The 57671-nt window shown below is 73.8% G+C and carries 51 protein-coding genes (1 of these 51 running past the window's edge); 16 read left to right on the top strand and 35 right to left on the bottom strand.

The window, feature by feature from the left end; genetic code table 11:
* From ACYVG5_RS18920 to ACYVG5_RS18910, 3 genes are all read right to left on the bottom strand, one after another.
* Positions 1-2061, bottom strand: the 5' portion of a protein-coding gene (locus ACYVG5_RS18920) for a vitamin B12-dependent ribonucleotide reductase (protein WP_222050204.1). The gene continues 828 nt to the left of window position 1, outside the view; only the first 2061 of its 2889 coding nucleotides appear in the window; it begins with the start codon at positions 2059-2061; its stop codon lies off the left edge, out of view.
* A gap of 131 nt (positions 2062-2192) precedes the next feature.
* The gene (gene nrdR, locus ACYVG5_RS18915) at positions 2193-2735 is read right to left on the bottom strand and encodes a transcriptional regulator NrdR (protein WP_222050248.1); all 543 of its coding nucleotides are present in this window, start codon (positions 2733-2735) and stop codon (positions 2193-2195) included.
* Between the two features lie 427 nt (positions 2736-3162).
* Positions 3163-3735, bottom strand: a complete 573-nt coding sequence (locus tag ACYVG5_RS18910; protein WP_222050205.1) for a LysM peptidoglycan-binding domain-containing protein — start codon at positions 3733-3735, stop codon at positions 3163-3165.
* Positions 3736-4009: 274 nt separating this feature from the next.
* Here ACYVG5_RS18910 and lexA point away from each other — a divergent pair, with 274 nt between their 5' ends.
* Positions 4010-4819, top strand: a complete 810-nt coding sequence (gene lexA / locus ACYVG5_RS18905; protein WP_222050206.1) for a transcriptional repressor LexA — start codon at positions 4010-4012, stop codon at positions 4817-4819.
* A 13-nt stretch (positions 4820-4832) separates the two neighbouring features.
* Here the strand turns inward: lexA and ACYVG5_RS18900 are convergent, their stop codons facing one another.
* From ACYVG5_RS18900 to ACYVG5_RS18885, 4 genes are all read right to left on the bottom strand, one after another.
* A complete protein-coding gene (locus ACYVG5_RS18900; protein ID WP_246630944.1) occupies positions 4833-5897 on the bottom strand; it encodes an esterase-like activity of phytase family protein in 1065 nt (354 codons plus the stop codon).
* Entirely contained in the window at positions 5869-6615 is a 747-nt protein-coding gene (locus tag ACYVG5_RS18895) for a phosphatase PAP2 family protein (protein WP_460683442.1), read from the bottom strand. The genes ACYVG5_RS18900 and ACYVG5_RS18895 overlap by 29 nt, the downstream gene beginning before the upstream one ends.
* 177 nt (positions 6616-6792) lie before the next feature.
* A complete protein-coding gene (gene hflX / locus ACYVG5_RS18890) occupies positions 6793-8316 on the bottom strand; it encodes a GTPase HflX (RefSeq protein ID WP_222050207.1) in 1524 nt (507 codons plus the stop codon).
* 67 nt (positions 8317-8383) lie between these two features.
* A complete protein-coding gene (locus tag ACYVG5_RS18885) occupies positions 8384-8932 on the bottom strand; it encodes a winged helix-turn-helix domain-containing protein (protein WP_222050208.1) in 549 nt (182 codons plus the stop codon).
* 69 nt (positions 8933-9001) lie between these two features.
* Between ACYVG5_RS18885 and ACYVG5_RS18880 the strand changes: the two genes are divergently transcribed.
* Positions 9002-10273 carry an MFS transporter gene (locus ACYVG5_RS18880; RefSeq protein ID WP_222050209.1) on the top strand — a complete coding sequence of 424 codons (1272 nt, stop codon included), beginning with the start codon at positions 9002-9004 and terminating at the stop codon, positions 10271-10273.
* Positions 10274-10315: 42 nt separating this feature from the next.
* The gene (locus ACYVG5_RS18875) at positions 10316-10495 is read left to right on the top strand and encodes a hypothetical protein (protein ID WP_222050210.1); all 180 of its coding nucleotides are present in this window, start codon (positions 10316-10318) and stop codon (positions 10493-10495) included.
* A 13-nt stretch (positions 10496-10508) separates the two neighbouring features.
* On the opposite strand, the gene dapF is transcribed toward ACYVG5_RS18875, so the two are convergent.
* The 3 genes from dapF to ACYVG5_RS18860 are packed head-to-tail and all read right to left on the bottom strand — an operon-like array spanning position 10509 to position 13077.
* On the bottom strand, positions 10509-11396 hold the full coding sequence (gene dapF / locus ACYVG5_RS18870) for a diaminopimelate epimerase (RefSeq protein WP_222050211.1): 888 nt from the start codon (positions 11394-11396) through the stop codon (positions 10509-10511).
* Complete coding sequence (gene miaA, locus ACYVG5_RS18865; RefSeq protein WP_222050212.1) at positions 11393-12376, bottom strand: tRNA (adenosine(37)-N6)-dimethylallyltransferase MiaA; 984 nt, start codon at positions 12374-12376, stop codon at positions 11393-11395. The genes dapF and miaA overlap by 4 nt, the downstream gene beginning before the upstream one ends.
* Positions 12361-13077: a class III extradiol ring-cleavage dioxygenase family protein gene (locus ACYVG5_RS18860; RefSeq protein WP_222050213.1), complete on the bottom strand. Its 717-nt coding sequence runs from the start codon at positions 13075-13077 to the stop codon at positions 12361-12363. Before ACYVG5_RS18860 ends, miaA begins: the two co-directional genes overlap by 16 nt.
* Positions 13078-13118: 41 nt before the next feature.
* On the opposite strand from ACYVG5_RS18860, the gene ACYVG5_RS18855 reads away from it, so the two are divergent.
* Entirely contained in the window at positions 13119-14972 is a 1854-nt protein-coding gene (locus ACYVG5_RS18855; protein WP_460683441.1) for a DUF349 domain-containing protein, read from the top strand.
* A 13-nt stretch (positions 14973-14985) separates the two neighbouring features.
* Positions 14986-15684 (top strand): alpha/beta fold hydrolase, encoded by a 699-nt coding sequence (locus tag ACYVG5_RS18850; protein WP_222050215.1) that lies wholly within the window; start codon positions 14986-14988, stop codon positions 15682-15684.
* Positions 15685-15750: 66 nt separating this feature from the next.
* On the opposite strand, the gene miaB is transcribed toward ACYVG5_RS18850, so the two are convergent.
* On the bottom strand, positions 15751-17202 hold the full coding sequence (gene miaB / locus ACYVG5_RS18845; RefSeq protein ID WP_222050216.1) for a tRNA (N6-isopentenyl adenosine(37)-C2)-methylthiotransferase MiaB: 1452 nt from the start codon (positions 17200-17202) through the stop codon (positions 15751-15753).
* Positions 17203-17376: 174 nt separating this feature from the next.
* Between miaB and ACYVG5_RS18840 the strand changes: the two genes are divergently transcribed.
* The 5 genes from ACYVG5_RS18840 (at position 17377) to ACYVG5_RS18820 (ending at position 21241) form a co-directional block, all read left to right on the top strand.
* On the top strand, positions 17377-18132 hold the full coding sequence (locus ACYVG5_RS18840) for an amino acid ABC transporter ATP-binding protein (protein WP_222050217.1): 756 nt from the start codon (positions 17377-17379) through the stop codon (positions 18130-18132).
* A gap of 26 nt (positions 18133-18158) precedes the next feature.
* Entirely contained in the window at positions 18159-19049 is an 891-nt protein-coding gene (locus ACYVG5_RS18835) for a glutamate ABC transporter substrate-binding protein (protein ID WP_222050218.1), read from the top strand.
* Positions 19050-19130: 81 nt separating this feature from the next.
* Entirely contained in the window at positions 19131-19778 is a 648-nt protein-coding gene (locus ACYVG5_RS18830) for an amino acid ABC transporter permease (protein WP_222050219.1), read from the top strand.
* Positions 19775-20683 (top strand): amino acid ABC transporter permease, encoded by a 909-nt coding sequence (locus ACYVG5_RS18825; RefSeq protein ID WP_222050220.1) that lies wholly within the window; start codon positions 19775-19777, stop codon positions 20681-20683. Before ACYVG5_RS18830 ends, ACYVG5_RS18825 begins: the two co-directional genes overlap by 4 nt.
* Positions 20684-20854: 171 nt before the next feature.
* The gene (locus ACYVG5_RS18820) at positions 20855-21241 is read left to right on the top strand and encodes a hypothetical protein (protein ID WP_246630945.1); all 387 of its coding nucleotides are present in this window, start codon (positions 20855-20857) and stop codon (positions 21239-21241) included.
* A 106-nt stretch (positions 21242-21347) separates the two neighbouring features.
* Here the strand turns inward: ACYVG5_RS18820 and ACYVG5_RS18815 are convergent, their stop codons facing one another.
* The 4 genes from ACYVG5_RS18815 to ACYVG5_RS18800 form a co-directional block, all read right to left on the bottom strand.
* A complete protein-coding gene (locus ACYVG5_RS18815) occupies positions 21348-22412 on the bottom strand; it encodes a regulatory protein RecX (RefSeq protein WP_460683440.1) in 1065 nt (354 codons plus the stop codon).
* Between the two features lie 7 nt (positions 22413-22419).
* Positions 22420-23451, bottom strand: coding sequence for a recombinase RecA (gene recA, locus ACYVG5_RS18810; protein ID WP_222050222.1), 1032 nt, complete (start codon positions 23449-23451; stop codon positions 22420-22422).
* 188 nt (positions 23452-23639) lie between these two features.
* Positions 23640-23834 (bottom strand): DUF3046 domain-containing protein, encoded by a 195-nt coding sequence (locus tag ACYVG5_RS18805; RefSeq protein WP_222050223.1) that lies wholly within the window; start codon positions 23832-23834, stop codon positions 23640-23642.
* Positions 23835-23983: 149 nt separating this feature from the next.
* Entirely contained in the window at positions 23984-25312 is a 1329-nt protein-coding gene (locus ACYVG5_RS18800; RefSeq protein WP_460683439.1) for an MFS transporter, read from the bottom strand.
* 59 nt (positions 25313-25371) lie between these two features.
* Between ACYVG5_RS18800 and ACYVG5_RS18795 the strand changes: the two genes are divergently transcribed.
* A complete protein-coding gene (locus ACYVG5_RS18795; protein WP_222050224.1) occupies positions 25372-26574 on the top strand; it encodes a glycoside hydrolase family 3 N-terminal domain-containing protein in 1203 nt (400 codons plus the stop codon).
* On the opposite strand, the gene ACYVG5_RS18790 is transcribed toward ACYVG5_RS18795, so the two are convergent.
* Positions 26571-27716 (bottom strand): acyl-CoA dehydrogenase family protein, encoded by a 1146-nt coding sequence (locus ACYVG5_RS18790; RefSeq protein ID WP_222050225.1) that lies wholly within the window; start codon positions 27714-27716, stop codon positions 26571-26573. The genes ACYVG5_RS18795 and ACYVG5_RS18790 overlap by 4 nt on opposite strands.
* A 65-nt stretch (positions 27717-27781) precedes the next feature.
* Complete coding sequence (locus ACYVG5_RS18785; protein ID WP_222050226.1) at positions 27782-27991, bottom strand: KTSC domain-containing protein; 210 nt, start codon at positions 27989-27991, stop codon at positions 27782-27784.
* 213 nt (positions 27992-28204) lie between these two features.
* Between ACYVG5_RS18785 and ACYVG5_RS18780 the strand changes: the two genes are divergently transcribed.
* Together ACYVG5_RS18780 and ACYVG5_RS18775 are read left to right on the top strand one after the other, a co-directional pair.
* On the top strand, positions 28205-32836 hold the full coding sequence (locus ACYVG5_RS18780) for an ATP-dependent helicase (protein ID WP_222050227.1): 4632 nt from the start codon (positions 28205-28207) through the stop codon (positions 32834-32836).
* Positions 32837-32914: 78 nt separating this feature from the next.
* Positions 32915-33769, top strand: a complete 855-nt coding sequence (locus ACYVG5_RS18775; RefSeq protein ID WP_222050228.1) for a DNA-formamidopyrimidine glycosylase family protein — start codon at positions 32915-32917, stop codon at positions 33767-33769.
* A 153-nt stretch (positions 33770-33922) separates the two neighbouring features.
* On the opposite strand, the gene ACYVG5_RS18770 is transcribed toward ACYVG5_RS18775, so the two are convergent.
* The 12 genes from ACYVG5_RS18770 to ACYVG5_RS18715 form a co-directional block, all read right to left on the bottom strand.
* Positions 33923-34777, bottom strand: a complete 855-nt coding sequence (locus ACYVG5_RS18770) for a PspA/IM30 family protein (RefSeq protein WP_222050229.1) — start codon at positions 34775-34777, stop codon at positions 33923-33925.
* 198 nt (positions 34778-34975) lie between these two features.
* Entirely contained in the window at positions 34976-36250 is a 1275-nt protein-coding gene (locus ACYVG5_RS18765; protein ID WP_222050230.1) for an ABC transporter ATP-binding protein, read from the bottom strand.
* Positions 36251-36288: 38 nt separating this feature from the next.
* The gene (locus tag ACYVG5_RS18760; RefSeq protein ID WP_222050231.1) at positions 36289-37122 is read right to left on the bottom strand and encodes a carbohydrate ABC transporter permease; all 834 of its coding nucleotides are present in this window, start codon (positions 37120-37122) and stop codon (positions 36289-36291) included.
* The gene (locus ACYVG5_RS18755; protein WP_222050232.1) at positions 37122-38084 is read right to left on the bottom strand and encodes a carbohydrate ABC transporter permease; all 963 of its coding nucleotides are present in this window, start codon (positions 38082-38084) and stop codon (positions 37122-37124) included. The genes ACYVG5_RS18760 and ACYVG5_RS18755 overlap by 1 nt, the downstream gene beginning before the upstream one ends.
* On the bottom strand, positions 38081-39433 hold the full coding sequence (locus ACYVG5_RS18750; RefSeq protein ID WP_222050233.1) for an extracellular solute-binding protein: 1353 nt from the start codon (positions 39431-39433) through the stop codon (positions 38081-38083). The genes ACYVG5_RS18755 and ACYVG5_RS18750 overlap by 4 nt, the downstream gene beginning before the upstream one ends.
* Positions 39434-39568: 135 nt before the next feature.
* Positions 39569-40798 (bottom strand): DUF4032 domain-containing protein, encoded by a 1230-nt coding sequence (locus ACYVG5_RS18745; RefSeq protein ID WP_222050234.1) that lies wholly within the window; start codon positions 40796-40798, stop codon positions 39569-39571.
* A gap of 129 nt (positions 40799-40927) precedes the next feature.
* Positions 40928-41707 carry a TetR/AcrR family transcriptional regulator gene (locus tag ACYVG5_RS18740; RefSeq protein ID WP_246630946.1) on the bottom strand — a complete coding sequence of 260 codons (780 nt, stop codon included), beginning with the start codon at positions 41705-41707 and terminating at the stop codon, positions 40928-40930.
* A gap of 192 nt (positions 41708-41899) precedes the next feature.
* Complete coding sequence (locus tag ACYVG5_RS18735; RefSeq protein ID WP_222050235.1) at positions 41900-42331, bottom strand: helix-turn-helix domain-containing protein; 432 nt, start codon at positions 42329-42331, stop codon at positions 41900-41902.
* A gap of 82 nt (positions 42332-42413) precedes the next feature.
* A complete protein-coding gene (locus ACYVG5_RS18730) occupies positions 42414-42908 on the bottom strand; it encodes a CinA family protein (RefSeq protein WP_222050253.1) in 495 nt (164 codons plus the stop codon).
* A 26-nt stretch (positions 42909-42934) separates the two neighbouring features.
* The gene (gene pgsA / locus ACYVG5_RS18725) at positions 42935-43552 is read right to left on the bottom strand and encodes a CDP-diacylglycerol--glycerol-3-phosphate 3-phosphatidyltransferase (protein WP_460683438.1); all 618 of its coding nucleotides are present in this window, start codon (positions 43550-43552) and stop codon (positions 42935-42937) included.
* 59 nt (positions 43553-43611) lie between these two features.
* Positions 43612-45036 (bottom strand): MiaB/RimO family radical SAM methylthiotransferase, encoded by a 1425-nt coding sequence (locus ACYVG5_RS18720; protein ID WP_460683437.1) that lies wholly within the window; start codon positions 45034-45036, stop codon positions 43612-43614.
* A gap of 171 nt (positions 45037-45207) precedes the next feature.
* Entirely contained in the window at positions 45208-47724 is a 2517-nt protein-coding gene (locus ACYVG5_RS18715; protein WP_222050238.1) for an FtsK/SpoIIIE family DNA translocase, read from the bottom strand.
* Between the two features lie 91 nt (positions 47725-47815).
* Here ACYVG5_RS18715 and ACYVG5_RS18710 point away from each other — a divergent pair, with 91 nt between their 5' ends.
* Complete coding sequence (locus ACYVG5_RS18710) at positions 47816-49795, top strand: alpha/beta hydrolase family protein (RefSeq protein ID WP_222050239.1); 1980 nt, start codon at positions 47816-47818, stop codon at positions 49793-49795.
* Positions 49796-49971: 176 nt separating this feature from the next.
* Here ACYVG5_RS18710 and ACYVG5_RS18705 read toward each other — a convergent pair whose 3' ends face one another.
* From ACYVG5_RS18705 to ACYVG5_RS18680, 6 genes are read right to left on the bottom strand one after another with little or no spacing between them, the layout of a single operon-like run.
* Positions 49972-51684: a ribonuclease J gene (locus ACYVG5_RS18705; protein WP_460683436.1), complete on the bottom strand. Its 1713-nt coding sequence runs from the start codon at positions 51682-51684 to the stop codon at positions 49972-49974.
* Positions 51681-52577 (bottom strand): 4-hydroxy-tetrahydrodipicolinate synthase, encoded by an 897-nt coding sequence (gene dapA, locus ACYVG5_RS18700; RefSeq protein ID WP_222050240.1) that lies wholly within the window; start codon positions 52575-52577, stop codon positions 51681-51683. The genes ACYVG5_RS18705 and dapA overlap by 4 nt, the downstream gene beginning before the upstream one ends.
* A gap of 9 nt (positions 52578-52586) precedes the next feature.
* Positions 52587-53171 (bottom strand): dihydrofolate reductase, encoded by a 585-nt coding sequence (locus tag ACYVG5_RS18695; protein WP_222050241.1) that lies wholly within the window; start codon positions 53169-53171, stop codon positions 52587-52589.
* Positions 53171-54019: a thymidylate synthase gene (locus tag ACYVG5_RS18690; protein WP_222050242.1), complete on the bottom strand. Its 849-nt coding sequence runs from the start codon at positions 54017-54019 to the stop codon at positions 53171-53173. The genes ACYVG5_RS18695 and ACYVG5_RS18690 overlap by 1 nt, the downstream gene beginning before the upstream one ends.
* A gap of 52 nt (positions 54020-54071) precedes the next feature.
* Positions 54072-54824, bottom strand: a complete 753-nt coding sequence (gene thyX, locus ACYVG5_RS18685) for an FAD-dependent thymidylate synthase (protein WP_222050243.1) — start codon at positions 54822-54824, stop codon at positions 54072-54074.
* Between the two features lie 32 nt (positions 54825-54856).
* Positions 54857-56110 (bottom strand): winged helix-turn-helix domain-containing protein, encoded by a 1254-nt coding sequence (locus ACYVG5_RS18680; protein WP_222050244.1) that lies wholly within the window; start codon positions 56108-56110, stop codon positions 54857-54859.
* 91 nt (positions 56111-56201) lie between these two features.
* On the opposite strand from ACYVG5_RS18680, the gene ACYVG5_RS18675 reads away from it, so the two are divergent.
* Both ACYVG5_RS18675 and ACYVG5_RS18670 read left to right on the top strand, forming a co-directional pair.
* On the top strand, positions 56202-56816 hold the full coding sequence (locus ACYVG5_RS18675) for a GNAT family N-acetyltransferase (protein ID WP_222050245.1): 615 nt from the start codon (positions 56202-56204) through the stop codon (positions 56814-56816).
* Positions 56816-57481 (top strand): DUF2461 domain-containing protein, encoded by a 666-nt coding sequence (locus tag ACYVG5_RS18670; protein ID WP_222050246.1) that lies wholly within the window; start codon positions 56816-56818, stop codon positions 57479-57481. Before ACYVG5_RS18675 ends, ACYVG5_RS18670 begins: the two co-directional genes overlap by 1 nt.
* Positions 57482-57671 lie beyond the last annotated feature (190 nt).

Here is a 57671-nt window from a genome sequence, read left to right as displayed (position 1 = left end):
CCAGCCCTGGAAGTAGATGTTCTCCACGTCCTCGACGGTCGCCGTCTCGGGCATGTTGACCGTCTTGCTGATGGCGCCGGAGATGAACGGCTGCACGGCGGCCATCATCCGGACGTGGCCCATCGGGGAGATGGCCCGTTCGCCCATCGCGCAGTCGAAGACCTCGTAGTGCTCCGGGCGCAGGGTGGGCGCGTCGACGACGTGCCCGTGCTCGGCGATGTACTCGATGATCGCCTCGACCTGCTCCTCCTGGTAGCCCAGGCTCTTCAGCGCCCGCGGAACCGTCTGGTTGACGATCTGCATGGAGCCGCCACCGACCAGCTTCTTGAACTTGACCAGCGAGAAGTCCGGCTCGATGCCGGTCGTGTCGCAGTCCATCATGAAGCCGATGGTGCCGGTGGGTGCCAGCACCGAGGCCTGCGCGTTCCGCCAGCCGTTCTCCGTGCCGACGGCCAGGCACTCCTGCCACTGGGCGGTGGCGGCCTTGAGCACGTCGGCGTCGTCGGCGCCGACCGGACGGATCGAGTCGTTGGCGGCGGCGTGCTTGCGCATGACCCGGGCGTGGGCGTCGGCATTGCGGGCGAACCCGTCGTAGGCGCCGACGATGCCGGCCAGTTCGGCCGAGCGGCGGTAGGCGGTGCCGGTCATCAGCGAGGTGATGGCCGCGGCCAGGGTCTGGCCACCGCGAGAGTCGTAGGCGTGGCCGGTGGCCATCAGCAGGGCGCCGAGGTTGGCGTAGCCGATGCCCAGCTGCCGGTAGGCGCGGGTGGTCTCACCGATCGGGTCGGTCGGAAAGTCGGCGAAGCAGATGGAGATGTCCATCGCGGTGATGACCAGCTCGACGGCCTTGACGAAGGTCTTGGCGTCGAACGTGCCGTCGTCCTTGAGGAACTTCATCAGGTTCAACGACGCCAGGTTGCACGAGCTGTTGTCCAGGCTCATGTACTCCGAGCACGGGTTCGAGGCGTTGATCCGCCCCGTCTCGGGGTTGGTGTGCCAGTCGTTGATGATGTCGTCGTACTGGATGCCCGGGTCGGCGCACTCCCAGGCGGCCTTGGTGACCTTGCGGAACAGATCGCGGGCGTCGACGCTGTCGATCACCGAGCCGTCCGAGCGGGCGCGCAGCCCGAACTCGGTGCCCTCCTCGACCGCCCGCATGAACTCCTCGTTCACCCGCACGGAGTTGTTGGCGTTCTGGTACTGGACGCTGGTGATGTCCTTGCCGCCGAGGTCCATGTCGTAACCGGCGTCGCGCAGCGCACGGATCTTGTTCTCCTCGCGCGCCTTGGTCTCGACGAACTCCCCGATGTCGGGGTGGTCGATGTCCAGGACGACCATCTTCGCCGCGCGGCGGGTGGCGCCACCGGACTTGATGGTGCCGGCGGAGGCGTCGGCGCCCCGCATGAAGGAGACCGGGCCGGAGGCGGTGCCACCGGAGGAGAGCAGCTCCTTGGAGGAGCGGATGCGGGAGAGGTTCAGGCCGGCGCCGGAGCCGCCCTTGAAGATCAGCCCCTCTTCGCGGTACCAGTTGAGGATCGAGTCCATCGTGTCGTCGACGGCCAGGATGAAGCAGGCGCTGACCTGCTGCGGCGAGGCGGTGCCGACGTTGAACCAGACGGGCGAGTTGAAGCTGAACACCTGGTGCAGCAGCATCCAGGTCAGCTCGTGCTCGAAGATCTCCGCGTCGCCCTCGGTGGCGAAGTAGTCGTGCTCACGCCCGGCCGCACCGTAGGTGAGCACCACCCGGTCGATGAGCTGGCGCAGGCTGGTCTCGCGCTGCGCGGAGCCGACCGCACCGCGGAAGTACTTGGTGGTGACGATGTTGGTGGCGTTGATGCTCCACTCGGCCGGGAACTCCACCCCGCGCTGCTCGAAGTTGATCGAGCCGTCGCGCCAGTTGGTCATGACGACGTCGCGGCGCTCCCAGGTCACTTCGTCGTAGGGGTGCACGCCGGGCGTGGTGTAGACGCGCTTGACCTTGAGCGCCTTCGCGCGGTTGGGCGCCTTGCCGGTGCCGCGCCGGGGGCGGCTGGTCGAGAGGCGATCGGTGGTCTCGGTCATGACGTGGAGCTCTCCCTGGTCGTGTTCGCTCGGGTGGTGCGGGGGGCGGCTGGGGAAGAGCCGCGCGTGTGGAGCGCTGGTGCGTGGCTACCCGCTGGTGCTGACAGTTCCGGTGGGTCCGGCGGCGGGAGCTACCCGGCGCCGGCGGTGGAGGGGTTGCGACCGGCGCCACGCCGACGGACGGGCGGGTCCAGTGGCAGGCCCGGGAGCGGCGGAGTGCCGCCCGGCAGGTGCCGGGCACGCAGGTCGGCGATCTCCTTCTCGAAGTCCTCGACGGACTCGAAGGAGCGGTAGACGCTGGCGAAGCGCAGGTAGGCGACCTCGTCGAGTTCCCGCAGCGGCCGCAGGATGGCCAGCCCGACGTCGTGGCTGGGGACCTCCGCCGAGCCGAGGGCCCGGACCGCATCCTCGACCCGCTGCGCCAGCAACGCCAGCTGATCCTCACCGACGGGCCGCCCCTGACAGGCCCGCCGCACACCGGCGACGACCTTCGCCCGGTCGAACGGCTCGCTGACGCCGCTGCGCTTGACGACGGCGAGGACCGCCTCCTCGACGGTCGTGAACCGCCGCCCGCAGCCCGGGCAGGACCGGCGACGCCGGGTGGTGGCGCCCTCGTCGGTCTCCCGCGAGTCGACGACCCGGCTGTCGGGGTTGTGACAGAAGGGGCAACGCAACGGCTCGTCTCCTCTCGCGGCGGGGACCACCTCGGCCAGGGCCGGGGCCGCTCCTGTGGACTCACCCGGGGACATCCGGTGGATGCGAGGGGGAGAACGTGTGGAGCGGGTGTGGACGGGACTTACAACTGTGTAACCACTAGATGTTGTGGTCAGACCGTACGACTGCCCCCACAGGTGTGCAAGCTCTGCGGGGCGTGTCGTGTTCCACCACGACCCGCGGGACCGCCGCACCCCTCGGGTCACAGCTTCCGGGCGCCTGGCGGAGCTCCCGACGGGCCGCTCCGCGGGCCAGCGGTCGAGCCGGCGAACGCCGTCCGAGGGGCGCTCCGGAGTGGCAGCGACCTGGAGTGCAGCGACCCGTATTGCAGCGACCCGGGCAGGGCCGCCCCGGAGTCGCTGTTCGCGGTACCCGGGACAACTGCCGTCAGGGCAGCTGCAGCACCTGGCCGGGCACCAGGATGGTGCCCTCGAGGTCGTTGACCTCCGCGATCGCGTGGACGACGGCCCGGGTGTCCTCCTCCGGCGCCAGGCCCACCGCGATCGACCACAGGGTGTCCCCGGATCGCACGACGATGCTGCTGTCGCCGGCCAGCCGAAGACCGCCGGCCTCGCCGTCGAGCACGGTGGCGGTGACGAGCACGGCGATGACGATGCCCGTGGTGATCGCGAGTCCGGCGACCAGCCGGCGGCCGCGGCGGGTCAGCCGCAGCGGCGGGAACGCCGGCTCGGCGCGGCCGGCCGATCCGGGATCAGCGGCGCCGACCCTCCGCGCACCGGCACAGCCGCCGCGGACCGGCCGGACGACGGCCACCCCCGCGCCGCCTGCGGCCCGACCCCCGGGGCGTACGGCAGTACGGCGCGCGATCACCGGCGCAGCGGCCGGCGGACCACCGATGCGGGCCGCTCCGACCCGCATCGGCAGCGCCGGGTGGCGGGATCGGGACGGGGCCGTCCAGGACCGGCCGACCGGGCCCCCGCTGAGCTGCACACTGGTCATCGGGCTCACTCCCTCCATCGCCGGCATCCGGCACCACGCATCGAACGTCTGTTCGATCCGAACTGTGCGATGTCTACCGCACCCCGCCGACAGGAACACCCCGACACGGCGTCCGCTTCGAACATGTGTTTGAAACGGGGGGCCTCGAGGCGCTACCCTCGTGTCGATCAACGACGGCGCTCTCCGACCCCCGCCCAGCCGGCGGCTCGGCGGGCGCCCGTGGACGAGGGTGCGCAGACGAGCTGCCCGGCGCGCGGCCGGGCGAGGGGGACACATGGCGGTCGACAACGGGACACCGGAGAACGCACCGGGCGCTCCTCGCCGCAAGCGGGCGAGCACGCCGGCGGAGGCCGGCGGCGCGGCCGTCCGCGAGTTCCCCGACCGCGGCGAGGCCGGGGACGGGCTGACCCAGCGTCAGCGGCGGGTGCTGGAGGTCATCCGCGACTCCATCGAGCGACGCGGCTACCCGCCCTCGGTCCGGGAGATCGGCGAGGCCGTGGGGCTGTCCTCGGCGTCCTCGGTGGCCCACCAGCTGTCGGTCCTGCAGCGCAAGGGCTGGCTGCGCCGCGACCCGAACCGGCCGCGGGCGCTCGACGTCCGCCTGCCCGGCGAGGTCCCCGGCGAGGCGCCGGCCACCACGGCCGCGGGCACCGCCGCCGCGCTGGCCGGGTCCGGCGCGGCCAGCGGCACGGACGAGGCGACCGCCCCGGTCCCGACCTATGTCCCACTGGTGGGCCGGATCGCCGCCGGTGGGCCCGTGCTGGCCGAGCAGGCCGTCGAGGACGTGTTCCCGCTCCCCCGCGAGCTGGTCGGCGAAGGCACGCTGTTCATGCTGAAGGTGGCCGGTGACTCGATGGTCGACGCGGCGATCTGCGACGGCGACTGGGTGGTCGTGCGCCAGCAGCCGACGGCGGAGAACGGTGAGATCGTGGCGGCGATGATCGACGGCGAGGCGACCGTCAAGACCTACAAGCGCCGGGACGGCCACGTCTGGCTGCTGCCGCATAACCCGGCGTACCAGCCGATCGCCGGCGACGATGCCACGGTGCTCGGCCGGGTGGTCACGGTTCTGCGCCGGCTCTGAGGCGCGACCCGGATCAGGCGTGCCGGCGCAGCCTGCCCCAGGTCCAGACCACGATCGTGGCCACCACGGCGGCGAGCAGGGCGGCCACGACCGGCGACACCGTGTCGCGCTCGCTCCCCGCAGTGGCCGAGCTGGCCGACGGGTCGGTCGGGGCCGCAGCCGCCGGCGTGGCCGTGCTGTCGAAGGGCACCACGGTCACCACCGACGGGAGCCCCTCGCCGGCCACCACCAGGTCCCGGCTGTTGGCGGCGAAGCTGATCGCCTCGCCCTGCGGCGCCTCGGGCAGCGCCACCCGCACCGGGGCGCCGTGCAGTGCACCGACCACGTCCGAGCCCGTCAGCGGCCAGACGTAGGCGTCGGTGTAGGTACGCAGCGCCAACCGCTGCCCGTCCACGGACACCGCCCCCCCGGTGACCAGCAGCTGCCCGGCCCGGCCGACCGGCCCGCCCGGGGTGCCGGTGAGGGTGAAGCCGAGGTCGGCGACCTTGGTCATCGGCACGGTGGCGCCATCGGCGAGCGGGGCGTCGGGGCGGTAGACGGCGCTGGCACCCAGAACCTCCTTGGTGACCAGGTACGGCGTCCCGTCGGGGGCCAGCAGCAACGCTTCCGCGTCGTGCGGGCCGTCGGGATAGGTGAGCCGGGTCAGCGAACTGGTGCCGTCGGGGCGGAGCCCGATCATCGCCACCGTGGCCCGGTCCTGCCGGTTGTCGCCGGTATCGGCCAGCCACAGGGTGCCGTCGGCGGCGAGGGCGAGGTCCTCGGGGTCGTACGGGTCGACCTGCGCGGAGCGCACCTCGCCGACCGCGCACGTGGCATCGAGAACGTAGACCTCGGCCCGCGAGCCCCCGTCGTTCATCGCGAGCAGCGTGCCCCCGGCGGTGGCGAGGCCGGAGAGCTCGGGCAGCCGCGGATCGCCGATCGAGCACTGGGCGACCGGCGCCGCGTAGGCGCCCTCGGCCGCCTGGGCCGCAACGGGGAGCACCGCCCACATGAGGGCCATCGGGACGACCGCCAGCGCCCGGCCGGCCCGCGCGCTGCCACCGGCCGGGTCAGCCCGGCGTACGCCCTGGTCTGGCATGCGGCCAGCGTGACAGCAGGTGCTCGTCGAGCAGGTGAACCACGCCCAGCAGCAGGATGCCGACCGCCGCGCCGACGACCGCATCGGTGACCCAGTGGAAGTCCAGCGCCACCATGGCCACACCGGTCACCACCGGCCCCAGGAGGCTCAGCACCCAGGCGGCGCGCTGCACCCGCTCCGGCAGCCCGAGCTGCACCACCTGCCAGCGGGCGACGCCCCACATGAGGACGGCGTTGGCGACGTGCCCGGAGGGGTAGCTCGCGCCGTCCCGGTGGAAGAAGGACCCCGGGTAGGCCGGGGCCGTTCGCCCGGCGCCCCACTTGAAGGCGTACACGACCGTCGTCAGCAGGATGAGCGCGAGCAGTACCCGGACCAGCACCAGGGGGAGGGCGGGGCGCCGACGCCAGGCGACCCAGCCGACCAGCGCCGCCAGGACGAGGACGATGAAGCCACGTCCACCGGCCTGCGTGAACACCCAGATCGGCCAGTAGGCGTCGGAGTTCCGCAGGTCCCAGGCGCTGACGATTTCGGAGACCCGCAGGTCCATCCGCTCCAGCCGGCCCCGGCTGAGCAGGTCGGCGGTCACGGCCGTGGTGAGCAGCGTGGCCACGAGCAGCAGCCACCACGGGGGGCGGCCGATCCCGATCACCGGGCCGGCCGGCCGGGACGTCGGGTTCCCGGCCGACTCCGCCGTCCGCTGCACCGCACCGCTGGCCACGGCGCCACGGTACCGGCACCGTGACCTGTTCGTGATCCTCCACCGCTGCGGAGTCCACGACCGGGTCGGCGCGGTCCCCCGGCCGGGTGGCCCAGCCGGACGGAGCAGCACGATGGGCCGGACCACGTCGGCCCGGGTCGCAGCGGGCGACCCGGACCGATGAATGGCACGTGCTGCTCAGCCGACGGGCGCGGCGAACCCCTCGAGCGCGGCGGCCAGACCGGCATCGACCCGGGCGGTGAGCCGGGTGCCCTCGGCGGCGTGCTCCTCGGTCAGGACCTCGCCGTCGCGGTGCACCCGGGCGACGAGGTCGCCCCGGTCGTAGGGCACCAGCACGTCCACATCGACCGAGGGGTGCGGGAGCCGGGCGGCGATGACGTCGCGGAGCGCGTCGATCCCCGCGCCGGTGCGGGCGGACACCCACGAGGCGCCGGGCAGCGCCTGGCGGAGCGCCAGGACGTCGTCCTCGCTCATGGCGTCGACCTTGTTGACCACGATGAGCTCGGGCACCGCCGCGGCGTCGATCTCGCCGAGGACGACCCGGACGGCGTCGATCTGGCCGAGCGGGTCCGCGTCGGAGCCGTCGACGATGTGCAGGAGCAGGTCGGCCGCGGCCACCTCCTCCAACGTCGACCGAAAGGCGTCGACGAGCTGGTGGGGCAGGTGCCGGACGAAGCCGACGGTGTCGGTCATCGTGTACTCGCGGCCCTCCGGCGTCTGCGCCCGGCGGACGGTCGGGTCGAGGGTGGCGAACAGCGCGTCCTGCACCAGGACACCGGCGTCGGTCAGCCGGTTGAGCAGGCTGGACTTCCCGGCGTTGGTGTAGCCGGCGATCGCGACGCTCGGGGTGGCGTTGCGGTCACGGGAGTTGCGCTGCGTGGCCCGTGCCGTCGCCATCCCGGCGATCTCGCGGCGCAGCTTGCTCACCCGGGCCCGGATCCGTCGCCGATCGGTCTCGATCTTGGTCTCACCGGGGCCACGGGTACCGATCCCGCCACCGCCGGCGACCCGGCCACCGGCCTGCCGGCTCATCGACTCACCCCAGCCGCGCAGGCGCGGCAGCATGTACTGCATCTGGGCCAGCTCGACCTGGGCCTTGCCCTCCCGGCTGGTCGCGTGCTGGGCGAAGATGTCCAGGATCAGCGCGGTCCGGTCGACCACCTTGACCTTGAGGATCTTCTCCAGCTGGTTGAGCTGACCGGGCGTCAGCTCACCGTCACAGACCACGGTGTCGGCACCGGTGGCGGCGACGATGTCGCGGATCTCGTTGGCCTTGCCCGAGCCGACGTAGGTGGCGGCGTCGGGCTTGTCCCGCCGCTGGACGAGGGCCTCCAGCACCTCGGAACCGGCGGTCTCGGCCAGCGCAGCGAGCTCGGCCAGCGACCGCTGCGCGTCACTCGCCGTCCCCTCGGTCCAGACGCCGACCAGCACCACTCGCTCCAGGCGCAGCTGGCGGTACTCGACCTCGGTGACGTCGGTGAGCTCGGTGCCCAGGCCGGCGATGCGGCGCAGCGCGCCGCGCTCCTCGAGGGCGTAGGAGCCGGTGGTGTCGTCGAGGGTGTCCCAGTTGCCGGCGGGAGCTGGGCGGGTGGCGCCGGCGGCGTCGGTCGGGTGGGCCTCGGGGGCCGGCGGGGAGCCCGCGGCCTCGTCGGATCCCGCGGCCGCGTCGTCGCGAAGGGCTCGGTCCTGGGCTGTCGTCATCGTCTCCAGCGTGGCACGCCCCGTCGACCGGGGCACCTGAGTTGTCGTCATCACCGGGTACAACACCTCAGCCCTCCGGGTGCATCCCGAAGTAGACCGACCACTTGTCCCCGCCCGGGTCGGGGGGCCGGCGGGCGTATTCGTCGAGCAGGGCGTGGAGGCGGCGCCGGAATTCCTCGAGCTCCCCGGCCGCCAGCCGCAGCCCGAGACGGGAGCTCTCCAGCCGGGCCTCCCCCACCGCGGCGACCTCCTCGAGGAACGCCGCGAGCAGCGGGTCGCGGGCCGCGGCGGGCCGGTCATCGACGTCCATCAGCCAGCTCTTGCCCGTGGCCCGGTAGGGCACCTCGCGTGCGCCGCGGACCCCGCGCCGCTCGGGCTCGGGAGCGAGGAAGCCGGTGTCGACCAGGGTGCGCACGTGGTGCAGCACGGTGGCCGGGTTGCGGCCCAGCCGGGTGGCGATCTCCCTGTTGGTCAGCGCCCCGTCCAGGCACAGCCGCAGGATCCGCAGCCGGACGGCGGAGGCCAGCGCGCGGGCCTCCGCGTCGGTGGCGGACCGCCGCTCGCCGGCCACTCCCGGGCGCGGCGAACCGTGCGCGGCAGGCCTCTCCCGGTTCATCCGCCCGAGCGTAGGCCGACGCGCCGGACATTGATTGACACTTCCCAATCACTGGCGCAGGCTCCGCCCATGAGCCCGTCGACCCAGGCGGCGCCGCACGGCACCCGCAGCCTCTGGCGACACCGGGACTTCGGCCAGCTGTGGGCGGCGGAGACGGTCAGCCAGCTGGGCACCCAGGTCACCCTGCTGGCGCTGCCCGTGCTGGCCGTCACGATGCTGGACGCCACGCCGCTGCAGATGGGCGTGCTGACCGCGCTCGAGACGGCTGCGTTCCTGGTCATCGGGCTGCCCGCAGGAGCGTGGGTCGATCGCTGGCGCCGCAAGCGGGTGCTGGTGGCCGCCGACCTCGTCCGCGCCGTCACGCTGGCCACGCTGCCGCTGGCCTGGGTGATGGACGCGCTCAGCCTGGGGCAGCTCTACGTCGTCGCCGCCGTCACCGGTACGGCCACGGTGTTCTTCGACGTGGCCTACCAGAGCTATCTGCCCGCGCTGGTCGACGCGGACCAGATCGTCGACGGCAACGGCAAGCTGGAGGCCAGCCGGGCCGTTGCGCAGGTGGCCGGGCCAGGAATCACCGGGGTCCTGCTGCGGGTGCTGGGGGCTCCGCTGCTGATCGCCGTGGACGCCGCGTCGTTCCTGCTGTCCGCAGCATTCCTGGGCGGGATCGGCCGTCCCGACCGGACGCCCGACCGCGCCACGCGCCGGCGGCTGCGCAGCGAGATCGCCGAAGGTCTGGGCTTCGTCGTCCGGCACCCGCTGCTGCGCCGGATCGTGGCCTGCACGGGGACGGCGAACCTGTTCGGCACGATCGCCACCACCCTGCTGGTGCTCTTCGCGCTCCGCGGGCTGGGGCTGACGGCGAGCGTCCTCGGCGTCGTGCTCTCCGCCGGCGCGCTGGGAGGCCTGCTCGGCGCCTGCACCGCCGCCTGGTTCGCGCGGTGGGTGGGCGAGGGCCGGGCGATCCCGCTGTCGGCCCTGCTGCTGTTCCCCTTCGCCACGCTCATCCCCCTGGCGGCCCTGGGGCCGCCGGTGGCGCTCCTGGTGGTCGGCCAGTTCGGCGTGAGCTGGGCGATCGTGGCCTACAACGTCACCCAGGTGAGCTTCCGGCAGCGGTTGTGCCCGCCGGCGCTACTGGGCCGGATGAACGCCTCGGTGCGGTTCCTGGTCTTCGGCACGATCCCCCTGGGCGGGCTGCTCGGCGGGGTGCTGGGCACCTGGCTCGGCGTCGTCCCGGCGCTGTGGGTGGCCGCCGCGGGGCAGGGGCTGGCCGCGCTGTGGGTGGTGACGAGCCCGCTGCTGGGCATGCGCGACCTACCGGTTGCCGAGCAGCCGGCCGGGTAGGGCCTCCGGGTAGTTGACCGCTGTCGAGGGGAAGGACCCGAGATGAGCACCACCTCCGGCGAGGAGATCGACGACCCCGGCCGCGACCCGAAGGGCCTCAATCCGCCGCGCAATCCGCTGGGCGGCACCGACCAGGACACCGGCCGCGGCGAACCGCGCGGTGCCGCCGGCGACGCCCCGGGCGACCACGATGCGTCCTCCGGCGGCGCGGCCAAGCCCTGACCGCCGGGCTTCGTCAGCCGGCCAGCCACTCCGCCGTCAGGTTGCCGGCACCGACGACGACGGCCGGGCCGCCGAGCACGGTGGTCCGGCCGTCGAACGCCACGCTGAGCCGGCCGCCCGGCACGTCGACCGCGACGGTGCCGGTGGTCGCGCCGGTGGCGGCCAGCGCCGCGGCGGCCACCGCGCACGCGCCGGTACCGCAGGATCGGGTCTCGCCCACACCGCGCTCGTACACGCGCATCCGCACGTGCGGGCCGGCCGGCCGGTCCGGCAGGACGTTGACCACCTCGACGTTGACCCCTTCGGGAAACATCCCCGGGTCGACGACGGGGAGCTCGGTCAGGTCGACGTCGTCCACCGGCACGTCGGTGAGGCACACCAGGTGCGGGTTGCCCATCGAGATGCCGGCCCCGCCCAGCCGGCGTCCCCCGACCACGGCCTCGCCGCGGCCCAACTCGCGCGCCGGGCCCATGTCCACCCAGTAGCCGCCGTCCGGCCGGGCACCGACCCGGCGCGGCCCGCCGCGGGTGCCGACCAGGACACCGGCCTGGGCCGTCGCCGGATCGAGCAGCCCCTCGGCGAGCAGCACGTGGAGGAACAGCCGGATGCCGTTGCCGCACATCTCGGCGTACGAGCCGTCGGCGTTGCGGTGGTCCATGAACCAGGCGCACTGCGGCAGCGCCTCGCCCAGCGCGGCCGGGGCGTCGGGCACGTGCTGGCTGCGCACCACCCGCAGGACGCCGTCGCCGCCGAGGCCGGCCCGCCGGTCGCACAACCGCCGCACCAGCGCGCCGTCCAGCCGCGACTCCGGCCACACCGTGCCATCGGGATCGGGCAGGACGACGAAGTCGTTCTCCGTGCCGTGCCCCTGCAGCACCCGCGGACCCGCGCTCTCGCTCACCCCTCGATCCTACGGTCGGCCGGCGTGGCGGCCCGGGCGGCGAGGAGGTCGAGCACCCGGGGCAGCAGGTCCGGTCGCGCCGCGTCGAACCAGGTGGTGCCGGCGTCCCGGCGGAACCAGGAGCGCTGCCGCCGGACGAAGCGCCGGGTCGAGACGACCGTCCGCTCCCGGGCCTCGGCCGCAGTCAGCGTCCCGTCGAACTGCTGCAGCACCTGGGCGTAGCCCAGCGCCCGGGAGGCGGTGGGCCCCGCGCGCAGCCCGGCGGCGTCCAGCGCGGCCACCTCGTCGACGAAACCGGCGGCCCACATGCGGTCCACCCGCAGCGCGACCCGCTCGTCGAGCGCGGCCACGGCCCGGTCCAACCCCACCGTGACCGCCGGGTAGTGGGGTCGCGGGTCGGGCATCCGGGCAGCGAACGGCCGGCCGGTCAGCTCGACGACCTCCAGCGCCCGGACCAGCCGCCGGCCGTTGCTGGGCAGGATCGCCGCGGCGGCCGCGGGGTCGAGGACGGCGAGGCGGCCGTGCAGCGCCGCGGCCCCGCCGTCGGCCAGCTCGGCCTCCAGCCGGGCCCGCACCGCTGGGTCGGTGCCGGGGAAGTCGAGCTCGTCGAGGACCGCGCGGACGTAGAGCCCCGAGCCGCCGACCAGCAGCGGCACCACCCCGGCGGCCCGGAGACGGTCGATCTCGGCCCGGGCGCGCCGCCGGTACTCGGCCACCGACGCGGGCTCCCGCACGTCCCAGAGGTCGAGCAGATGGTGCGGCACCCCGCCCCGCTCGTGCAGGTCGGGCTTCGCCGTCCCGATGTCCATGCCGCGGTAGAGCTGCATGGAGTCGGCATTGACCACCTCGCCACCGAGCCGGGAGGCGAGGGCGACGGCCAGGGCGGTCTTGCCGGTCGCGGTCGGGCCCACGACGGCGACCACCGGCAGCGCGGCGCCGTCGGTGCGGCGCGGCCGGACGCCGGTCACGGCAGGTGCCATTCGGCGACGAGGTAGCCCACCCCGAACGGGGCGTCGTCGTACCGCAGCCCGGCGACCACCGGGCGGCCGCCCAGCGCCGCACCGACCGCCCGCCACACGGGCACCCCCGCCGCGAGCAGGTGCTCCCCCTCCTGCGGGTCGAGCGCGGCCAGCGCCGCGGCGTCGCCTCCGGCCAGCGCCGCGGCCACGGTGGCGTCGAACCCGGCTGCGGCCGGGTCGAGGTGTCCGGGCGCCTTGTCACTGCGCCGGGCCGATCCCTCGCCCATCGCCAGGACCCCGACCGACGCGGGCAGCTCCGCCAGGACCGGAGCCAGGCCGTCGGGGCCGACGCCCAGGCGCGGGCCGATGTGGCCGGCGTGATCCAGCAGCCAGGCGCCGACGGTGTGCGCCAGGGGCAGCCGCTGCCCGCCCGGCCGGGCCCGGCCGGCGAAGGGCACCTCCAGGTCGATGCCGTACCCGCGCAGGTCCCCGGCGTCCCCGGGGCCGAACCGCAGCGCCCGTGCGCCGGTCGCCGCGCGGCCGGCTCCGCCGACGCCGACCACCACCAGCACGTCGGGCCGCTCCGCCAGCACGGACTCCACCGCCAGGAGCACCGCGGCCCGCAATGCGGAGGCCGCGGACGTCGCCGTGCCGCCCACGGCGGGCAGCAGCAACGGCGGAGAAGGGCAGAAGGCCACGGTCACCGGGGCAGCAGAGCTCACGCCAGGGAGTGTCGCGGATGGATCGTGGGAGACTCCGTCGCGTGTCGAGCACGGAGAACACCGGAGACCAGACGCCGCAGTCCCCTTCCTCCCCGGAGGAGACGCTGCAGGCGTCCCAGGACCCTGCGCTGACCGCGGATGCGACGGGCGGCGCAGCAGCCCCGGAAGAGGGCGCGACGCCGGAGGTCGCGGAGCCCGCAGCGGGCGAGTCCGCGGTGGGAACCCCGGACGCGGGAACGCCCGTCGCGGCCGACCCGGCCGACGCCGCGCCCGCCGCACCGACGGCCGGCACACCCGTCGCGGACGAGGCCGCCGGCCTCGCCGCCGCAGCCGCCGCCGGTGACCTCGGCACTCCCCCGGCGGACGCGCCGGCCGGCGACGAGCAGTCCACCGGCGCGCTCGCCGCCGCGGCGGAGGCCGACGTCCTCGCCGCCGCGCCCGCCGCCCCCTCGCCCGAGGTCACCCCCGCACCGGCCGCTGCCGCGGCTCCCGAGGCGCTCACCGACTCGGTTCCGCAGTCGGTCGGCGAACTCCCCGCCGTCCCGGTGTCCGGGCCGCCCGTGCCGCGGCCGCCGGTTCCGCACGCCCCCGTTCCGCACGCCCCCGTTCCGCACGCGCCCGTCCCGCACGCGCCGGCCGAGGGCGACGCCACCGCGGTCGAGGCGCCGCCCGCGGCGCCGGCCTCCGACCCGACCCAGTGGGGCCGGGTCGACGAGGAGGGCACCGTCTTCGTCCGCACCGCCGACGGCGAGCGGGCGGTCGGTTCGTGGCAGGCCGGCGAGCCGGCCGAGGGCCTGGCGCACTACGGCCGCCGCTTCGACGACCTCGCCACGGAGGTGTCGCTGCTGGAAGCCCGGCTCGCCGCCCACACCGGCAACCCGGGCGAGATCAAGTCCAAGGCCCAGGCGCTGGCCGACACCGTCCCGGCGGCCACCGCCGTTGGCGACCTCGACGGCCTGGCCGCCCGCGCCCGGGCGATGGTCAGCACCGCTGACGCCGCGCTCGCCGAGAGCCGCGCCGAGAAGGCCGCCGCCCGCGCGGCCCAGGTGCAGCGCAAGGAGGCCCTCGCGGCCGAGGCCGAGCAGATCGCCGCGGACTCCACGCAGTGGAAGGCCGCCGGCGACCGGCTCAAGGCGATCGTCGAGGAGTGGAAGACGATCAGGGGCATCGACCGCAAGACCGACGACGCGCTCTGGCAGCGCTTCGCCGCGGCGCGGGATGCCTTCGGCCGGCGTCGCGGGGCGCACTTCGCCACCCTCGACGCGCAGCGCGCGGAGTCCCGCGCGGCCAAGACCGAGCTGATCACCGAGGCCGAGCGGCTGTCCACCTCCACCGAGTGGGGTCCGACCAGCGCCGCGATGCGGTCGCTGATGGACCGCTGGAAGGCCGTGCCGCGCACCGGCCGGGACACCGACGACGACCTCTGGAAGCGCTTCCGGGGCGCCCAGGACGTCTTCTTCGCCGCCCGCACCGCCAACGACCAGGCCCGCTCCAGCGAGGAGGTCGCCAACCAGCAGCAGAAGGAGGAGCTGCTGGCCGAGGCGGAGAAGCTCGACCCGTCGAAGGACCTCCGCGGGGCGCAGCACGCGCTGCGCAAGATCCAGGAGCGCTACGACGCGATCGGGCACGTGCCGCGCGGCGTGATGCGTGACCTGGAGGACCGCATGCGGGCCGTCGAGCAGAAGGTCCGCGGCGCCGTGGACTCCTCGCGTCCCCGCACGGAGCCGGAGAACCCGCTGCTGACCTCGATGCGCGCGGCGGTGACCAAGGCCGAGGAGCAGCTGGCCAAGGCCGAGGCAGCCGGCAACGCGAAGCGGGTCAGCGAGGCCCAGGACGCCCTGACCACCCGCCGCGAGTGGCTGGCCGAGGCCGAGAAGGCCGCCGGCCGCCGCTGACGGAGCGCCCGCCATGACCACCTACGTGCTGGTGCACGGTGCGTGGAGCGGCGCCCACGGGTTCCGTCGTGTCCGGCCGCTGCTGCAGGCGGCCGGGCACCAGGTGTACACGCCCAGCCTCACCGGGATCGGGGAGCGGGCGCACCTCGCCAGCCCGCAGGTGACGCTCCGGACGCACGTGCAGGACGTCGTCGGGCAGGTGCTGTTCGAGGACCTGCGGAACGTCGTCCTGGTCGGGTTCTCCTACGGCGGCATGGTCGTCACCGGGGCACTGGAACACCTCGCCGACCGGGTTCGGCACCTGCTCTACCTGGACGCCTTCGTGCCCGATGCCGGACAGTCGCTGTACGACCTCACCGGTCAGCCCGTCCCGGCGCCGGCTGTGGACGGCAGCTGGCTGGTCCCGCCGCCGGACCGGGAGTTCGAGGACCCGACGGTCGCCGCGTTCGCCGTCCCCCGGCGTACCCCGCACCCGATCGGCTGCTTCACCGAGCCGGTCCGGCTGCTCCGGCCGCTGGAGGACGCCCCGTTCACTCGCACATACGTGCGGGCCACCGCCGGTGCCGGAGGCCCCGCGGTCGGGGCGTTCCAGGCCGCGGCCGCCCGGGCGCGCGCGTCCGACGCGTGGCGGTACCGGGAGATCGCGACCACGCACATGGTCCCGGAGAACCGGCCCGAGGAGCTCACCGAGCTGCTGCTCGAGCTTTCCTGAGCCGACCCGGCCCCCTCCCGGGCACCGCCCCGAGCCGGCGAGGGGCGGGGAGGAGGGGGTCCTTCCTCAGGCCGGGACGCCGATGCGCGGCATGCCGAGCAGCACGCCAGGTGTCGTCGGGCGGGTGCCGGCCTCGCCGGCGTCGCCGGCCCGGGTGCGCCGGTGCGAGAGCAGCGGGCCGTCGGCCACCAGGTGGTGCGGCGCGGCCTGCGTGACCACCGTCTCGACGACGTCGCCGGGGCGGACGCCGGAGGCCCCGCCGTCCCCGCCCGGCCGGAAGTGCACCAGCCGGCCGTCCCGGGACCGGCCGGACAGCCGGCCGGTCGCGGCATCCTTGCTGCCCTCCCCCGCGGCGACGAGCAGCTCGACCGTGCGCCCGACCTGCGCCCGGTTCTCCGACCAGCCGATCTCCTCCTGCAGCGCGGCCAGCCGCAGGTAGCGCTCCTGCACGACCTCCTTGGGCAGCTGGCCGTCCATCTCGGCGGCCGGCGTCCCGGGACGCTTGGAGTACTGGAACGTGTAGGCGCCGGCGAACCGGGCCTGCGCGACGACGTCCAGGGTGGCCTGGAAGTCGGCCTCGGTCTCCCCGGGGAAGCCGACGATGACGTCGGTGGTGATCGCCGCGTGCGGCATGGCGCCGCGTACCCGGTCGATGATCCCCAGGTAACGCTCCTGCCGGTACGCGCGGCGCATCCGGCGCAGGACGTCGTCGGAGCCCGACTGCAGCGGCATGTGCAGCTGCGGGCAGACCGCCGGCGTCTCGGCCATGGCGGTGATGACGTCGTCGGTGAAGCTCGCCGGGTGCGGGCTGGTGAACCGGATGCGCTCCAGCCCCTCGATCCGGCCGGTGGCGCGCAGCAGGTCGGCGAAGGCGCCGCGGTCGCCGAACTCCACGCCGTAGCTGTTCACGTTCTGCCCGAGCAGGGTCACCTCGAGCACGCCCTGGTCGACCAGCGCCTGCACCTCGGCCAGCACGTCACCGGGACGGCGGTCCTTCTCCGTGCCGCGCAGCGCCGGGACGATGCAGAACGTGCAGGTGTTGTTGCAGCCGACGCTGATCGACACCCAGCCGGCGTAGGCGGAGTCGCGCTTGGCCGGCAGGCTGGACGGGAAGACTTCCAGGGCCTCGACGATCTCCACCTGCGCCTCGGCGTTGTGCCGGGCGCGCTCCAGCAGGGCCGGCAGCGAGCCGACGTTGTGGGTGCCGAAGACGACGTCCACCCAGGGTGCGCGGCGGACGATCTCGCTGCGGTCCTTCTGGGCCAGGCAGCCACCGACGGCGATCTGCATGCCGGGGCGGGCGTCCTTCACCGGCCGCAGGTGCCCGAGGTTGCCGTAGAGGCGGTTGTCGGCGTTCTCCCGCACCGCGCAGGTGTTCAGGACGACGACGTCGGCGTCGTCGCCCTCGACGGCGGCGCGGTACCCCGCTGCCTCGAGCAACCCGGCCAGCCGCTCGGAGTCGTGCACGTTCATCTGACAGCCGTAGGTGCGCACCCGGTACGTCTTGCCCTGTTCCACATGGCGATCGTACGGACGCCGCAGCCCCCTCCTGCCATTCCTGCCCTCCGGGACCACCGGGCGTGATCAGGGCGACAGCAGGCCGCGGACCTGACGACCGGCCGGCGGCTTCGTTACAGCTTCGTGATCGCACGGCGACCAACCTGGTGTGCGCGCCGCCTAGGGTCACCCACCGTGACCGAACGTCCGACCGGAGAGCCTCTCGTCCGCCTGTCCGGCGTCAACAAGTGGTTCGGCGATCTCCACGTGCTGCAGGACATCGACCTGACCATCGACCGTGGCGAGGTGGTCGTCGTCATCGGGCCGTCGGGGTCGGGCAAGTCGACGCTGTGCCGCACGATCAACCGCCTGGAGTCCATCGGGTCCGGTGAGATCACCATCGACGGCGTGCGGCTGCCCGAGGAGGGCAAGGAGCTGGCCCGGCTGCGCAGCGACGTCGGCATGGTGTTCCAGAGCTTCAACCTCTTCGCGCACAAGACGGTGCTGGACAACGTCACCCTCGGGCCGATCAAGGTCCGCAAGCAGTCGAAGGCCGACGCGGAGAAGCGCGCCCGGGAGCTGCTCGACCGGGTGGGGGTCAGCGCGCAGGCCGACAAGGTGCCCGCCCAGCTGTCCGGTGGCCAGCAGCAGCGGGTGGCGATCGCCCGTGCCCTGGCCATGGACCCGAAGGTCATGCTCTTCGACGAGCCGACCTCCGCCCTCGACCCGGAGATGATCAACGAGGTCCTCGAGGTGATGGTCGGGCTGGCCCAGGAGGGGATGACCATGATCGTGGTCACCCACGAGATGGGCTTCGCCCGCCGGGCGGCCAACCGCGTGGTCTTCATGGACGGCGGCCGGATCCTCGAGTCCGCCGACCCGGAGACCTTCTTCACCGACCCGAGCTCCGACCGGGCCAAGGACTTCCTCTCCAAGATCCTCAACCACTGACCCAGCAGAGAACTGAGAGGACACCCATGCGCATCACCCGATACGCCGCTGCGTTCGCCGCCCTCGGCGTCGTCCTGGCCGGCTGCTCCAGCGAGGCCGGCGACACCGTCGAGGACGCCGCGGACGCTCCGGTCGAGGTCGAGGAGAACGTCGACTTCGAGGCCGGGACGACGATGGCCGAGCTCGCCGAGGCCGGCACGATGACCGTCGGCACCAAGTTCGACCAGCCCGGCTTCGGCCTGCGCACCCCGGCCGGGACCCCGGAGGGCTTCGACGTCGAGGTCGCCAAGATCATCGCTGCGGAGCTCGGCATCGCGCCCGAGGACATCACCTGGACCGAGACCGTGTCGGCCAACCGCGAGGCCTTCATCGAGGAGGGCCGGGTCGACATGGTGGTGGCGACCTACACGATCAACGACGACCGCAAGCAGCGCATCGACTTCGCCGGGCCGTACTACGAGGCCGGGCAGGACATCATGGTCGCCGAGGGCAACCCGCTGGGCATCCAGGGCCCGGAGGACCTGGCCGGGAAGAACGTCTGCTCGGTGGAGGGCTCGACCCCGGCGGAGGAGATCCGCACCAACTACCCCGAGGCGCAGCTGACGCTCTTCGACGTCTACTCCAAGTGCGCCGACGCCCTCGCCAACGGCCAGGTCGACGCGGTCACCACCGACAACGTCATCCTGACCGGCCTGGTCGCCGGCAGCCCGGACCAGTTCGACCTGGTCGGCAACCCGTTCACCGAGGAGCCGTACGGCATCGGCATCCCGAAGGGCGATGACGAGTTCCGCGCGTTCATCAACGACACCCTGGAGCAGGCCTACGAGAGCGGCGCCTGGGCCGAGGCCTGGGACAGCACCGCGGGCGCCATCAGCGGCACCGAGGCCCCCGAGCCGCCGGCCGTCGACCGCTACTGACCGCTCCCGGACGACGCCGCCGGGCGGGGGCACTCCCCGCCCGGCGGCACCGTGCCACGCCCAGCCTCGAGAGGAGGCGCTGTGCAGTTCTTCATCGACAACTTCCCGCTGCTGCGGGACGCCTTCCTCACGACGCTGAGCATGTCCTTGCTCGCCGGGCTGCTGGCCCTGGTGCTGGGCACCGTGCTGGCCGCGTTCCGGGTCAGCCCGATCACCCCGCTGCGCGGGCTGTCGACGTTCTACGTGGAGACGTTCCGCAACACCCCGCTGACGGTGGTCTTCTTCTTCATCATCTTCGGCCTGCCGCAGATCGACTTCGCCGTCGGCTTCTTCACCGGCTCGGTGCTCGCCGTCGGGCTGTACACCGCCGCCTTCGTCTGCGAGGCGGTCCGCTCCGGCATCAATGCCGTCAACCCCGGCCAGGCCGAGGCCTCCCGGGCGATCGGGCTGACCTTCGGGCAGTCGCTGCGCGAGGTGGTGCTGCCGCAGGCCTTCCGCACCGTCGTCCCGCCGCTGGGCAACGTCTGGATCGCGATGGTCAAGAACACCTCGATCGCCGCCGGGTTCGCCGTCTCGGAGCTGACCGCCTCGCTGCAGCGGCTGTCCAACGCCAACGCCGGTGAGCTGCTGCTCGTCCTGCTGGCCGTCGTAATCGGCTACATGCTGATCACCCTGACCTCGGCCTACGGGATCAGCCGGATGGAGCGCCGGGTGGCGATCCTCCGATGACCACCCCCGTGCTGTTCGACCTGCCCGGCCCGAAGGCGCGCAAGCGCATCCGCATCGGCACGGTGATCGGCGCGCTGATCGTGCTGGCGATCATCGCCTTCGTCCTGGTCCGCCTCGCCGGCAACGACCAGCTGGACCCGCAGCGCTGGGCCGTCCTGTTCGACCCGAACAGCGGCGTTCCGCAGGCCCTCGGTGAGGCGCTGGTGCGCACGCTGCAGGTTGCTCTGGTCGGCATGGTGTTCGCCACCGTGCTAGGCCTGTTCCTGGCGGTCGGCCGGCTCTCCGACCACCGCGCGGTCCGGATCGCCGCGACGACGCTGATCGAGTTCTTCCGCGCGATCCCGTTGCTGGTCGTCATCTTCAGCCTGTACTTCGTGCTGCCGAGCTTCGGCATCCGGCTCAGCGCCTACGCCGCCCTGACCGGCGGGCTGATCCTTTACAACATGGCGGTGCTCGCCGAGATCTTCCGGGCCGGCATCCTGTCGGTGGCCGCCGGCCAGCGGGAGGCGGCGTTCGGCCTCGGACTGCGCAAGTCGCAGGTGATGACCCTGGTGCTGCTCCCCCAGGCGGTGCGCCGGATGCTGCCGGTGCTCATCGCGCAGCTGGTGGTGCTGCTCAAGGACAGCTCGCTGGGCTTCATCATCGGGTACTTCGAGCTGCTCCGGCAGGCCCGCAGCCTGGTTGAGTTCTTCGTCCCACGGTTCGGCAACCAGTACACGTTCCAGCTGTACGTGGCCGCCGGCCTGATCTACATCATCGTCAACGTGCTGCTCTCCCAGCTGGCCAAGCTCGCCGAGCGGCGGACGAGCAGCGACCGGCGGATGACGGGCACGAAGGGCGTCGGGCTGCCGGACGAGACCGTTCCGCTGGACGCCGCCACGCCGGGGCCCGACCGCACCCCCTGAGCCCCCGCTCCGAGCACTCCTTCCCCGCAGCGGCGCACGGCCGGTCGACCTCCGCGGCGTCGCCCGGCCGGGCAGCCGCGGCCGGTTCCTGTGGCGGCCGACGGATGACCGGTCGCGGCTTGTCACTTTCAGCCGGTGGCATCCGCGGCACCGGCTGCCGAGATGGAAGACATGACTGCCGCCGCTCCCGTCCTAGAACCGGACCTGGCTGACACAGCTCAGCTGTTCGTCAGCCGGCTGCGCTCGTCTGCTGCCGAGTTCGCCGCGGCCGCCGGCGCCGAGTCCGCGATCGTGCGGGAGGCCGTGCCCCCGGCTCGGCACCGCCGCTCCCGCTGCCGCGTCGTGCTGCGCTACGAGACCGGGGAGGAGAGCGACGTGACCTTCCTGGGGCCGGTCAGCTCGCCGAGCCTAGCCAAGACGCTGACCATGTCGCAGTTCGACGCCTCCATCCAGTTGTGGCTGGGCGCCGGCCAGGAGCGCAGCCGTCGCTGGCTCGTGCCGGACGACGACGCGGCCGACGGCGTGGCCGTCGACGTCACCGCCTGGCTCGACCGCTGACCGCCGGGTCGTCGCTGCGGCCGACGACCGGTGACGCCAGCAGCCCAGATCCGATCCGGATCTGGGCTGCTGGCGTTCTGCTGTTCCGGCGGCGTGCTGCCAGAGGTCAGCGGGACCGCGGCTCGATCGACGGGCCGGCGGAGCGGCGGCTGATCGACTCCCAGTGGCCCTCGCCGACCTCGTCGGCCATGCTCACCGCCCGCTGGCCGGAGATGCCTCCGGCTCCGCCGCCGCCGAGGCCGCTGCCGTTGGGCTTGCCCTCCGCCGCCCGGTGGCCGGGCTTCCGTCTGCCGAGGCCGCCGGTGCCGAAGCCGCCGCCCCCGGACCCACCGGAGAACCCACCGGAGAACCCACCGGAGAACCCACGGCCGGAGCTGCGCGCCCCTCCGCCCGGCACGACCTGCCCCGCGTCCTCGCCGGGCAGGGCGGGCGTGCTCTCGTCGCCGGCGTCGTCCGCCCCAGCGGTGGGCTCGGCGTCCGCGGGCTCCGCGGCGGCGAGCAGCTCGTCGAGGGCCTCCCGGACCACGATCCCGGCCAGCCCGCCGCCGTAGCCCTTGCGGGCCAGCATGCCGACCAGCCGGCGTTCCGCGGTGACCCGGTCCAGGCGGGCCATGCTCGGCGCCTTGCGCTGGACCAGCCGGCGGGCGGTGTCCCACTCGTCCTGGGGGTCGACCTCGGCCACGGCCGCGGCGGCCACGTCACCGTCCACGCCCTTGGCGCGCAGTTCTGCGGCCAGCGCCCGGCGCGAGAGGCCGCGGCCGGTCTGCCGGGAGCTCACCCACGCCGCCGCGAAAGCGGCGTCGTCGATCAGCCCGACCTCGCTGAACCGGTCGAGGACGGCTGCCGCCGCCGCCGCGGGGACGTCCTTGCGGTCGAGCAGCTCGGCGAGCTGCTGCCGGGTCTTGGCCGCCCCGGTGAGGGCGCGCAGGCAGATGCCACGGGCCGCTGCTTCCGGATCGGCCATCTCCTCGACCGCTGCCCCGGCCGGACCGTCGGGATCGCCCGCCGGTCCACCGTCGCGGCGTCGCGCGCCCTGGCCGCGGCCGCCCTCCCCGAAGCTGGACCTGCCCCGCTCGCGGGCCCGCCCCGAGCCGCTGGAACGGCGCCGACCGGGCCGGCGGGCATCGTCGCCCGCCGGCTCCGCGGCGGCGTCCATCCAGGAGTCGCTCACCGGAGGATCAGAAGTCCGCCGGCTCGACCGCCGGTGCGTCGAGCTTGGCGCCGATGCCCAGCTTCTCCTTGATCTTCTTCTCGATCTCGTCGGCCAGGTCGGGGTTGTCGCGCAGGAAGGTGCGGGCGTTCTCCTTGCCCTGCCCGAGCTGGTCGCCCTCGTAGGTGTACCAGGCACCGGACTTGCGGACGAACCCCTGCTCGACGCCGATGTCGATGAGGCCACCCTCGCGGCTGAAGCCGGTGCCCCAGATGAGGTCGAGCTCGGCCTGCTTGAACGGCGCGGCCACCTTGTTCTTCACGACCTTGACCCGCACCCGGCTGCCGACCGCGTCGGTGCCCTGCTTGAGGGTCTCGATACGGCGGACGTCGAGCCGGACGGAGGAGTAGAACTTCAGCGCGCGCCCACCGGTGGTGACCTCCGGCGAGCCGTACACGACGCCGACCTTCTCGCGCAGCTGGTTGATGAAGATGCAGGTCGTGCCCGAGTTGCTCAGCGCCCCGGTGATCTTGCGGAGCGCCTGGCTCATCAGCCGGGCCTGCAGACCCACGTGGCTGTCGCCCATCTCTCCCTCGATCTCGGCGCGGGGCACCAGGGCGGCCACCGAGTCGATGACGATGAGGTCGAGCGCGCCGGAGCGGATCAGCATGTCGGCGATCTCGAGCGCCTGCTCACCGGTGTCGGGCTGGCTGATCAGCAGCGCGTCGGTGTCGACGCCGATCGCCCGGGCGTAGTCGGGGTCGAGGGCGTGCTCGGCGTCGATGAAGGCGACGATGCCCCCGGACGCCTGGGCGTTGGCGACAGCGTGCAGCGCCACCGTCGTCTTGCCCGAGGCCTCGGGGCCGTAGACCTCCACGACCCGGCCGCGCGGCAGGCCACCGACGCCCAGGGCGATGTCGAGGGCGATGGAGCCGGTCGGGATCACCTTCATGGCAACCTCGGGCGAGTCGCCCAGGCGCATGACGGAGCCCTTGCCGAACTGCTTGTCGATCTGGGCAAGGGCCATGTCGAGGGCCTTGTCGCGGTCGAGCGTTGCCATGGTGTCCACCTTCGGGTGTCGCGGGGAGCGGGTCGTCGCCGACGCTAGGGCGGGGGTCTGACACTTTCGACGGACCGAGCGCATCTGTGGACGCCGCCGCGGGCCTGTGCATGCCAGGGTAAGACGAACACCTGTTCGAATCCAGCGACACGCCGGAGCCCGTCCCCGGGCCGTCGGCCGAGCCGGGATCAGCGCCTCTTCGGCGGGACGTCGTACTCCTCGCAGACGGCCAGCCAGACCTTCCGCACGCTCACCCCGGCCTCGATCGCCTCGACCGCCGAACGGCCGCCGATGGCGGCGAACACGTGGTCACGTGCCACGGCCTCGGCCCGCATCGACCCGAACTCATCGCGCATCCGGGACCAGAACTCCTGCAGGCGCACCCCACGACGGTACCCAGACCGGCTTCGAAACCGCTCCCGGCCTACGCTCGACGCATGTTCCCCAGCACGGGTTCGGGCACCTGGGACGCCGTCCTGCAGATCGGCATCGTCACGGTGCTGCTGATCAGCATCGTGCTGCTGATCCGCGACTACCGCGGCCGGCGCTGAGCACTCTCGGCCACGTCCGGCGACTCCGCTGCCGCCGAGGCCGACGCCCGCCGGGCGCCGCCCCACACGACCGCCAGCGGCACCACCAGCAGCGCGGCGGCCGCCGCCACCAGCCCGAAGCCGCCGAACGCCAGCAGCGGCCCGCCGACGGCCCCCGCGACCGCACCGCCCAGCCCCATGAGCAGGTCCGTCGCCCCCTGGGCGGTGGGCCGCACGTCGGTGGAGACCGCCTCGGTCACCATCGTCGACCCGGCGACCAGCCCGCACGACCAGCCGAGCCCGAGCAGGAACAGCCCGATCCCCAACTGGACGGCGGCCCCCGGCGGCGCGGTGCCCGCGACCAGGGCGGCGACCAGCAGCAGCCCGCCACCGAGCGCGACGGTGGCCGAGCGCCCGGCCCGGTCGGCGAGCCAGCCGACCACCGGGGAGAAGAGGTACATCCCGGCCACGTGCACGCTGATCACCAGGCCGATGACCCGCAGCGTCGTCCCGCCGTCGTCGTGCAGGTGCCCGGCGCCCATGTGCACCGGTGTCATCACCATCAGCCCGACCATCACCGCATGGGCGACGACCACCGCGGTCAGCCCGAGCCGGCCGCCGGGCGTCGCCCACACGGCGGCCAGCGCGGTGCGCGTGCCGGCGCGCGGACCCGGTGGCGCCGGGTCGTCGACGGCGGCGAGCCGGCGGGCCAGGAGCAGCGGATCGGGGCGCAACAGCAGGAGCATCCCCACCACGACGACGGCGAACGCCACGGCCGGCAGCACGAAGGCCCCGCCCAGGGACGGCAGGCCCAGCGCCCGGCCCAGGTCGTCACCCGGCCCGGCCAGATTGGGGCCGAGCACGGAGCCGATCGTCGTGGCCCACACGACCAGTGCCAGCGCCCGCCCGCGGTGCTCGGGCCGGGCCAGGTCGGCGGCGGCGTACCGCGCCTGCAGACCGCTCGCCGTGGCGGCGCCGAAGAAGAAGAGCCCCACCATCAGGAGCAGCAACGACGACAGCGCGGCCGCTCCGATCACGACCAGCCCCCCGACCAGCGCGATCCCGTAACCGAGCGCGAGCCCCGTCCGCCGTCCGGACCGGTCGCTGACCCGGGCCAGCGGGACGGCGATCACCGCGGCGCCCAGCACGCTGGCGGTCTGACCGAGACCGGCCGCGGCGTCCGAGCCGGCCACCTCGCGGGCGAGCAGCCCGCCGACGGTGATGCCGACGGTCACACCCAGACCACCCAGGGCGACGCCCGCCGAGAGCACCGGCAGCGTGCGCCGCTGGGCGTCGGCCCGCTGGACGGCAGTGGACAGGTTCCCGGTCACGCGGCGAGTCTGCCTGCCCGGTCGGACGGCGTCACGGTTCCGGTGGGTACACAGGAGCGGTGAGCACCTCGACGGCCCCCACCGGCGGACGGTGGCGCGCGAGCGTTGCCCTCCTGGCCGGCGCCCTGCTGGTTCCGCTGACCGCCTGTGGCGCCGGCTCGTCGCCGGAGCGGGCCGCGGCGTCGCCCACCGCGACCACGCCGGCGCCCACCGGCCCACCACCGGAGGCGACGGCATCGTGCGCCGAGCGGACGCTGGACGGCCTCGACCGCCGGGAGCGGGCGGGTCAGCTGTTGATGGCCGGGGTTCCGGCGACGGATCCGGTCAGCGGCGCCGCCGAACTGGGCGACGTCCCGGTGGGGGGCGTGTTCCTCCGCGGCCGGAGCTCGGCCGGCGCCGAGGCCATCGGCGCCGCCGTGGCGCAGCTGCAGGACGCCGCGACGGTGCCGCTGCAGGTCGCGGTGGACCAGGAGGGGGGCGCGGTCCAGACGCTGACCGGGCCGGGTTTCGACCTGCTGCCGACCGCCCTCGAGCAGGCCGGGCAGCCCCCCGAGCAGCTGCGCGCGACGGTCGCCGGCTGGGCGCGGCAGCTGCGGGACGCCGGCATCACCATGGACCTCGGCCCGGTCGCGGACACCGTGCCGGCCGGCACCGAGCACACCAACCCGCCGATCGGGGCCTACGACCGGCACTACGGCACCGACCCCGCCGCGGTGGCCGCCGCGGTGACCGCCGTCGTCGGTGGCCTGCAGGACGCCGGCGTCGCCGCGACGGTCAAGCACTTCCCCGGCCTGGGCCGGGTCGACGTGAACACCGACACCGACGTCGGCGCCAGCGATCCCGAGGCCACCCGCACCGACCCCCACCTCGAGCCGTTCAGGGCGGCGGTGGCAGCCGGAGCGGCAGCGGTCATGGTCAGCTCGGCCACCTATCCGCAGCTGGACCCCGACCGCCCCGCGGTCTTCTCCCCCGCCGTGCTGCACCTGCTGCGCGACCAGCTGGGCTTCTCGGGTGTGGTGGTCAGCGACGACCTCGGGGCGGCGGTGGCGCTGTCCGGCGTCCCGGTCGGGCAGCGGGCCGTGGCGGCGGTGGGTGCCGGGGTCGACGTCGTCCTCACGGTGGAGACCGGGCACGCCCGACCGATGACCGAGGCCCTGGTCGACCGCGCGGCCGCCGACCCGGCGTTCGCCGCGCGGGTCGACGGGTCCGCACTGCGGGTCCTCGAGCTGAAGGAGCGCTTCGGGTTGCTGACCTGCGACTAGAGGCCCATGGCGCGGCCGACGATCTCCCGCATGATCTCGTTGGTGCCGCCGTAGATCGACTGCACGCGGGCGTCCCGCCAGGCCTTCGACACCGGGTACTCGTCCATGTAGCCGTAGCCGCCGTGCAGTTGCAGGCACCGGTCGGCGACCTTGCTCTGCAGCTCCGTCGTCCAGTACTTGGCCATCGCGGCGTCGGTGGCGGTGAGGTCGCCGGTGCCCAGCTGGCGCATGCACTCGTCGAGGAAGGTGCGCGCGATGGTCACCTCGGTCTGCAGCTCGGCGAGCACGAAGCGGGTGTTCTGGAAGGAGCTGACCGGCTTGCCGAACGCCGTCCGGCCGGTCACGTACTCGACGGTCCGGGCCAGGACCGTCTCCGCCATGGCGACGGCGGTGACCGCGATCGACAGCCGTTCCTGCGGCAGGTTCTCCATCAGGTGGCCGAAGCCGCCGTGCTCGGTGCCCAGCACGTTGGCCGCCGGCACCCGGACGTCGGAGAAGAACAGCTCGGCGGTGTCCTGCGCCTTGAGCCCGACCTTGGCCAGGTTGCGGCCACGGGTGAAGCCGGGCATGTCACGCTCGACGACCAGCAGGCTGGTGCCGCGTGAGGCCGGCCCGTCGGCCCTCGTCCGCGCGACCACGATCACCAGGTCGGCGTTGATGCCGTTGGTGATGAAGGTCTTGGAGCCGTTGAGCACCCACGCGTCGCCGTCGCGGCGGGCGGTGGTCGTGATGCCCTGCAGGTCGCTGCCGGTCGCGGGCTCGGTCATCGCGATCGCGGTGATCAGCTCCCCGGCGCAGAAGCCGGGGATCCAGCGGGCCTGTTGCTCGTCGGTGGCCAGGTCCCGCAGGTAGGGGCCCACGACGTCGTTGTGCAGGGGGAAGCCCACCCCGGTCGCCCCGATCCGGGAGAGCTCCTCGTCCAGGACGGCAGAGTAGCGGAAGTCGCGCACCCCGCCACCGCCGTGCCGCCCGTCCTGGTCGATGCCCAGGAACCCCTGCTGCCCCGCAGCGGTCCACACCTGCCGTGGCACGATCCCCTCGGACTCCCACTGGTCGTGGAACGGGGCGACGTTCCGCTCCAGGAACGCCCGGACGCTCTGCCGGAAATCTTCGTGGTCGGCCTCGTAGAGGGAGCGGCGCATCCCCGCAGTGTGACCCAGCCGCGGAACACCCGGACAGCCCCGCCGCCGGCGCGCGGCACGGCCGATCAGACCGCCCGGTACCGGAAGTTCGGCTTGATCTCCCCGTTGACGAACCGGCCCTTGCTCTCCGCCCGGAGCAGCGCCAGCACCCGCTCCGGCGGCACCTCCAGGTAGTGGTAGACGCGCCCACCGGTGTAGACGATCTCGAGGATGCGCTGCTCCTCGTCGTACCCGACCGACACGATGCTCGAGGACTCCACGGGCGCCCGCAGCATGGCGCACCCCCTGACGCGGCACCGCCGGGGGCACCGCTGCTCGCGGTGGCCGCCGCTGGTCTCGCGGCGGGACCGGGGACATCGTCCGGCCGCTCCGGCACCCGCCGGCGCAGGCGCGCCGAATCGACATGTCGACTCCTCGACCCGGGTACGCGCGGGCAGGGGCGGGCAGGGGCGGGCAGGAATGTCGTACCCGCGGGGACACTGGACGACGTGCCCGCCGCCCCGACCGAGACGCCCTCGGCACTGGCGCGGTTCTCCGCGTCCACCCAGGCCTGGTTCACCGGGGCCTTCGCCGAGCCGACGGCGGCCCAGGAGGGCGCCTGGCAGGCGATCAGCAGCGGTGGGCACGCCCTGGTCGTGGCGCCGACCGGGTCGGGCAAGACCCTCGCGGCGTTCCTGTGGTCGCTGGACCGGCTGGCCGCCGTCCCGCCGCCGGAGGACGCCCTGGCGCGCTGCCGGGTGCTCTACGTCTCACCGCTCAAGGCCCTGGCCGTCGACGTCGAGCGCAACCTGCGGGCGCCGCTGGCCGGGATCGGTCAGGCGGCCGCGCGGCTGGGCCTCCCCCGCCCGGACATCGCCGTCGGCGTGCGGTCCGGGGACACCCCCGCCGACCAGCGGCGGGCCTTCGCCCGCCGGCCGCCGGACATCCTGATCACCACGCCGGAGTCGCTGTTCCTGCTGCTGACCAGCCAGGCCCGGGAGGCTCTGCGCGGCGTGGAGACGGTCATCCTCGACGAGGTGCACGCCGTGTGCGGCAGCAAGCGCGGCGCCCACCTCGCCGTCTCCCTCGACCGGCTCGACGAGCTGCTCGAGCGCCCGGCCCAGCGGATCGGCCTGTCGGCCACCGTCCGGCCGATCGAAGAGGTGTCGACGTTCCTGGCCGGCGGCCGGCCGGTCCAGGTCGTGGCGCCACCGTCGGTCAAGCAGTGGGACCTCTCGGTCGTCGTCCCGGTCGAGGACATGAGCACCCTCGGGCAGCCCACCGGCGAGCTCGAGGGTTCCGCCGCGGGCAACCAACCCCGGACGTCGATCTGGCCCGCGGTCGAGGAGCGGGTGCTCGACCTCATCCAGAGCCATCGCAGCACGATCGTGTTCGCCAACTCCCGGCGGCTGGCCGAGCGGCTGACCAGCCGGCTCAACGAGCTGGCCTACGAACGGTCCACCGGCGAGCCCCTCCCCCCGGGCACGAGCCCGGCGCAGCTGATGGCCCAGGCCGGGGCCGGCGGCGGGCTGCCGGCCGACTTCAGGCCCGTCGCCTCGGCGCACCACGGCTCGGTGTCCCGGGAACAGCGGGCAGTGGTGGAGGAGGCGCTGAAGTCCGGTCAGCTGCCCGCGGTCGTCGCCACCTCGTCCTTGGAGCTGGGCATCGACATGGGCGCCGTCGACCTGGTCGTGCAGGTCGAGTCACCGCCCACCGTCGCCTCCGGGCTGCAGCGGGTCGGCCGGGCCGGGCACCAGGTCGGCGCGGTCAGCGAGGGCGTCATCTTCCCGAAGTTCCGCGGCGACCTGGTGCAGAGCGCCGTCGTCGCCGAGCGGATGCGCGCCGGGGCGATCGAGTCGACGCGGTACCTCCGCAACCCGCTGGACGTGCTCGCCCAGCAGGTCGTGGCCATGGTCGCCGAGCGCCCCCGCACGGTGGAGGAGGTGGCCGCCGTGCTCCGCCGGTCGGCGGCGTTCGCCGCGCTACCCGACTCCGCGCTGCACGCGGTGCTGGACATGCTGGCCGGCCGCTACCCCTCCGACGCCTTCGCCGAGCTGCGCCCCCGGCTCACCTGGGACCGGGTCACCGACACCCTCACCGCGCGCTCCGGCGCCCAGCGGCTGGCCGTCACCAGCGGCGGCACGATCCCCGACCGGGGGCTCTTCGGTGTCTTCCTCGTCTCGGGCGCCGGCGAGGGCGGCAAGCGGGTCGGCGAGCTCGACGAGGAGATGGTCTACGAGTCGCGCACCGGCGACGTCTTCCTGCTCGGCTCCTCCTCCTGGCGGATCGAGGAGATCACCCACGACCGGGTGCTGGTCAGCCCCGCGCCCGGCCAGCCCGGGAAGATGCCGTTCTGGCACGGCGACACGCTGGGCCGCCCGCTGGAGCTCGGCCGGGCGCTCGGCGCGTTCCTCCGCGAGGTCGGCTCGGCGAGCCCGGAGGACGGCGCGGCGCGGGCCCGGGCCGCCGGGCTCGACGAGTGGGGCGCGGCGAACCTGCTCGCCTACCTGGCCGAGCAGAAGCAGGCCACCGGATACCTGCCCGACGACCGCACGCTGCTCGTGGAGCGGTTCCGCGACGAGCTCGGCGACTGGCGGCTGGTGGTGCACTCCCCCTTCGGCGCTCAGGTGAACGCCCCGTGGGCGCTGGTGCTGGCCGCCCGGCTGCGCGAGCGCTACGGCGTCGACGTCGCCTCCATGCACTCCGACGACGGCATCGTGCTGCGGCTGCCCGACACCACCGGGGAGGCACCCGAGGCCGACCTGGCGCTGCTCGACCCCGACGACGTCGAGCGTGCGGTGACCACCGAGGTGGGCAACTCGGCGCTGTTCGCCAGCCGGTTCCGCGAGTGCGCCGCCCGGGCGCTGCTGCTTCCGCGCCGCGACCCGCGCCGCCGTACCCCGCTGTGGCAGCAGCGGCAACGAGCCGCTCAGCTGCTCGCCGTGGCCAGCGAGTTCTCCGCCTTCCCGATCACCCTGGAGGCGGTCCGGGAAGTGCTGCAGGACGTCTACGACGTGCCCGGACTGGTCGAGCTGATGTCCGACGTGCGGGCCCGGCGGGTGCGGCTGGTCGACGTGCAGACCCAGACGGCCTCGCCGTTCGCCCAGTCGTTGCTGTTCGGCTACGTCGGCCAGTTCATCTACGAGGGCGACGCACCGCTGGCCGAGCGCCGGGCCCAGGCGCTGGCGCTGGACACCGGGTTGCTCGCCGAGCTGCTGGGCCGCTCCGAGCTGCGGGAACTGCTCGACTCCGACGCGCTGGGCGAGATCGAGACCGAGCTGCAGCGGCTGCCGATCGACCGGCACCCCCGGGACGTCGACGCCGGCGCGGACCTGCTCCGGGTGGTCGGCGACCTGACCGTCGCCGAGGCCGGCGTGCGCGGCGTCCCGGCCGCCTGGCTCGAGGAACTGGTCGCCGCCCGGCGGGCGCTGCAGGTACGGATCGCCGGTCAGCTGCGGTACGTCGCCATCGAGGACGCCGGCCGGCTCCGCGACGCCCTCGGCACCGCGCTGCCGGTCGGGGTGCCCGAGGTGTTCACCGAGCCGGTCGCCGACCCGCTGGGTGACCTGGTCGGCCGCTACGCGCGCACCCACGGGCCGTTCGTACCCGGCGAGGTCGCCACCCGGCTCGGTCTGGGCGTGGCCGTCGTGACCGCGACGGTGCAGCGGCTGGTGGGCACCGGCCGGCTGGTCACCGGGGAGTTCCGGCCCGGCGGCGTCGGCCAGGAGTGGTGCGACGCGGAGGTGCTGCGCTCCATCCGCCGGCGCAGCCTGGCCAAGCTGCGCCAGGAGGTCGAGCCGGTGCCGGTCGGCACGCTGGCCCGGTTCACGCCGTCCTGGCAGTCGGTGGGCAGCCGGCTGCGCGGGGTGGACGGCGTGCTCGCCGTGGTGGAGCAACTGGCGGGAGCACTGCTCCCCGCCTCGGCGCTCGAGTCGCTGGTGCTGCCCTCCCGGGTGCCGGGCTACTCCCCCGCGATGCTCGACGAACTCACCAGCGCCGGCGAGGTGCTGTGGGCGGGTGCGGGGAGCCTGGCCGGCGGGGACGGCTGGGTCACCCTGGTACCCGCCGACCTGGCGGCACTGCTGCTGCCCGAGCCGCCCGGTGGAGCGGGCGACGAGAGTGGCGTCGCCGCGGTGCTGCTCGAGGAGCTGGCCGGCGGGCGGGCGCTGTTCTTCCGCTCGCTGTCCGACCGGGTGGGCTCGACCGACGACCAGGCGCTCACCGACGTGCTCTGGGACCTCGTCTGGGCCGGCGCGCTCACCAACGACACCCTCGCTCCGCTGCGCGCCCGGCTGACCGGCGGCGGCACGCACCGCAGGGCCCCGGCCGCGCCGCGGGCCCGGCTCGACCGGTCCCGGTACGGCCGTACCCGGGTGGGGCGGCCGGCGATGCCCAGCCGCACCGGGCCTCCGACGGTGGCCGGCCGCTGGTCGCGGCTGCCTGATCTCGAGCCCAACGGCACCAAGCGGACGACCGCCCGCGCGGAGTCGCTGCTGGAGCGGCACGGTGTGCTCACCCGCGGCGCGGTGATGGCCGAGCAGGTGCCCGGCGGCTTCTCGGCGGTGTACCCGGTGCTGCGCGCGTTCGAGGAGAACGGCCGCGCCCGGCGGGGGTATTTCGTCGAGGGGCTGGGTGCCGCGCAGTTCGGCACGCCCGGCTCGGTCGACCGGCTGCGCAGCTTCGCCAGTCCCGACCGCGTGCCGGGCGGCGCGGTGGTCCTCGCGGCGACCGACCCGGCCAACGTCTACGGCGCGGCGCTGCCCTGGCCGGAGCGGGTCGCGGGTGCGGCCGACGACGCCGGGGAGGGCACGACCGTCGACGTCGGCGAAGGCCCCGGCCGGCGGAGGGCCACCGGCCACCGGGCCGGGCGCAAGGCCGGCGCGCTGGTGGTGCTGGTCGACGGGGAACTCGTGCTCTACGTCGAGCGCGGCGGGAAGACGCTGCTGTCCTGGACCGAGGACGAGGCGGCGCTCAAGGAGGCGGCCACCGCGCTGTCGGGAGCCGCGGCGTCGGGCGCGCTGGGGCGGATGACGGTGCAGAAGGCCGACGGTGCCTCGGTGCACGAGGCCGGGCCGCTGTCCGCGGCGCTGCAGGCGGCCGGCTTCGCGGCCACCCCCCGGGGGCTGCGCCTGCGCAGCTGAGCCGGCGGGCGTGCCCGGGGCAGCGACGGAGCCGGGTGGCCCGGGCCGGGCGGCCGACGCGGGGGGATCATGGTCGCCGTGCCCGAGGGAGACACCGTCTGGCTGGCCGCCCAGCGGATGAACACCGCGCTGACCGGGGCGACGCTGCGCCGCGGCGAGCTGCGGCTGCCGCAGCTCGCCGACGTCGACCTGACCGGGGCGACGGTCACCGAGGTGGTCCCCCGGGGCAAGCACATGCTCATCCGGCTCGGCGACGGCCGCACCCTGCGTACCCACTACCGGATGGACGGCAGCTGGCACGTCCACCGGCCGGGCGCTCGGTGGCGCGGCGGGCCCGGGCACGACGTCCGGGCGGTGCTGGCCACCGACGAGTGGGAGTGCGTCGGCTACCGGCTGCACGACGTCCGGCTGGTGCGCACCGCGGACGAGGCCGAGCTGGTCGGCCACCTGGGCCCGGACGTCCTCGGCCCCGACTGGGACCTCGACGAGGCCCTGCGCCGGCTGCGCAGCCACCCGGACGAGCAGATCGGCGTCGCGATCCTCGATCAGCGCAACCTGGCCGGCATCGGCAACCTCTACAAGGCCGAGTCGCTGTTCCTCACCGGCGTGCACCCCTGGGCGCAGGTCGCCGACGTGCCCGACCTGGCCGGGCTGGTCCAGCGCGCGCGCACCCTGATGCTGGCCAACAGGCACCACCCCGAGCAGAGCACCACCGGCAGCACCCGGCGCGGGGACGACCACTGGGTGTTCGGCCGGAAGGGCCGCCCGTGCCGCCGGTGCGGCAGCACCATCCTGCTCGGCGACCAGGGCCCCGACCTCCAGGAACGGGTCACCTGGTGGTGCCCGACCTGCCAGGCCGCCCAGACCCCCGTCGACCCCGCGGCCCGCACCGGCGAGCCCGGTCATCCGCAGTCGCCGGCCAGCCAGCACTGAGTACCGACCCCCGCCGCCCGAGGACGACGGGGCCTCCGGCTCCGGCCACCCGCCAGGGGGCCCGCGCCGAGCCTGCGCGGCGTGGGAGCACCGGCCCCCGCGCAGGGGCCCGGCGCGAGCATGCGAGTGCCGGGGGGCGCGGGGGTCCTTCTACTACTGCTCCGGACGCTCGGCGGGCTGGGCAACCGGCTGGGCCACCGGCTGAGCGGGCTGGGCGGCCGGCTGGGCGGCCTCCTGGCCCGGGCCGATCGCCTGGGTCGCCGGGGTGCCGGGGATCGACGGGGTGTCGCCGGACAGCCCCGACCGAATCTGCTGCAGGCGGGAGGCGCCGGCGACGTCGAGGGTGGCCTTCTGCACCTCGAGCATCCGGCCCTCGACCGAGGTCTGGGCCAGCTCTGCCTGCCCCAGCGCATTCGCGTAGCGGGCCTCGATCTTGTCGCGGACGTCGGTGAGGCTGGGCGTGTTGCCCGGTGCGGAGAGCTCGTTCACCGAGCGCAACGACGCGGAGACCTGCTCCTGCATCTTGGCCTGCTCCAGCTGGGAGAGCAGCTTGGAGCGCTCGGCCAGCGTGGTCTGCAGCCGCATCCGGCTCTGCTCGACCGCGCCCTTGGCCTGCTCGGCGGCCTGCAGCGCCTCGTCGTGGCTGCGCTTGAGGTCCTCCATCGACTGCTCGGCCGCAACCAGCTGGGTGGCGAACGCCTGCGCGGCGTTCTCGTACTCGGTGGCCTTCGCCACGTCACCGGCCGACCGCGTCTGGTCGGCCAGCACGAGGGCCTGCCGGGCGGATGCCTGCAGCTGCTCCACCTCGCCGAGCTGACGGTTCAGCCGCATCTCCAGCTGCCGCTGGTTGCCCAGCACGGCGGCGGCCTGGTTGGCCAACGACTGGTGACGCTGCTGCTCGGACTCGAGGGCCTGCTGGATCTGCACCTTCGGGTCGGCCCGCTGGTCGATCTGGTTGTTGGCCGAGGCGGTCAGGTACTTCCACAGCTTCACGAAAGGGTTGGGCATGGCTCCTCCTGGTCCGGTGCGCGCCCCGCCGGCGGCGGTGAGCACGAGCCGGGAACGCTGTCGCCCTCATCGTCCCAGGTCCGTACCCCCGGCAGCCACCGCGCCACCATCCCGGGTGACAGCCGCGCCGGGCAGCCGGGGCCACGCCGCAGGCCCGGTCCGCCGTCGACGGCGGTGGACCGGGCCTGGACGGCGGACTCAGGCAGCGCCCGCCCGGTCGTCGCCGGAGATCGACTGGCTCTCGCTCCGTGCCTCCTGGACCTGCTCGATGCGGTCCTCGGAGGCCAGCCGGGTCAGCTCGGCGCCGGCCTCGGCGTCGCGGGTGAGGTTGTCCCCCGTCTCCGGGTCGAAGACGTGCACCTTCCGGCTGTCCAGCCAGAACTCCGCATCCCGGCCCTCCCGGATCCGGCTGGTCGAGTCGATCGACACGATCGCCTGGGTACGCAGCGCCTCGGAGTCCAGCTCACGGGAGAGGTCCGCCAGCTTCTGCTGGATGGCCTCGGGCGCCTCGTAGGGGATGTAGGCGAACTGCGAGTCCCCGAGCCACTCGGTGACGTCCACCCGGGCGGTGAACACCGACCCCAGCGGGCGCTTGGCCTCGTCCACCAGCGAGGCGTCCTCGAAGTACTCGGGCCGGATGCCGACCAGCAGCAGCTCCTTGCCCGCCACCGCCGCGGCCCGCCGCTCGTCGAGCTCGATCGCCCCGAACGGCGTGGTGAGCGTGTCGCCGTTCACCTCGGCCGGGAGGAAGTTCATCGGCGGGGAGCCGATGAACCCGGCAACGAACAGGTTGACCGGCTGCTCGTAGAGCTCGCGGGGCGACGCCACCTGCTGGATCTTGCCCTTGCGCAACACGCAGACCCGGTCGCCCAGTGTCATGGCCTCGGTCTGGTCGTGGGTGACGTACACGGTCGTGATCCCCAGCCGGCGCTGCAGGCGGGCGATCTCGGTGCGCATCTGCCCGCGCAGTTTGGCGTCGAGGTTGGACAGCGGCTCGTCGAAGAGGAACGCCTCGGCCTGGCGCACGATCGCCCGGCCCATGGCCACCCGCTGGCGCTGGCCGCCCGAGAGGTTGGCCGGCTTGCGCTCCAGGTGCTCGTGCAACTCCAGGACGTCGGCCGCCTCGTTGACCCGCCGACGGACCTCGTCCTCGGATGTCTTTGCCAGCCGCAGCGGGAAGGCGATGTTCTCGTAGACGCTCAGGTGCGGGTAGAGCGCGTAGTTCTGGAACACCATGGAGAGGTTCCGGTCCCGCGGCGCCTTGTCGTTGACCCGGGTACCGCCGATGACCATGTCGCCGCTGGTGATGTCCTCCAGCCCCACGATCATCCGCAGCAACGTGGACTTCCCGCAGCCGGACGGGCCGACGAGGATCATGAACTCCCCGTCGGCGATGTCCAGGCTGACGTCGTTGACCGCCGGGAACCCGTCTCCGTACTTCTTGACGATCTGGTTCATCTCGATCGAGGCCATCGGTGCTCTTCTCCTCGCTGGTCAGGTGGGTGGCGCGGTCAGCCCTTGACGGCGCCGTTGGTGAGGCCGGCCACGATGCGCCGCTGGAAGATCAGGACCAGGACCACGACCGGGATCGTCACGATCACGGCGGCCGCGGCGATGGCCCCGGTGGGTTCGACGAACTGGGATGCCCCGGAGAACAGGCCCAGGGCTGCCGGAACCGGCCGGGCCGCCGAGGTCGAGGTGAGCGAGATCCCGTAGAGGAAGTCGTTCCAGGCGATGAAGAACGCGATGATGGCGGTGGTGAAGACGCCGGGAGCCGCGAGCGGGACGATCACCTTGCGGAACGCCTGCCAGGTCGTGGCCCCGTCGACCTGGGCGGCCTGCTCCATCTCCCAGGGGATCTCCCGGAAGAAGGCCGACATGGTCCAGATGGAGATCGGCAGCGTCAGGGACAGGTAGGGGATGATCAGCCCGGGCCAGGTGTCGTACAGCCCGATCTGCCGCCACAGGTTGAACAGCGGCGTGACGATCGAGATCACCGGGAAGATGGCCACGGCCAGGGCCGTGGAGAGGATCAGCTTCTTGCCCGGGAAGTCGAGCCGGGCGATGGCATAGGCCGCGAACATCGCCAGCAGGCAGGAGATCGCCGTCGCGATCAGGCAGATGCCGAAGGAGTTGCGCAGCGCCGGCAGGAACAGGTCGCTGGCCCCACCGGTGAGGATCAGGCTGTAGTTCTCCCACGACAGGCCTGTGGGCAGGAACTGGCCGTTGTTCAGGTCGGCGGGCGCCTTGAGCGACAGCGACACGATCCACGCGATCGGGAACAACGCGTACACCACGATGACCACGCCACCGACGACCCACCAGATCTTCTCCCGGCGTGACATCACTGGTCTCCTCTCTGCTGTGACAGGTCGACCTTGAAGCCCTTGATGAACACGAAGGCGATCAACACGACCACCAGGAACAACAGCACCGACACCGCCGACCCCAGGCCGATCTCCAGCCGGGCGATCGTCTGCCGGTAGGCCAGGAAGGACACCGACTCGGTGCCGTTGGCGCCACCGGTCATCACGAAGATGCTGTCGAAGACCCGGAAGGCGTCCAGGGTGCGGAACAGCAGGGCGACCATGATGGCCGCCTTCATGTTCGGGATGGTCACCTTCCGCATGCGCTGCCACCAGGTGGCGCCGTCGACCTTGGCCGCCTCCTGGAGCACCTCCGGCACCTGCGCCAGGCCGGCCAGCAGGAGCAGCGAGATGAACGGTGTGGTCTTCCAGATCTCGGCGATGCAGATGACGAACAGCGAGGTCCAGGTGTCGCCGAACCAGTCGGTGGTCTCCGACACCCCGGGCAGCCAGGCGAACCACGGGTTCACGAAGCCGGAGTTGATGTCGAAGGCGAACTGCCAGGCGAAGGCCGACACGACCGTGATCACCGCGTACGGGATGAGGATGGCCGCGCGGACAACCGGCCGGATGGCCGCCAGCGCCTTGGACATCACCATCGCCAGGGCGAACCCGAGCACCAGCTCGACCGCGACGGTCACGACGGTGATGAACACCGTGACCCCGATGGACCGCCACCACAGCTGGTCGGTGAGGATCACCCAGTAGTTGCTCAGCCCGGTGAAGGACCGGTTCTCCGGGTCGGTGAGCCGGAAGTCGAACAGCGACTCGTAGGTCGCCTGCGCGATCGGGTACGCCGTGACCAGCAACATGACCGCGAACGCCGGCCCCGCCAGCAGCCAGCCGAGCCGCCGTTCACTGCGGGACCGGTCACTGATCTTCGGTGGGGGGGCCGATTTCGGCTGGGTGCGTTCCCCGGGTGGCAAGGTCGTCGTGCTCACAGCAGCCGCTCCTTCCGCAGCACCGCACGGATCAACTCCGCGGCCTCCTCACCGGTCTGACCCGGCACGACCGAGGCCGGCGGGTGGTAGCTCCGCTGGAGGCCGACCGATATCTCGTTGTAGTAGGGCGTCTGCGGGCGAGGAGCCGCCAGCTCCAGGGACTCGCGGATGGTCGGCGCCATCGGGAAGGCCTCCAGGACCGCCGGGTCGTCGTACACCGCGGCCGAGGAGGCAGGGTTGCCGTTGGTGATGAAGTAGTAGGCCTGGTTCTCGTCGGTGGTGATGCACTCGGTGGCCTCGAAGGCCAGGTCCGACTGCTCGCTGAATGCCCCGACGCCCAGGTTGATCCCACCGTAGGGCGGCGCGGCCGGGTCATTCTCGTTCACCCGGGGGTAGATCGCCGCCCCGTAGTCCTCCGGCACGGCGGCGTCCATCGTCCCGCCCTCCACGGCGGCGAGGGCGCGGGGCCAGACGAACGGGTAGTTCACCTGGAAGCCGCCGTCCGGGCCCTCGAACCCGGTGGCCGAGGCGTCCTCGTTCTCGGTGGAGAACGCCGGGCTGACCGCGTCCGAGCGGGCCACGTTCCGCATCACCTCGGCGGCGCGCACCGCGGCATCGGAGCTCAGCCCCAGCTCGATGTTTTCGGGCTGCTCGGCGTTCTCCGTGATGATCGAGCCGCCGGCGGACTCGACCAGCGCGTTGAGCCAGACGGTTAGCGACTCGGCGCGCGCCCCCTGGGCGCCGATCCGCACGTCCTGCGCCTCGGCGGCCTCGACCAACTGGTCCCAGGTGACCGGCTGGCTCATGTCCAGCCCGGCGGCCTCGGCGACCGACTTGCGGTACCACAGCAGCTGGGTGTTGGCCCAGAACGGGACGGTGACCAGTGCGCCGTCCCAGGTCGCCCCCTCGACCGCGCTGTCCACGGTTCCCTCGGTGACCCGCTCGGCCACGTCCTCGGGCACCGGGGCGAGGAAGCCGGCCTCGGCGAACTCCGGGATGAACGGCGGGTCGAGGCTCATCAGGTCGATGGAGGAGTCGCCGGCCGCCAGACGCCGGATGAGCTGCTCGCGCTGGGCGTTCGCGTCGCGGGGCAGCAGCGCCGTCTCGATGCGGTAGCGGCCCTCGGCCGCCTCCGTGCACCGCTGGGCGATCTCCGCCTGACCGCCCGAGTCGGGGTTGATGTACCAGGTGAGCGTCGGCGTGTTCCCGTCCCCGCCGCCCCCGCAGCCGGCCAGGACCGAGGCGAGCACCGCGGTGGCCGCGCCGGCGGCGAGGGCGCGCCGGGGCCGCGGTCGCCGGCTCTGCCGCCGGTCCGGGGGCATCCTCGCGCTGTCGACGGCGTCGGGCACCGGCTCTCGCCTCCTCCTGCTGGCGATGACAGATTGTCACCGCGGTGCTCGGAGAGTGGCCCAGGCCACAGGTGCTGTCAACCGGAGCGAAACCGCGGCGTTACCGCCTCCGCACCAGTCCGTTCGGTGGCCGGATCAGCGCCGTTCGGTGATGGCCGAGGGGGTGGTCAGCTCCTCCGGCGTGCCCGGGAGGACGGTCTCGAAGTACGAGCGCGCGGCCGCCGTCGTCCCGACGTCCCGGCCGACCTGCTCGGACAGGAACCACCGGTGCTCCAGCACCTCGTGGAAGACCTCGGCCGGCTCCAGCCGGCCCACGAGTCCGGCCGGGATGGCGTCGACGACCGGCCGGTAGACCTCGGCCAGCCAGCGGTGCCCGGCCACCGTGTCGGGCACCGGCCGCCCGCTGCGCTGCTCGAGCCAGGCGCGGAAGGTCCGGATGTCGTTGAGCAGCCGCCGGGCCTGGTTCTCCTGCACCTCCAGGCCGGTGAGCCGGAAGAGCTCCCGGCGGTTCTGCCCAGGCTCGGCCACCCGGGTGTCGACCCGCAGCCGGGCCCCTTCCGCGGAGGTCACCAACTCCACCTCGCCGACGTCGAACCCGAGGTCGTTGAGCCGTTGGAGCCGCTCGGCCACCCGGTACCGCTGCTCCTCGGGCCGGAAGATCTCCTCCCGGGTGACCTCGTCCCACAGCGCCTCGTACCGGCCGGCCAGGCTGTCCGCGACGTCGATCGGATCGATCCCGGACGGCAGCAGCCCGCCGGCCTGCAGGTCCATCAGCTCGGCGCCGACGCGCTCCCGGGCCAGGTCGAGGTCGTAGGCCCGCTTGCCCGCGGAGATCGTCGGGTGCCGCTCGGCGGTCTCGGCGTCGACCAGGTAGGCGGCGAAGGAACCTGCGTCGAGCCGGAACAGGGTGTTGGACAGCGAGCAGTCACCCCAGTAGACGCCGGCGAGGTGCAGCCGGACGAGCAGCTGGACCATGGTGTCCATCAACCGCTCGGCCGAGTCCGCGCCCCGGCGGCTGGAGAACAGGTAGCGGTAGGACATCGAGTACTCGAGGTACCGCGTGACCAGGACGGCGTCCAGCCCGTCGGGCCGGTCCACGCAGATGCCCACCACGGAGACCGCGGGCAGCCCCTCCTCCTCGAAGGTGCCGAGCAGCGCGTACTCGTGCCGGGCCAGCGGCTCGGCGATCTCCTTCAGCGCGTAGACGCTGCCCTCACTGGCGGTGAACCGGACGACGTGCCGGGAGATGCCGCGGGACGGGACGTCGAGCAGGACGCTGTCGTCCCACTTCTCCAGCGGCTGGTGCCACGGCAGGGCCAGCAGCCCCGCGGCATCCGCCGCAGGAGGGCGGAAGAGGTACCTCATGGCGCACTCCGTGGGGTCGCCGGGTGGTGCCCCCGCCGGTCCGGGCGGCGACGGTGCCGCCCGGATCCTATGCCGGTGGCCGCCGTCCGCGCCCGGGCGCGGACGGCGGCCACCGGGGGGCCGGTGCGGTCAGGCCTGCAGCATCCGGGTCATCTGCGCGGCCTGCTGCGCCCGCTCGGCCTTGGTGCCCGGCTGCAGCACCAGGCCCAGCAGCCAGCGGCCGAAGACCTCGGCGGCAACCCGGGTGAGGCCGAGCGCGGCCCCGAGGGCCACGGCGATGTCCGCCCAGCGCTCGGCGTCCACAGTCAGCATCCGGGCCAGCGTCTCGGGCTCGGTCTCGGCCAGCCGGCGCAGCACCGGGTGGGCGCCGACCTCCTCGGCCAGCGCCGGGACGGCGACGGTCAGCGGCAGCTCCGCGGCCAGTGCGGCGAGCCGGTCCAGCTCGAAGGCCAGCAGCGCCGCTGCGACGTCGTCCTTGGTGCGGAAGTGGTTGTACAGCGTCGCCTTGGCCACCCCGGCGGCCGCCGCCACGTGCTGCATGGTGGTGCGCCGCAGGCCGCGCTCGGCGAACGCCGACCGCGCGCCGGTGAGCAGCCCGCGGCGGGTGCGGCTCATCGGTCCGGTCGCGCGCCCGGGGGCGCCGGTCCGCGGGCCGCGGGCCGGGCGCGCGGACGGCGGCACGGGAGCCGGTACGGCCACGGCCAGCGCCGGGACGGGGTTGGTCATCTGCACGCCGCCCGGCGGCGGGGTAGCGCCGGCGCCGGGCGGCACCGGGGTGGTCACGTGGTGGCCGGCCGGGTCGGCGCCGGCGTCCAGCACGGACACCCCGCCCTGCCCGTCGTGCTGGTCGGACGACGGCACGGGCGGCCGGGACAGCGGCGGGAGGGAGTACCCGGTGGTGGCTGGCATGCACTCTGTGTCCCATCCCCGTAGCACCGGGTCAAGGACGTCGGGGTTGGAGGAAGATCGTGTCGCGCCAGAAGGACCCCTCTGCCCCCACGCCTCGCAAGCTCGGCGCGGGTCCCTGCAGAGGGGCCGCCACCGGCCCCGTCCCGGGTCCCGCCCTGAGCCTGCGAAGGGTGGGGAGGACGGGGTCCTTCTTCAGGCAGCGAGGTAGAACGCGTCACCGCGCCGGAGCGAGCCGCGGGCCGTCCCGCCACCCACGAGCGCGAGCGCCGGCTCGGCGGCCGCGGGGGCGGCCGGGAGCGCCGCCGCCGGCTCCGCGGTGCCCTCGGCGTCGCGGACGGCTTCCCGCACCACGCGCTCGCCGGCCACCGAGCGCACCGGCTGCCGCGCCGGGTCGGCCAGCCGCAGCTCGAGGCTCACCTCGGCGAGCAGGTCCGCGAGCTCGACGTCCAGGGCGTCGCAGATGGAGGCGAGCAGCTCGGAGGACGCCTCCTTCTGGCCGCGCTCGACCTCCGAGAGGTAGCCGAGACTCACCCGTGCCGCACCCGAGACGTCGCGCAGCGTGCGGCGCTGGCGCAGCCGGTGACCGCGCAGGGTGCTCCCGAGCTGGGTCCGCAGCAGCGTCATGGCCGTCTCCTGTCCCTGTCCATGTGGTGCTCACCGTACGCGGCAGGTGGATCTCCGGCCGTGCGGGCGGGGCGCCGTCCGCTCATGGCGTAACGCCGTCCCGGCCGTCCCCGTTCCCGTCCGCCAGCCGGGCGAGCAGCGCCGCGACGGCCGCCTCGACGGCCGCGGAGCGCACCGCCGCGCGGTCACCGGGCAGGTCGAGCCGAACCACCTCGGTCGTCGTCCCGTCGCTCACCCCGATGTACACCCGGCCGGGGCGGTGACCGTCGACCGGGTCGGGCCCGGCGACGCCGGTGAGCCCGATCCCCCAGCTGGCCCCGCAGCGGATGCGGACGCCCTCGGCCAGGGCGGTGGCCGTCGGCCCGCTCACCGGCCCGTGCTCGGCCAGCAGGTCGGCCGGCACACCGACCAGCGTCGTCTTCAGGTCGGTGGCGTAGACGACGGCGCCGCCGCGCAGCGTCCGGCTGGCCCCCGGCACCGATGCCAGGGCGGCGCAGAACAGCCCCGCGGTCAGCGACTCGGCGGCGGCGACCGTCTCGCCCCGGGCCAGCAGGGCGGCATGCAGCCGCTGCGCCATGGGCGCCGGTGCCGGGCCGGACACGGTCAGGCCGCGGTGTCGGTCCGGCTCTCGCCGGCCGAGGGCCCCTTGCCGGCCCGCCGGGCCGCGGCGGCGCGCATCGCCCGGGCGCTGGTGCGGCGCAGCGTGAGCGCCCGGTACACGTAGTCGATGCCGGTGACCACGGTGAGCACCAGGGCCACCGCCATCACCCACCAGCGCGCCGAGGCGAGCACGCCGGTCAGCGGCAGGATGTACAGCCCGATAGCCAGCGCCTGCAGGACGGTCTTGAGCTTCCCGCCACGGGAGGCGGCGATGACGCCGTGCCGGATCACCCAGAACCGCAGCAGGGTCACACCCACCTCGCGCACGAGGATGGTGAGGGTCACCCACCACGGCAGCAGCCCGAGCACGGAGAGCCCGATCAGCGCCGTCCCGGTGAGCGCCTTGTCGGCGATCGGGTCGGCCAGCTTGCCGAACTCGGTGACCTGGTTGGTGCGCCGGGCGATCATCCCGTCGTAACGGTCGGTGATGATGGCCAGGGCGAAGAACAAGGTCGCCCACCACCGGCGGGCCTCGTCCATGCCGTCGCCGGACAGCAGCAGGACGGCGAACACCGGGACCACGAGCAGTCGCAGGACCGTCAGCGCGTTGGGCAGGTTCACCAGGCGCACGGTGTGGGGCGGGGTCGCCGCCGGGTCCGGTACGACCGAGCTCATGGGGCTCAGCGCCCCACCGGGGAGGACACCGGCACCAGCGTGGCCGCCAGCAGGTCCACGCCCACGGTGCCGGTGACCTGGGCCATCAGCAGCTGACCCGGCACCGCGTCGGCGGGAACGCCGGTGACCAGGGTGGTGCCGTCGGCGTCGGGATCCTGATGGGCCGCGGAGCCGGTCCAGGTGCCCGGCCCCTCCTCTGCGGAGAGGTCCTCGGTCAGCAGCACCTCCACCCGCTCGCCGATGCGCTCCTCGGCGCGCTGGGCGGTGAGCTCCTCGACCAGGTCGGTGATCCGCCGGACCCGGGCATCGATCTCGGCCTGGTCGAGCTTGCCGGGCAGGCCGATCGCCTCGGTGCCCTCCTCGTCGGAATAGCCGAACACCCCCACGGCATCCAGCCGGGCCCCGGTCAGGAAGCGCTCCAGCTCCGCGACGTCGTCCTCGGTCTCGCCCGGGAAACCCAGGATGACGTTGGTCCGGAAGCCGGCCTCCGGGGCGAGCGCGCGGGCACGCCCGATGATGCCGAGGAAGTCCTCGGTGCCGCCGAAGCGCCGCATCCGGCGCAGCAGCGGCGGCGAGGAGTGCTGGAAGGACAGGTCGAAGTAGGGCGCGATGCCGGGGGTGGTGGCGATGACCTCGAGCAGGCCGGGCCGCAGCTCGGCCGGCTGCAGGTAGGCGACCCGGACCCGGGCGATGCCCGGGACGGCGGTGAGCTCGGGCAGCAACTTCTCCAGCGACCGCAGGTCCCCGGCGTCCTTGCCGTAGGAGGTGGAGTTCTCGCTGACCAGGACCAGCTCGGTCACACCCTGGCCGGCCAGCCACTGCGCCTCGCCCAGCACCTCCGCCTGGGGGCGGGACACGAAGGCGCCCCGGAAGGTGGGGATGGCGCAGAAGGCGCAGCGGCGGTCGCAGCCCGAGGCCAGCTTCAGCGCCGCGCTGGGGCCGCTGGCCAGCCGGCGTCGCTTGAGCCAGTCGTGCCCGGGGAGAGCCGGGGCCTCGGCGGCCGCGGCGGTGCGCTGCACCGGGCTGATCGGCAGCAGGGTGCGCCGGTCGCGGGGCGTGTGCGGGACCAGCGGGCGGCCGGAGAGCACGTCGTCGAGGCGGTCGCCGATGGCGGTGTAGTCGTCGAAGCCGAGCACCGTGGCCTCGGGCAGCGCGCCGGACAGCTCGGCGCCGTAGCGCTCGGCCATGCAGCCCACCGCGACCACCCGGGCACCGGAGTCGCCGGCGGCCAGGATCGCGTCGACCGAGTCCTTCTTGGCGCTGTCGATGAAGCCGCAGGTGTTCACCAGCACGGCGTCGGCACCGTCGGCGTCCTCGACCAGCTCGTAGCCCTCGCCGGCCAGCCGGCCGGCCAGTTCCTCGGAGTCGACTTCGTTGCGGGCGCAGCCCATGGTGACCACCGCGACCCGGCGGGGGGCGGGCGGGATCACGGCCGGGTCGCCAGTGGACTGCCCGCGAGGGGAGGGAACGGGGCTGGGCAGAGCTGGCACCGGTCCATCCTAGTCGGCGAACGGGTGTCGGTCGGGCAGCACTCAGGTTCGGCCCCGCTGCAGGGGCCCGCGCCGAGCCTGCGAGGCGTGGGGGGCAGCGGGGTCCTTCTGCTACTCGCCGCCGCCGCGGAGGATGAACAACACCGACTCGAGCTCGTCGGGCTTGATCAGCACGTCGCGGGCCTTGGAGCCCTCGGTCGGGCCGACGATGCCGCGGCTCTCCATCAGGTCCATCAGCCGGCCGGCCTTGGCGAAACCGACCCGCAGCTTGCGCTGCAGCATCGAGGTGGAGCCGAACTGGCTGGTGACCACCAGCTCGATGGCCTGGACGAGCAGCTCGAGGTCGGCGCCGACGTCCTCGTCGACCTCCTTCTTCTCCCCCGCCGCGGCGGTGAACACCTCTTCGCGGTAGTCGGGCTCGGCCTGCCGCTTCGTGAACTCGACGACCGCCTCGATCTCGGTGTCCGAGACGTAGGCGCCCTGGACGCGGACCGGCTTGCCCGCCCCGATCGGCATGAAGAGCGCGTCGCCCATGCCGATCAGCTTCTCGGCGCCGGGCTGGTCGAGGATGACCCGGCTGTCGGTGAGGCTGGAGGTGGAGAACGCCAGCCGGGAGGGCACGTTGGCCTTGATCAGGCCGGTGACGACGTCGACGCTGGGGCGCTGGGTGGCCAGCACCAGGTGGATGCCGGCGGCGCGCGCCTTCTGGGTGATCCGGACGATCGACTCCTCGACGTCGCGCGGGGCGACCATCATCAGGTCGGCGAGCTCGTCGACGATCGTGAGGATGTAGGGGTAGGGCGTGTAGACCCGCTCGCTGCCCGGCGGCGCGGTGATCTCCCCCTTCTCCACCTTCTTGTTGAAGTCATCGATGTGCCGGACCCCGGTGGCCCGCATGTCCTGGTAGCGCTGCTCCATCTCCTCCACCAGCCAGGCCAGCGCGGTGGCGGCCTTCTTGGGGTCGGTGATGATCGGCGTGATCAGGTGCGGGATGCCGTCGTAGGGCGTGAGCTCGACCATCTTGGGGTCGATCAGGATCATGCGCAGCTGGTCGGGAGTGGCCCGCAGCAGCAGCGACGTCAGCAGCGAGTTGATGCAGCTGGACTTACCGGCACCGGTGGCACCGGCGACCAGCAGGTGCGGCATCTTCGCCAGGTTCGCGCAGACGAACCCGCCCTCGATGTCCTTGCCGAGGCCGACCAGCATCGGGTGCGGGTCCTGCCGGGCGATCTGGGAGCGCATCACGTCGCCGAGGCTGACCGTCTCGCGGTCGGTGTTGGGCACCTCGATGCCGACCGCGGACTTGCCCGGGATCGGCGCGAGGATGCGGATGTTGTCGTTGGCGACCGCGTAGGCGATGTTGCGGGTCAGCGCGGTGATCTTCTCGACCTTGACCGCGGGGCCGAGCTCGATCTCGTACCGGGTCACCGTCGGGCCACGGGTGAACCCGGCGACGGCGGCATCGATGTTGAACTGCTCGAGCACGCTGCGGATCGCCTCGATGGCGACGTCGTTGGCCTTGGACCGCTCCCGCGGCGGGGTACCCGGGCGCAGCACGCTGAGCGAGGGCAGCGTGTAGTCGCCCTGGACCGGCTGGATCGCCAGCTGGACCGGCTCGTCGATCGGCGGCAGGTCCTCCGGCGGCGCCGTCCGGTCGACGATCGGCCGCCGCAGCTGCACCGGCTCGGGCGGGCTCGTCACGACGGCGGTGGGCGCCTCGTCCAGGGCACCGGTGTCGACCCGGCCGGTGTCCAGCGTGTCCTCGACCGCGGCCGGGCGCCGGCTCTTGCGGGCCCGCGGCCGGGGTTCCGGCTCGGGTTCCGGCTCGTCGTCGAAGAGGTCGTCGTCGTACTCGTCGTCGTCGTACTCGTCGCGGCCCAGCTTCCGGTCGACGAACTCGCGCAGCCGCTCGGGCACCTGGTGCACCGGCGTCGCGGTGACCACGAGCAGGCCGAAGAAGGCCAGCAGCACCAGCAACGCGATCGACACCACGGCACCGAGCCCGGCCTGCAGCGGCGTACCGACCAGCCAGCCGAGCAGGCCACCGGCGCCGGTGCGCCCGTCCTCGGGTGCGGCGGCCGGGCCGACCAGGTGCGCGGTGCCGAGCACGGCGGCCACCACGCACAACCAGCCGATCGTCAGCCGGCCACGGGTCTCCGGGTGCGGGGGGTGCCGCAGCAGGCGGACGGCGACCAGGAGCAGCACGACCGCCAGCACCATGACCAGCGAGCCGATGGCCCACCGCACGCCGTCGGCCACCGCCACGCCGACCGGGCCGATGCCGTTGGTCCAGGCGGCGGCGCCGATGACGATGGCCAGCCCGAGCACGGCCAGGCCGACGCCGTCCCTGCGGTGTTCCGGCGCGAGCGGCTCGGCCTCCTCGGGCCGGGCGACCGAGCGGGCCAGCCCGCCGGCGCCGCGGGCGAGCAGCGACCAGGTGCCCGCGGCGGCCCGCCAGGCCCCCGCGCTCAGCGAGGACTGCTTCGGGCGCGCCGCCGGGCGACGGGCGGCGGTGGAACCACGCTTGGCCGGCGGCCGCTTCTTGGCCGGAGAGCTTCCGGAACGGGGGCGCGCAGCGCCTCCGCCGCGCGCCGGCCGACGGTTCGACGTCGTCGCGCGTGCAGGCATGGGTCGACGGTAGCCGCGGCAGCGGTGTCGCACAGGCAGGCGGGGCAGCGTGTCCGTGCCTGCCGCCCGGCGGCTGGCTACGGTTCTGACCGTGACCCAAGCCACCCGGACCCTCCCCTACGGCAGCTGGCCGACGCCCGTCACCTCGGAACTGGTGGTCCGGGCGGCCGCCCGGCTCGGTGAGGTGGTCGTCGACGGCACCGACGTCTGGTGGGCCGAGTCACGTCCCAGCGAGGGGGGCCGGACGGTGCTGGTGCGCCGGTCGGCCGACGGCAGCACCACCGATCTGCTCCCCGCCCCGTGGAACGCCCGCACCCGAGTGCACGAGTACGGCGGCGCCGCGTGGACGGTCGCCGCGGGCACCGTGTGGTTCACCGACTTCGCCGACCAGCGCCTGTACCGGGTCGACCCGGGCAGCACCGGGCCGGTCGCGGTGACCCCCGAGCCGCCGCTGCCCGCCGGGGTGCGGCACGCCGACCTGCGGGTCACCCCCGACGGCGGCGCGGTGGTCGCCGTCCGGGAGACCCACACCGCCGGCGGCGCGTCGGCCGATGTCGTCCACGAGGTGGTGCGGATCGGGCGCGACGGCACCACGACCGTGCTGGTGTCGGGCCCCGACTTCGTCTCCGACCCCCGGCTGGGCCCCGACGGCTCGCTGGCGTGGCTGCAGTGGCAGCACCCGGACATGCCCTGGGACGCCGCCGAGCTGGTGGTCCGCTCGCCCGACGGCACCGAGACGGTGGTCGCCGGCGGCCGGTCCGGCGCCCGGCCGGAGTCCGTCGTGCAGCCGGTGTGGGGTGCCGACGGCACGCTGTGGTTCCTGGCCGACCGCACCGACGTGTGGGCGCTCTACCGCCGGCGTCCCGGCGGCGAGCCGGAACTGGTCTTCGACCCGGGCTCCGACATCGGCGGCCCGGCCTGGGTGTTCGGGCAGAGCCGCTTCACCCTGCTCGACGACGGACGGGTGGCGCTGGCGTACGGCCGGGAAGGCGCCGACCGGCTGGCCGTGCTGGACCGGACCGACGGCACGGCGCTGGAGGTGGACCTGCCCTACGCCTCCTTCGGCCGGCTCACCGCGGCGGGCGGCTCGGTGGTCTGCGTGGCCGGCGGCCCGGTATCCGAGCCGGTGGTCCTGCGCGCCGGCGTCGACGACGGCCCGACCGAGGTCCTCCGCCCGGCCCGCGACCTGGGGCTGGACCCCGCCTGGTTCTCCCGGCCCGAGCACGTCACCTTCCCGACCGTGGCCGGCGACCCCGCGGACGGGGGGCCGGCCATCGGTGAGGCCCACGCCCTGGTCTACCCGCCGACCAACCCGCGGGTCTCCGGGCCGGCGGGTGACCTGCCACCGCTGCTGGTCGTGGTGCACGGCGGCCCCACCGCCGCGGCGTCCCCGGTGCTGAACACCGGCGTCCAGTACTGGACGTCGCGCGGGTTCGCGGTCGCCGACGTCGACTACCGCGGCTCCACCGGGTACGGCCGGCGGTACCGGGACGCGCTGCAGGGCCGCTGGGGCATCGCCGACCTCGACGACGTCGTCTCCTGCGCCCGGTGGCTGGCCGGGCAGGGGCGCGTCGACCCGGACCGGATGGCCATCCGGGGCGGCTCGGCCGGCGGTTACACCACGCTGGCCGCGCTCACCTTCCGGCCGGGGGTGTTCGCCGCCGGTGCCAGCCACTACGGGGTCGCCGACCTGGCAGCGCTGGCCGCCGACACGCACTCGTTCGAGTCGCGGTACCTGGACGGGCTGATCGCGCCGTGGCCGTCGGGCGCGGCCGTGTACGCCGAGCGCTCCCCCATCCACCACACCGACGCGCTCGGCACCCCGCTGGCGGTGTTCCAGGGCGACGAGGACGCCGTCGTCCCGCCGGAGCAGGCCGAGATGATCGTCGCCGCGCTGCGCGCGAAGGACGTGCCGCACGCCTACCTGCTCTTCCCCGGCGAGCAGCACGGCTTCCGCAAGGCCGAGAACATCCGCGCCGCGCTGGACGGCGAGCTGAGCTTCTACGCCCAGGTGCTCGGGTTCGAGCTGCCCGCGGAGGAGGGTATCGAGGCGATCGAGGTGGTGCGGTAGCGACGTCGGCCGGCGGACCCGTCCCTCTTCGGGGGACCCTCCGGGCCCCCGCTCATCGGGACAACGGTGCACACTGTCACGCTTCGCGCTCCGACCGCGGCCAGGAGCCGTCCCCCTGCGGCGCTGAGCCGCTGCCCACCCTCCTCGGGGGACCCTCCGGGCCCCCGCTCGTCGGGCTACACCTCCAGGACTGTCGGGATGATCATCGGGCGGCGGCGGTAGGTGTCGGACACCCACTTGCCGACAGTGCGGCGGATGGCCTGCGAGAGCCGGTGCGGGTCGGCGTCGTCGTCGGCCAGCGCGCGCTTCAGGTTGTCCTCCACCAGCCCGAGCACGGCGTCGAAGGCCGCCGGGTCGTCGGAGAAGCCGCGGGTCGACAGGTGCACCGGGCGCACGATCGTGCGGGTGGAGGGCTCGATGACGACGGTGACCGCGACGAACCCCTCGTCGCCGAGGATCCGCCGGGCCTGCAGCGACTCCTCCCCCACGTCGCCGACGTTGAGCCCGTCGACGTAGACGTTGCCGATCGGCACGCTGCCGACGATCGAGGCCTTGCCGTCGACCAGGTCGACGACGACGCCGTCCTCGGCCAGCAGCACCCGGTCGCGGCTCATCCCGGTCTGCTCGGCCAGCGCCGCGTGCGCCCGTAGATGCCGCCACTCACCGTGCACCGGCATCAGGTACCGCGGCTTGGCCACGTTCAGCAGGGTGCGCAGCTCGCCGGCGGGGGCGTGCCCGGAGACGTGCACCATCGCCGTCTCCTTGTGCACCACGGTGGCGCCGAGCCGGGCCAGGCCGTTGATCACCTTGTAGACCGCGGTCTCGTTCCCGGGCACCAGCGAGGACGCCAGGATGATCGTGTCGCCGGCCTCGATGGTGACCTGGTGGTGCTCGCCGCGGGCCATCCGGCCCAGTGCCGACAGCGGCTCGCCCTGGGAGCCGGTGCTGATCAGCACCACCTGCTCCGGCGGCATGGCGGTGGCCTCGTCCAGCTTGACCATCAGACCGGGGGCCACCTGCAGCAGCCCGAGGTCGGCCGCGACGCCCATGTTGCGCACCATGGACCGGCCGACCAGGGCCACCTTGCGCCCGTGCTTGACCGCGCAGTCGAGCACCTGCTGGATGCGGTGCACGTGGCTGGCGAAGCTGGAGACGATCAGCCGCTGGGTGGCCCGCTCGAACACCGAGTCCAGCACCGGGCCGATGGTGCGCTCGGAGGTGACGAAGCCGGGCACCTCGGCGTTGGTCGAGTCGGCCAGCAGCAGGTCGATGCCCGCGACGCCGAGCCGGGCGAAGGCGCCGAGGTCGGTGAGCACGCCGTCCAGCGGCAACTGGTCCATCTTGAAGTCGCCGGTGTGCACCAGCGTGCCGGCCGGGGTGTGCACGGCCACTGCCAGCGCGTCGGGGATCGAGTGGTTGACGCTGATGAACTCGCACCCGAACGGGCCGGCGCGGTGGTGGTCGCCGGCCGCGACCTCGACCAGCACCGGGTCGATGCGGTGCTCACGGAGCTTGGCCGCGACCAGCGCCAGGGTGAACCGCGAGCCGATCAGCGGGATGTCGGCACGCAGCCGCAGGAGGTAGGGGATCGCGCCGATGTGGTCCTCGTGCCCATGGGTGAGGACGACGGCGGCGACGTCGTCGAGGCGGTGCTCGATCACGCCGAAGTCGGGGAGGATCAGATCCACGCCGGGCTGCTCGGCCTCGGGGAACAGCACGCCGCAGTCGATGACCAGCAGCTGCCCGGCGAACTCCAGCACGGCCATGTTGCGGCCGATCTCGCCCAGCCCGCCCAGCGCCATGACCCGCAGGCCACCGGCCGGCAACGGCGGGGGCAGGGACAGCGAGAGGTGCGGCTGCGGGTTCAGCTGGGTGGGGCTCGCCGTCACAGCGCGACCCCGCCGGCGGTGAGGTCGGCGCGCAGCTGCTCCACCTGCTCGGGGGTGGCGTCGACCAGGGGCGGGCGAACCGGCCCGGCGGGCAGGCCCTGCTCGCGCAGCGCCGCCTTCACCATGATCGTGCCCTGGGTGCGGAAGATCCCGGTGTAGACCGGGAGCAGGCTCTGGTTGACCGCGCGCGCCGTGACGATGTCGCCGGACTCGACGGCGGCGACGAGCTCGGCCAGCCGCGGGCCGACCACGTGACCCACGACGCTGACGACGCCCACCGCCCCGACCGCCAGCAGCGGCAGGTTGAGCATGTCCTCGCCGCTGTAGTAGGCCAGGTCGGTGCGGGCCATCGTCCACATGACCGCGCCGAGGTCGCCCTTGGCGTCCTTGACCGCGACGATGTTCGGGTGCTCCGCGGCCCGGACCAGCGTCTCCACCTCGATCGGGACGACCGACCGTGGCGGGATGTCGTACAGCATCACCGGCAGGTCGGTGGCATCGGCGACGGCGGTGAAGTGCCGCAGCAGGCCGGCCTGCGGGGGCTTGTTGTAGTACGGCGTCACGACCAGCAGCCCGTCGACGCCCAGCCGCGCGGCGGACCGGGCCTTCTCGATCGAGTGCGCGGTGTCGTTGGTGCCGACCCCGGCGATGACCGTCGACCGGTCGCCGACGGCGTCGACCACGGCCCTCAGCACGGCGTGCTGTTCACCGTCACTGACGGTGGGCGACTCCCCCGTCGTCCCGAGGACGACCAGGCCGTCGTGCGCCTGCCGGTCGACCAGGTGCGCCGCCAGCTCCTGGGCACCGGCCAGGTCGATGGACCCGTCGTCGGCGAAGGGGGTGACCATCGCGGTGAGCACGCGCCCGAAGGGCCGGGCGGGGTCGGACGTCATGGCACGAATCTACCGACCGCCCCGGGGCGGGCCCGGACTGCGCTGGTCGCTCGTCACCCCGGGCAGGACGTCCGCCAGCACCGTCGCCGGGCCGGTCGACGGAGCCGCCCCGCCACGCGTCCACAGCGAGACCGCGAAGCCGAGGTCGGCCGAGGACGGGAGCCACCCCTCGGCCGGGAATCGCCGGGCGCGCCCCCACTCCGCGCCCAACTGCGGCGCCCAGCTGTCCCCCGGCAGCTGCACGTCGACCTCGGTGACCACGACCTCGCCGGTGTGCGGGAGGAGCGCGCCGTACACCGCACCGCCGCCGATCACCCAGACGTCGCCGTCCAGCGCCAGGACATCGTCCACCGACCGGACCAACTCGGCGCCCGTGCCGTCCTGGTCCAGCGTGGAACTGAGCACCACGTTGCGCCGCCCCGGCAGCGGTCGGAACCGCGGTGGGAGCGACTCCCAGGTGCGCCGGCCCATGACCACGGTGGAGCCCAGGGTCAGCGCGCGGAAGAGCCGGAGGTCCTCGGGCAGGTGCCACGGCAGGGCGCCGTCCGCGCCGATGACGCCGCCCGCCGCCTGCGCCCAGACCATCCGGACCATCAGACGGCCACCGCGCCACGGATCGCGGGGTGGTGCCGGTAGTCGATCAGGTGGAAGTCCTCGTAGGCGTGGTCGAACAGCGAGGCGGCGCGGTCGATGTCGAGCCGCGGGAAGGGCAGCACCTCGCGGGAGAGCTGCTCGCGCACCTGCGGCAGGTGGTTGGTGTAGATGTGGCAGTCACCGCCGACCCAGATGAAGTCCCCGACCTCCAGGCCGACCTGCTGGGCGACCATCCGGGTCAGCAGGGCGTAGCTGGCGATGTTGAACGGGACGCCGAGGAACAGGTCGGCGCTGCGCTGGTAGAGCTGGCAGGAGAGCTTGCCGTCGCTGACGTAGAACTGGAAGAGCGCGTGGCAGGGCGCCAGCGCCATGTCCGGCAGGGCGGCGACGTTCCACGCCGAGACCAGCATCCGCCGGGAGTCCGGGTCCCTCCGGAGGGTGTCGAGCACCTGGGAGAGCTGGTCGATCGAGCCGCCGTCGGGCGTGGGCCAGGATCGCCACTGGACGCCGTAGACCGGGCCCAGGCTGCCGTCCTCGGCTGCCCACTCGTCCCAGATCGACACCCCGTGCTCCTTCAGCCAGCTGACGTTCCCCTCGCCACGGAGGAACCAGAGCAGCTCGTAGGCGATCGACCGGAAGTGCACCGACTTCGTCGTCACCAGCGGGAAGGCGGTGGACAGGTCGTAGCGCAGCCGCTCGCCGAACAGGCTCACGGTGCCGGTGCCGGTGCGGTCGCCCTTCGGGCTGCCGGTCTCCAGGACCCGGCGGAGCAGGTCCTCGTACTGCGTGTCGACCTGCTGCGGCACGTCCGCGCCGGCGGCGTGCTGCTGGACGGCGACCTCGGCCATGTCGACTCCTCGTCACGGGTGGTGGGTGAAACAGGTCACGGGTGGTGGGAGGTCAGCCCTCGGCGACGAGGGGGCTGGCGGCGACATGCGTTCCGTCGGCCAGTTCGCTGATCCGGAAGTCACCGAAGACGTTGCCGGCCACCCGCTGCAGCTCCCGCAGGCACGCCACCGCGAGCTCGCGGATCTCCACGTCGGCGTGCTCACTGGCGCGCATCGCGACGAAGTGCCGCCAGGCGCGGTAGTTGCCGGTGACCACGATGCGCGTCTCGGTGGCATTGGGCAGCACCGCGCGGGCGGCCTGCCGGGCCTGCTTGCGGCGCAGTGTCGCGTTGGGGACGTCGGCGAAGCGCTTCTCCAACCCCTCGAGCAGGTCGTCGTAGGCGGCCACCGCGGCCTCGGCGGCGGCGAGGAACTTCTCGTGCAGCACCGGGTCCTCGGCGATGACGCCGGGCTCGACGACGGCGGCGTCCCGCTCGGGGGCGTAGCGCTGGGAGAGCTGGCTGTAGGAGAAGTGCCGGTGCCGGACGAGTTCGTGGGCCATCGACCGGGAGACGCCGGTGAGGTACATGCTCACGGTCCCGTGCTCGAGCACGGCCAGGTGGCCGACCTCGAGGATGTGCCTCAGGTAGCCCTCGTTGGTCGCGGTCGCGGGGTTGGGCTTGTCCCAGGACTGGTAGCAGGCCCGGCCGGCGAACTCGGCGAGCGCCTGCCCGCCGTCCGCGTCGGTCTCCCAGGGCACGTCGTCCGGCGGGGTGAACTGCGTCTGCGCGACGATCTGCACCCTCGGTCGAGCGATTGCTGGCACGCCCGCGAGACTACGCACGCACCCGGCCCGACTCACCGGCCCGCCGGTCCCGGGGCATCTGCGCGTCCAGCGGGCGCTCCCCGTGCGGCCGCCGCGAGAGCGGCGGCCAGGTCGCCCCGGTCGACGACGGCGACCTCCTCGAGCTCCATCCAGTCGGCCATCAGCCGCAGTTCGTCGGCCAGCTCGGCCGCGACGAGCGCGACGTCCACCCCCGGCTCGGCGAACGCGGCCTGCACGCGCAGCACCCCGGCCTGCCGGTCGGCCTTGAGGTCGACCCGGCCGACCAGCTGGTCGCCGAGCAGGAAGGGCAGCACGTAGTAGCCGTGCACCCGTTTGGCCGCCGGTGTGTAGATCTCCAGCCGGTAGCGGAAGCCGAAGATGCGCTCGACCCGGGGACGCTCCCAGACCAGCGAGTCGAACGGCGTCAGCAGCGCCCGGGCCCGGATCCAGCGCGGCCGGCGCGCCTGCGGGTCGAGCCACGCCGGCCGCCCCCAGCCGGCGACGTCCACGGGCACCAGCTCGCCACCCTCCGCGAGCTCGGCGACCGCCGCCCGGGCGTCGCGCGGGGGCAGCCGGAAGTAGTCGCGCAGATCGGTCTCGGTGGCCACCCCCAGGGCCCGGGCTGCGGTGCGGACCAGCTCACGCACGGCGTCGGCCCGCTGCGGTGTGGGCGCCTGCACGATGTCGGGTGGGAGCACCCGTTCGGTCAGGTCGTAGACCCGCTCGAACCCCGCCGTCCGGGCGCGCGCGGTGACCGCGCCGGTGAAGAACAGCCATTCCAACGCGACCTTGCCGGCGTGCCAGTTCCACATCGAGCCGGGCCGGTCGGGACGCGGCTCGATCAGCTGGCTGGCCTTGACCGGACCACCCTCGCGCACCCGGTCGAGGACCTCGGCGATGTACTCGGGCCGCTCCCGCTGCAACCGCACCATGGTGCCCCACGCATGCTGCTCGGCCGCTGCCATCCGCCAGCGCAGGTTGGGCTGCAGGCGCACGGGGAGGAACGACGCCTCGTGCGCCCAGTACTCGAAGACGTCGTGCCGCCGGTTGGACAACGAGTCGAGCGCGGCGCGTGGGTAGGGGCCCAGCCGGCTGAACGCGGGGAGGTAGTGCGACCGCGACAGCACGTTGACCGAGTCGATCTGCACGACGGCCAGCCGACCCACCGTGCGGGACAGCTGCCGGACGCCTACGGGCCCGGTGACCCGCGGACCACCGAACCCCTGCGCGGCCAGCGCGATGCGCCGGGCGAGTGCGGCGGGCAGCCGCTCGACGGGGGTGTGCATACCCGGCATGGTGCCGTGGGGGTCCGACGCTCGCGCTCCGGACCTCCCCCGTGGGGTCCGCCGCTCACCGGCGCCCGCCTAGGCTGCCCGGGTGGACCCGTTACCGCTGCGCCCCGGCCTGACCGGACGGGCCGAGGTCTCCGTGCGCTCCGCCGTCCCGGCCGATGCCGAGCTCATCGCCCGGGTCCAGCTGATCACCTGGCGTACCGCCTACCGCAGCCTGCTGCCGGCCGCCGTCCTCGATGGGTGGGACGACGCCGCCGCTGCAGCGTCCTGGCGGCAGGCCATCGCGTCGCCGCCGACGCCGGCGCACGCCGTGCTGGTGGCCGAGGAGGCCGGCACCGTGGTCGGCTTCGCCGCCTACGGGCCCGCCGAGCTGGGCGTCGGCGAGGCGTCCTCACCGGAAGGTCCGACCGCCGAGGTGAACGCCCTCCTGGTGGAGCCCCGGTGGGGGCGACGCGGTCACGGCAGCCGCCTCGTCGCAGCGGTCGCCGACCTCGCCCGCGCCGACGGGACCGCCCGCCTGGTCATGTGGCTGCCCGAGGCCGACGAGGTGACGGCCGACTTCCTGCAGAGCGGCGGCTGGGCGCAGGACACGTGGGTCCGCACGCTGGACACCGGGCCGTCGACCATCCGGGAGACGCGCTGGCAGACGCTGCTGCGCGACCCGGAGCCCACCGACCCCGGCGCTGCGGGAGGCGCCTGATGAGCTTCGCCGGTTTCCCCGACGAGGGTCTGGTCTTCTACGAGGGCCTCGAAGCCGACAACAGCCGGACCTACTGGCTGGCCAACCGCGCCAGGTACGAGTCATCGGTCCGCGCACCGCTGCTCGCGCTGGTGGAGGAGCTGGCCCCGGAGTTCGGGACCCCGAAGGTGTTCCGCCCGTACCGGGACGTGCGCTTCAGCAAGGACAAGACGCCCTACAAGACCCACCAGGGCGCGGTGCTGCACCAGGACGGCGCCGGGGTCGGCTCGATGTACGTCCAGGTGTCCGCCGACGGCCTGTGGGTCTCCGGTGGATGCTGGCGCCTGCAGCCGGACCAGGTCGACCGGTACCGCCGTGCGGTCGCCGACGAGCTCCAGGGACCTCGGCTCGTCGCCGAGGTCGAACGCCTGCGCACGGCCGGCTGGTCGATCGAGGGCGAGCGGCTGATCCGCGCCCCGCGCGGCTACCCCGCCGACCACGAACGGATCGATCTGCTGCGCCACAAGTCGCTGCACGGCGCCCGCGGCTGGGAACCGGCCGACTGGCTGCACCAGCGGGAGGCACTGGACCGGGTGCGCAGCTCCTGGCGTCAGCTGACGGAACTCAACGCCTGGCTGGCCGACAACGTCGGCGCCACGACGGCTCCACCCGACCGCCGCCGCTGACCCGGAGATTCTGCTTCCGCGCCGAAGACGACGGCCCGGACGTGGTTCCGGTGCTGACGGCCACCAGCCCGGGTGTGCCCTCTCGGGCCGGGAGTGGACGCACGAAACGGGGTCACAGCAGTTGCTGTGACCCCGTTTCGGGAAAAGATGTCCGGCGGCGTCCTACTCTCCCACCCGGTCCCCCGGGCAG

The organism is Modestobacter lapidis, from assembly GCF_054780755.1.
The sequence above is the reverse complement of the archived record's forward strand: the minus strand, read 5'-3'. Positions and strand labels throughout refer to the sequence as shown.

Excerpts from the sequence above, each read along its gene's own strand:
- ACYVG5_RS18910 (WP_222050205.1), bottom strand. The coding sequence starts at position 3,735 with ATGACCAGTGTGCAGCTCAGCGGGGGCCCGGTCGGCCGGTCCTGGACG.
- lexA (WP_222050206.1), top strand. The coding sequence starts at position 4,010 with ATGGCGGTCGACAACGGGACACCGGAGAACGCACCGGGCGCTCCTCGC.
- ACYVG5_RS18900 (WP_246630944.1), bottom strand. The coding sequence starts at position 5,897 with ATGCCAGACCAGGGCGTACGCCGGGCTGACCCGGCCGGTGGCAGCGCG.
- hflX (WP_222050207.1), bottom strand. The coding sequence starts at position 8,316 with ATGACGACAGCCCAGGACCGAGCCCTTCGCGACGACGCGGCCGCGGGA.
- ACYVG5_RS18885 (WP_222050208.1), bottom strand. The coding sequence starts at position 8,932 with ATGAACCGGGAGAGGCCTGCCGCGCACGGTTCGCCGCGCCCGGGAGTG.
- ACYVG5_RS18880 (WP_222050209.1), top strand. The coding sequence starts at position 9,002 with ATGAGCCCGTCGACCCAGGCGGCGCCGCACGGCACCCGCAGCCTCTGG.
- ACYVG5_RS18875 (WP_222050210.1), top strand. The coding sequence starts at position 10,316 with ATGAGCACCACCTCCGGCGAGGAGATCGACGACCCCGGCCGCGACCCG.
- miaA (WP_222050212.1), bottom strand. The coding sequence starts at position 12,376 with ATGGCACCTGCCGTGACCGGCGTCCGGCCGCGCCGCACCGACGGCGCC.
- ACYVG5_RS18850 (WP_222050215.1), top strand. The coding sequence starts at position 14,986 with ATGACCACCTACGTGCTGGTGCACGGTGCGTGGAGCGGCGCCCACGGG.
- ACYVG5_RS18835 (WP_222050218.1), top strand. The coding sequence starts at position 18,159 with ATGCGCATCACCCGATACGCCGCTGCGTTCGCCGCCCTCGGCGTCGTC.
- ACYVG5_RS18825 (WP_222050220.1), top strand. The coding sequence starts at position 19,775 with ATGACCACCCCCGTGCTGTTCGACCTGCCCGGCCCGAAGGCGCGCAAG.
- ACYVG5_RS18820 (WP_246630945.1), top strand. The coding sequence starts at position 20,855 with ATGACTGCCGCCGCTCCCGTCCTAGAACCGGACCTGGCTGACACAGCT.
- recA (WP_222050222.1), bottom strand. The coding sequence starts at position 23,451 with ATGGCAACGCTCGACCGCGACAAGGCCCTCGACATGGCCCTTGCCCAG.
- ACYVG5_RS18790 (WP_222050225.1), bottom strand. The coding sequence starts at position 27,716 with ATGCGCCGCTCCCTCTACGAGGCCGACCACGAAGATTTCCGGCAGAGC.
- ACYVG5_RS18785 (WP_222050226.1), bottom strand. The coding sequence starts at position 27,991 with ATGCTGCGGGCGCCCGTGGAGTCCTCGAGCATCGTGTCGGTCGGGTAC.
- ACYVG5_RS18770 (WP_222050229.1), bottom strand. The coding sequence starts at position 34,777 with ATGCCCAACCCTTTCGTGAAGCTGTGGAAGTACCTGACCGCCTCGGCC.
- ACYVG5_RS18765 (WP_222050230.1), bottom strand. The coding sequence starts at position 36,250 with ATGGCCTCGATCGAGATGAACCAGATCGTCAAGAAGTACGGAGACGGG.
- ACYVG5_RS18760 (WP_222050231.1), bottom strand. The coding sequence starts at position 37,122 with ATGTCACGCCGGGAGAAGATCTGGTGGGTCGTCGGTGGCGTGGTCATC.
- ACYVG5_RS18745 (WP_222050234.1), bottom strand. The coding sequence starts at position 40,798 with ATGAGGTACCTCTTCCGCCCTCCTGCGGCGGATGCCGCGGGGCTGCTG.
- ACYVG5_RS18740 (WP_246630946.1), bottom strand. The coding sequence starts at position 41,707 with ATGCCAGCCACCACCGGGTACTCCCTCCCGCCGCTGTCCCGGCCGCCC.
- ACYVG5_RS18735 (WP_222050235.1), bottom strand. The coding sequence starts at position 42,331 with ATGACGCTGCTGCGGACCCAGCTCGGGAGCACCCTGCGCGGTCACCGG.
- ACYVG5_RS18730 (WP_222050253.1), bottom strand. The coding sequence starts at position 42,908 with ATGGCGCAGCGGCTGCATGCCGCCCTGCTGGCCCGGGGCGAGACGGTC.
- ACYVG5_RS18715 (WP_222050238.1), bottom strand. The coding sequence starts at position 47,724 with ATGCCTGCACGCGCGACGACGTCGAACCGTCGGCCGGCGCGCGGCGGA.
- dapA (WP_222050240.1), bottom strand. The coding sequence starts at position 52,577 with ATGACGTCCGACCCCGCCCGGCCCTTCGGGCGCGTGCTCACCGCGATG.
- ACYVG5_RS18695 (WP_222050241.1), bottom strand. The coding sequence starts at position 53,171 with ATGGTCCGGATGGTCTGGGCGCAGGCGGCGGGCGGCGTCATCGGCGCG.
- ACYVG5_RS18690 (WP_222050242.1), bottom strand. The coding sequence starts at position 54,019 with ATGGCCGAGGTCGCCGTCCAGCAGCACGCCGCCGGCGCGGACGTGCCG.
- ACYVG5_RS18680 (WP_222050244.1), bottom strand. The coding sequence starts at position 56,110 with ATGCACACCCCCGTCGAGCGGCTGCCCGCCGCACTCGCCCGGCGCATC.
- ACYVG5_RS18670 (WP_222050246.1), top strand. The coding sequence starts at position 56,816 with ATGAGCTTCGCCGGTTTCCCCGACGAGGGTCTGGTCTTCTACGAGGGC.